51 protein-coding genes and 4 tRNA genes (2 of these 55 cut by a window edge) are annotated in these 55,784 nt (G+C 67.2%); 36 read left to right on the top strand and 19 right to left on the bottom strand.

The genetic code is table 11. The annotated features are described in order from the left end of the window. The 6 genes from D3H34_RS00500 to D3H34_RS00530 form a co-directional block, all read left to right on the top strand. Positions 1 to 298, top strand: partial view of an ABC transporter ATP-binding protein gene (locus D3H34_RS00500; protein WP_119551161.1) — the final stretch only. Its footprint begins 467 nt before the window's first position; the window shows 298 of its 765 coding nt (coding positions 468-765); its start codon lies beyond the left edge, outside the window; the stop codon is at positions 296 to 298. Next, the gene (locus tag D3H34_RS00505) at positions 295 to 1,023 is read left to right on the top strand and encodes an ABC transporter ATP-binding protein (protein WP_119551163.1); all 729 of its coding nucleotides are present in this window, start codon (positions 295 to 297) and stop codon (positions 1,021 to 1,023) included. The genes D3H34_RS00500 and D3H34_RS00505 overlap by 4 nt, the downstream gene beginning before the upstream one ends. Beyond that, positions 1,020 to 2,000: a branched-chain amino acid ABC transporter permease gene (locus D3H34_RS00510; protein ID WP_119551165.1), complete on the top strand. Its 981-nt coding sequence runs from the start codon at positions 1,020 to 1,022 to the stop codon at positions 1,998 to 2,000. Before D3H34_RS00505 ends, D3H34_RS00510 begins: the two co-directional genes overlap by 4 nt. A 13-nt stretch (positions 2,001 to 2,013) precedes the next feature. Then, complete coding sequence (locus tag D3H34_RS00515) at positions 2,014 to 3,081, top strand: branched-chain amino acid ABC transporter permease (RefSeq protein WP_119551167.1); 1,068 nt, start codon at positions 2,014 to 2,016, stop codon at positions 3,079 to 3,081. A 115-nt stretch (positions 3,082 to 3,196) separates the two neighbouring features. Further along, on the top strand, positions 3,197 to 4,072 hold the full coding sequence (locus D3H34_RS00525; RefSeq protein WP_119551169.1) for an alpha/beta fold hydrolase: 876 nt from the start codon (positions 3,197 to 3,199) through the stop codon (positions 4,070 to 4,072). Between the two features lie 52 nt (positions 4,073 to 4,124). Next, positions 4,125 to 4,631, top strand: coding sequence for a DUF1993 domain-containing protein (locus D3H34_RS00530; RefSeq protein ID WP_101492919.1), 507 nt, complete (start codon positions 4,125 to 4,127; stop codon positions 4,629 to 4,631). Positions 4,632 to 4,646: 15 nt separating this feature from the next. On the opposite strand, the gene D3H34_RS00535 is transcribed toward D3H34_RS00530, so the two are convergent. Both D3H34_RS00535 and hemH read right to left on the bottom strand, forming a co-directional pair. Then, the gene (locus D3H34_RS00535; protein WP_119551171.1) at positions 4,647 to 5,498 is read right to left on the bottom strand and encodes a class I SAM-dependent methyltransferase; all 852 of its coding nucleotides are present in this window, start codon (positions 5,496 to 5,498) and stop codon (positions 4,647 to 4,649) included. Next, entirely contained in the window at positions 5,495 to 6,523 is a 1,029-nt protein-coding gene (gene hemH, locus D3H34_RS00540; RefSeq protein ID WP_119551173.1) for a ferrochelatase, read from the bottom strand. Before hemH ends, D3H34_RS00535 begins: the two co-directional genes overlap by 4 nt. Positions 6,524 to 6,538: 15 nt before the next feature. Here hemH and D3H34_RS00545 point away from each other — a divergent pair, with 15 nt between their 5' ends. Beyond that, positions 6,539 to 7,270, top strand: coding sequence for an HAD family hydrolase (locus D3H34_RS00545; RefSeq protein WP_119551175.1), 732 nt, complete (start codon positions 6,539 to 6,541; stop codon positions 7,268 to 7,270). A gap of 3 nt (positions 7,271 to 7,273) precedes the next feature. On the opposite strand, the gene D3H34_RS00550 is transcribed toward D3H34_RS00545, so the two are convergent. Beyond that, positions 7,274 to 7,579: an NIPSNAP family protein gene (locus D3H34_RS00550; RefSeq protein WP_119551177.1), complete on the bottom strand. Its 306-nt coding sequence runs from the start codon at positions 7,577 to 7,579 to the stop codon at positions 7,274 to 7,276. A gap of 120 nt (positions 7,580 to 7,699) precedes the next feature. On the opposite strand from D3H34_RS00550, the gene D3H34_RS00555 reads away from it, so the two are divergent. Next, on the top strand, positions 7,700 to 8,341 hold the full coding sequence (locus D3H34_RS00555) for a LysE family translocator (RefSeq protein WP_119551179.1): 642 nt from the start codon (positions 7,700 to 7,702) through the stop codon (positions 8,339 to 8,341). Positions 8,342 to 8,358: 17 nt separating this feature from the next. On the opposite strand, the gene D3H34_RS00560 is transcribed toward D3H34_RS00555, so the two are convergent. From D3H34_RS00560 to hpnC, 4 genes are all read right to left on the bottom strand, one after another. Further along, positions 8,359 to 8,667: a hypothetical protein gene (locus D3H34_RS00560; protein ID WP_119551181.1), complete on the bottom strand. Its 309-nt coding sequence runs from the start codon at positions 8,665 to 8,667 to the stop codon at positions 8,359 to 8,361. An 11-nt stretch (positions 8,668 to 8,678) separates the two neighbouring features. Further along, the gene (gene hpnE / locus D3H34_RS00565; protein ID WP_119551183.1) at positions 8,679 to 9,944 is read right to left on the bottom strand and encodes a hydroxysqualene dehydroxylase HpnE; all 1,266 of its coding nucleotides are present in this window, start codon (positions 9,942 to 9,944) and stop codon (positions 8,679 to 8,681) included. A 130-nt stretch (positions 9,945 to 10,074) separates the two neighbouring features. After that, positions 10,075 to 10,914 carry a presqualene diphosphate synthase HpnD gene (hpnD, locus tag D3H34_RS00570; RefSeq protein ID WP_119551185.1) on the bottom strand — a complete coding sequence of 280 codons (840 nt, stop codon included), beginning with the start codon at positions 10,912 to 10,914 and terminating at the stop codon, positions 10,075 to 10,077. Beyond that, positions 10,911 to 11,825 (bottom strand): squalene synthase HpnC, encoded by a 915-nt coding sequence (gene hpnC / locus D3H34_RS00575; RefSeq protein WP_119551912.1) that lies wholly within the window; start codon positions 11,823 to 11,825, stop codon positions 10,911 to 10,913. Before hpnC ends, hpnD begins: the two co-directional genes overlap by 4 nt. Positions 11,826 to 11,980: 155 nt before the next feature. On the opposite strand from hpnC, the gene D3H34_RS00580 reads away from it, so the two are divergent. The 13 genes from D3H34_RS00580 to D3H34_RS00640 all read left to right on the top strand — a co-directional run bounded on the left by D3H34_RS00580 (position 11,981) and on the right by D3H34_RS00640 (position 26,975). Then, complete coding sequence (locus D3H34_RS00580) at positions 11,981 to 13,825, top strand: potassium transporter Kup (RefSeq protein ID WP_119551187.1); 1,845 nt, start codon at positions 11,981 to 11,983, stop codon at positions 13,823 to 13,825. A 121-nt stretch (positions 13,826 to 13,946) separates the two neighbouring features. Next, on the top strand, positions 13,947 to 15,146 hold the full coding sequence (locus D3H34_RS00585; protein WP_119551189.1) for an efflux RND transporter periplasmic adaptor subunit: 1,200 nt from the start codon (positions 13,947 to 13,949) through the stop codon (positions 15,144 to 15,146). Further along, on the top strand, positions 15,143 to 18,307 hold the full coding sequence (locus D3H34_RS00590) for an efflux RND transporter permease subunit (protein WP_119551191.1): 3,165 nt from the start codon (positions 15,143 to 15,145) through the stop codon (positions 18,305 to 18,307). The genes D3H34_RS00585 and D3H34_RS00590 overlap by 4 nt, the downstream gene beginning before the upstream one ends. A 206-nt stretch (positions 18,308 to 18,513) precedes the next feature. Next, a tRNA-Leu gene (locus tag D3H34_RS00595) sits at positions 18,514 to 18,600 on the top strand. 26 nt (positions 18,601 to 18,626) lie between these two features. Further along, positions 18,627 to 19,940, top strand: coding sequence for a trigger factor (gene tig, locus D3H34_RS00600; protein ID WP_119551193.1), 1,314 nt, complete (start codon positions 18,627 to 18,629; stop codon positions 19,938 to 19,940). 123 nt (positions 19,941 to 20,063) lie between these two features. Continuing rightward, a complete protein-coding gene (gene clpP / locus D3H34_RS00605; RefSeq protein ID WP_119551195.1) occupies positions 20,064 to 20,672 on the top strand; it encodes an ATP-dependent Clp endopeptidase proteolytic subunit ClpP in 609 nt (202 codons plus the stop codon). A 115-nt stretch (positions 20,673 to 20,787) separates the two neighbouring features. After that, positions 20,788 to 22,056: an ATP-dependent Clp protease ATP-binding subunit ClpX gene (gene clpX, locus D3H34_RS00610; protein WP_119551197.1), complete on the top strand. Its 1,269-nt coding sequence runs from the start codon at positions 20,788 to 20,790 to the stop codon at positions 22,054 to 22,056. Between the two features lie 15 nt (positions 22,057 to 22,071). Beyond that, positions 22,072 to 24,513, top strand: a complete 2,442-nt coding sequence (gene lon, locus D3H34_RS00615) for an endopeptidase La (protein WP_119551199.1) — start codon at positions 22,072 to 22,074, stop codon at positions 24,511 to 24,513. A 61-nt stretch (positions 24,514 to 24,574) separates the two neighbouring features. Then, positions 24,575 to 24,650: transfer RNA gene (locus D3H34_RS00620), tRNA-Gly, on the top strand. Positions 24,651 to 24,713: 63 nt separating this feature from the next. After that, positions 24,714 to 24,787 (top strand) — tRNA-Cys (locus D3H34_RS00625). A gap of 98 nt (positions 24,788 to 24,885) precedes the next feature. Beyond that, positions 24,886 to 24,977 (top strand) — tRNA-Leu (locus D3H34_RS00630). Positions 24,978 to 25,000: 23 nt separating this feature from the next. Continuing rightward, a complete protein-coding gene (locus D3H34_RS00635; protein WP_119551201.1) occupies positions 25,001 to 25,639 on the top strand; it encodes a DUF6806 family protein in 639 nt (212 codons plus the stop codon). 31 nt (positions 25,640 to 25,670) lie between these two features. After that, positions 25,671 to 26,975, top strand: a complete 1,305-nt coding sequence (locus D3H34_RS00640) for an MFS transporter (RefSeq protein WP_119551203.1) — start codon at positions 25,671 to 25,673, stop codon at positions 26,973 to 26,975. A gap of 7 nt (positions 26,976 to 26,982) precedes the next feature. Here D3H34_RS00640 and D3H34_RS00645 read toward each other — a convergent pair whose 3' ends face one another. The 7 genes from D3H34_RS00645 to proV form a co-directional block, all read right to left on the bottom strand. Further along, positions 26,983 to 29,181 (bottom strand): Ig-like domain-containing domain, encoded by a 2,199-nt coding sequence (locus D3H34_RS00645; protein ID WP_119551205.1) that lies wholly within the window; start codon positions 29,179 to 29,181, stop codon positions 26,983 to 26,985. Positions 29,182 to 29,280: 99 nt separating this feature from the next. Then, positions 29,281 to 30,069: a PA3715 family protein gene (locus D3H34_RS00650; protein ID WP_119551207.1), complete on the bottom strand. Its 789-nt coding sequence runs from the start codon at positions 30,067 to 30,069 to the stop codon at positions 29,281 to 29,283. A 14-nt stretch (positions 30,070 to 30,083) separates the two neighbouring features. Further along, positions 30,084 to 30,896 (bottom strand): glutamate racemase, encoded by an 813-nt coding sequence (murI, locus tag D3H34_RS00655; protein ID WP_119551209.1) that lies wholly within the window; start codon positions 30,894 to 30,896, stop codon positions 30,084 to 30,086. Beyond that, positions 30,893 to 32,446 carry a fumarate hydratase gene (locus D3H34_RS00660; RefSeq protein ID WP_119551211.1) on the bottom strand — a complete coding sequence of 518 codons (1,554 nt, stop codon included), beginning with the start codon at positions 32,444 to 32,446 and terminating at the stop codon, positions 30,893 to 30,895. The genes murI and D3H34_RS00660 overlap by 4 nt, the downstream gene beginning before the upstream one ends. Before the next feature lie 105 nt (positions 32,447 to 32,551). After that, entirely contained in the window at positions 32,552 to 33,592 is a 1,041-nt protein-coding gene (proX, locus tag D3H34_RS00665) for a glycine betaine/L-proline ABC transporter substrate-binding protein ProX (RefSeq protein WP_119551213.1), read from the bottom strand. Between the two features lie 19 nt (positions 33,593 to 33,611). Continuing rightward, positions 33,612 to 34,805 carry a glycine betaine/L-proline ABC transporter permease ProW gene (gene proW, locus D3H34_RS00670; RefSeq protein ID WP_119551215.1) on the bottom strand — a complete coding sequence of 398 codons (1,194 nt, stop codon included), beginning with the start codon at positions 34,803 to 34,805 and terminating at the stop codon, positions 33,612 to 33,614. 21 nt (positions 34,806 to 34,826) lie between these two features. Next, positions 34,827 to 36,080 (bottom strand): glycine betaine/L-proline ABC transporter ATP-binding protein ProV, encoded by a 1,254-nt coding sequence (proV, locus tag D3H34_RS00675; protein ID WP_119551217.1) that lies wholly within the window; start codon positions 36,078 to 36,080, stop codon positions 34,827 to 34,829. Positions 36,081 to 36,636: 556 nt separating this feature from the next. Between proV and fumC the strand changes: the two genes are divergently transcribed. Continuing rightward, the gene (fumC, locus tag D3H34_RS00680) at positions 36,637 to 38,034 is read left to right on the top strand and encodes a class II fumarate hydratase (protein WP_119551219.1); all 1,398 of its coding nucleotides are present in this window, start codon (positions 36,637 to 36,639) and stop codon (positions 38,032 to 38,034) included. 59 nt (positions 38,035 to 38,093) lie between these two features. Here fumC and D3H34_RS00685 read toward each other — a convergent pair whose 3' ends face one another. After that, the gene (locus tag D3H34_RS00685; protein ID WP_119551221.1) at positions 38,094 to 38,711 is read right to left on the bottom strand and encodes an NAD(P)-dependent oxidoreductase; all 618 of its coding nucleotides are present in this window, start codon (positions 38,709 to 38,711) and stop codon (positions 38,094 to 38,096) included. A gap of 110 nt (positions 38,712 to 38,821) precedes the next feature. On the opposite strand from D3H34_RS00685, the gene D3H34_RS00690 reads away from it, so the two are divergent. Continuing rightward, positions 38,822 to 39,739 (top strand): LysR family transcriptional regulator, encoded by a 918-nt coding sequence (locus D3H34_RS00690; protein ID WP_119551223.1) that lies wholly within the window; start codon positions 38,822 to 38,824, stop codon positions 39,737 to 39,739. Between the two features lie 129 nt (positions 39,740 to 39,868). Here D3H34_RS00690 and D3H34_RS00695 read toward each other — a convergent pair whose 3' ends face one another. Continuing rightward, positions 39,869 to 40,498, bottom strand: coding sequence for a YqhA family protein (locus D3H34_RS00695; protein ID WP_119551225.1), 630 nt, complete (start codon positions 40,496 to 40,498; stop codon positions 39,869 to 39,871). A 151-nt stretch (positions 40,499 to 40,649) separates the two neighbouring features. Between D3H34_RS00695 and acs the strand changes: the two genes are divergently transcribed. Then, positions 40,650 to 42,647 carry an acetate--CoA ligase gene (gene acs, locus D3H34_RS00700; protein ID WP_119551227.1) on the top strand — a complete coding sequence of 666 codons (1,998 nt, stop codon included), beginning with the start codon at positions 40,650 to 40,652 and terminating at the stop codon, positions 42,645 to 42,647. Between the two features lie 207 nt (positions 42,648 to 42,854). Beyond that, the gene (locus tag D3H34_RS00705; RefSeq protein ID WP_119551229.1) at positions 42,855 to 43,355 is read left to right on the top strand and encodes a LapA family protein; all 501 of its coding nucleotides are present in this window, start codon (positions 42,855 to 42,857) and stop codon (positions 43,353 to 43,355) included. A 27-nt stretch (positions 43,356 to 43,382) separates the two neighbouring features. Here D3H34_RS00705 and D3H34_RS00710 read toward each other — a convergent pair whose 3' ends face one another. Beyond that, on the bottom strand, positions 43,383 to 43,688 hold the full coding sequence (locus D3H34_RS00710; protein ID WP_119551231.1) for a c-type cytochrome: 306 nt from the start codon (positions 43,686 to 43,688) through the stop codon (positions 43,383 to 43,385). Positions 43,689 to 43,794: 106 nt separating this feature from the next. Between D3H34_RS00710 and D3H34_RS00715 the strand changes: the two genes are divergently transcribed. Continuing rightward, positions 43,795 to 44,052 carry a TIGR04438 family Trp-rich protein gene (locus D3H34_RS00715; protein WP_119551913.1) on the top strand — a complete coding sequence of 86 codons (258 nt, stop codon included), beginning with the start codon at positions 43,795 to 43,797 and terminating at the stop codon, positions 44,050 to 44,052. 46 nt (positions 44,053 to 44,098) lie between these two features. Then, positions 44,099 to 44,917 (top strand): DUF3592 domain-containing protein, encoded by an 819-nt coding sequence (locus tag D3H34_RS00720; RefSeq protein ID WP_119551233.1) that lies wholly within the window; start codon positions 44,099 to 44,101, stop codon positions 44,915 to 44,917. Positions 44,918 to 44,924: 7 nt separating this feature from the next. On the opposite strand, the gene ilvD is transcribed toward D3H34_RS00720, so the two are convergent. Further along, positions 44,925 to 46,619 (bottom strand): dihydroxy-acid dehydratase, encoded by a 1,695-nt coding sequence (ilvD, locus tag D3H34_RS00725; protein ID WP_119551235.1) that lies wholly within the window; start codon positions 46,617 to 46,619, stop codon positions 44,925 to 44,927. A 105-nt stretch (positions 46,620 to 46,724) separates the two neighbouring features. Here ilvD and D3H34_RS00730 point away from each other — a divergent pair, with 105 nt between their 5' ends. Then, positions 46,725 to 47,684, top strand: coding sequence for a LysR family transcriptional regulator (locus tag D3H34_RS00730; protein WP_119551237.1), 960 nt, complete (start codon positions 46,725 to 46,727; stop codon positions 47,682 to 47,684). Here D3H34_RS00730 and D3H34_RS00735 read toward each other — a convergent pair. Continuing rightward, a complete protein-coding gene (locus tag D3H34_RS00735) occupies positions 47,670 to 48,614 on the bottom strand; it encodes a LysR family transcriptional regulator (RefSeq protein ID WP_119551239.1) in 945 nt (314 codons plus the stop codon). The genes D3H34_RS00730 and D3H34_RS00735 overlap by 15 nt on opposite strands. Before the next feature lie 150 nt (positions 48,615 to 48,764). On the opposite strand from D3H34_RS00735, the gene D3H34_RS00740 reads away from it, so the two are divergent. The 8 genes from D3H34_RS00740 to D3H34_RS00775 all read left to right on the top strand — a co-directional run. Further along, complete coding sequence (locus D3H34_RS00740; RefSeq protein ID WP_119551241.1) at positions 48,765 to 49,538, top strand: SDR family oxidoreductase; 774 nt, start codon at positions 48,765 to 48,767, stop codon at positions 49,536 to 49,538. Between the two features lie 42 nt (positions 49,539 to 49,580). Then, positions 49,581 to 49,850, top strand: a complete 270-nt coding sequence (locus D3H34_RS00745) for a hypothetical protein (RefSeq protein WP_119551243.1) — start codon at positions 49,581 to 49,583, stop codon at positions 49,848 to 49,850. Positions 49,851 to 49,916: 66 nt separating this feature from the next. Beyond that, positions 49,917 to 50,747, top strand: a complete 831-nt coding sequence (lgt, locus tag D3H34_RS00750) for a prolipoprotein diacylglyceryl transferase (protein ID WP_119551245.1) — start codon at positions 49,917 to 49,919, stop codon at positions 50,745 to 50,747. 189 nt (positions 50,748 to 50,936) lie between these two features. Next, positions 50,937 to 51,605 carry a GntR family transcriptional regulator gene (locus D3H34_RS00755; RefSeq protein ID WP_095947770.1) on the top strand — a complete coding sequence of 223 codons (669 nt, stop codon included), beginning with the start codon at positions 50,937 to 50,939 and terminating at the stop codon, positions 51,603 to 51,605. Between the two features lie 61 nt (positions 51,606 to 51,666). Then, the gene (locus D3H34_RS00760; protein ID WP_119551247.1) at positions 51,667 to 53,133 is read left to right on the top strand and encodes a malonyl-CoA decarboxylase; all 1,467 of its coding nucleotides are present in this window, start codon (positions 51,667 to 51,669) and stop codon (positions 53,131 to 53,133) included. A gap of 93 nt (positions 53,134 to 53,226) precedes the next feature. Next, positions 53,227 to 54,216, top strand: a complete 990-nt coding sequence (locus D3H34_RS00765; RefSeq protein WP_119551249.1) for a Bug family tripartite tricarboxylate transporter substrate binding protein — start codon at positions 53,227 to 53,229, stop codon at positions 54,214 to 54,216. Beyond that, entirely contained in the window at positions 54,213 to 54,995 is a 783-nt protein-coding gene (locus D3H34_RS00770; RefSeq protein WP_119551251.1) for an enoyl-CoA hydratase/isomerase family protein, read from the top strand. The genes D3H34_RS00765 and D3H34_RS00770 overlap by 4 nt, the downstream gene beginning before the upstream one ends. A gap of 16 nt (positions 54,996 to 55,011) precedes the next feature. Then, positions 55,012 to 55,784, top strand: partial view of a malonate--CoA ligase gene (locus D3H34_RS00775; protein ID WP_119551254.1) — the beginning only. Its footprint extends 775 nt past the window's final position; only the first 773 of its 1,548 coding nucleotides appear in the window; the start codon lies at positions 55,012 to 55,014; its stop codon lies off the right edge, out of view.

A 55,784-nucleotide genomic window follows, 5' to 3' on the forward strand; every position in this document is an offset into this window, starting at 1 on the left:
GCTCGAAGTGGCCCTGCTGATGGCGCTCGAACCCAAGGTCTTCATGTTCGACGAGCCCACGGCCGGCATGAACGCGGCCGAGGCGCCCGTCATCCTGGATTTGATCCGCAAGCTGAAGCAGGACAAGACCAAGACCATCCTGCTGGTTGAACACAAGATGGACGTGGTGCGCGAACTCGCGGACCGCATCATCGTCTTGCACAACGGCACGCTCGTCGCCGACGGCGACCCGGCCGAGGTGATCGCCTCGCCCGTGGTGCAGGAGGCCTACCTGGGCATCGCGAAGGAGGCCGCATGAGCGCCGAGAACCTCTTGACCCTCGAAGGCGTGCAGACGCACATCGGGGCTTACCACATCCTGCACGGCGTCGACCTCGCCGTGCCCAAGGGCCAGCTCACCATGCTGCTGGGCCGCAACGGCGCGGGCAAGACCACCACGCTGCGCACGATCATGGGCCTGTGGCATGCGTCGCAGGGCAGGGTGCGCTTCGGCGACACCGACATCACGGCGCTGAACACGCCGCAGATCGCCGGCCTGGGCATTGCCTACGTGCCCGAGAACATGGGCATCTTTTCCGACCTCACGGTCAAGGAGAACATGGTGCTGGCCGCGCGCGGCGCGAAGAACGCCGACGCCATCGACGACACGCGCCTGAAGTGGATCTTCAAGCTTTTCCCCGCGGTCGAGAAATTCTGGAACCACCCGGCGGGCAAGCTCTCGGGCGGGCAGAAGCAGATGCTGGCCGTGTCGCGCGCCATCGTCGAGCCGCGCCAGCTGCTGCTCATCGACGAGCCCAGCAAGGGCCTGGCGCCCGTGATGATCAACAACATGATCGAGGCCTTCGGCGAACTCAAGCGCAGCGGGGTCACGATCCTGCTGGTCGAACAGAACATCCACTTCGCCCAGCGCCTGGGCGACACCGTCGCGGTGATGGACAACGGCCGCGTGGTGCACAGCGGCTCGATGGCCGCGTTTTCCGCCGACGCGCAACTGCAGCAATCGCTGCTCGGACTCGCCCTATGAAACCAGACTTCGACTGGAAGCCGTTGCTTCTCGCTCCCATCCTCGCGCTCGTCGCGCTGCCGCTCACGGGCTCGGTCTCGACCTGGCTCACGCTCACGGTGGCGGGCCTGGCGATGGGCATGATCATCTTCATCATCGCCTCGGGCCTCACGCTGGTGTTCGGCCTGATGGACGTTCTGAACTTCGGCCACGGCGTGTTCATTGCCCTGGGTGCCTTCGTGGCCAGCAGCGTGCTCGGCCTCATGGGCGACTGGACCGGCTCGGGCGAGCTGTGGCGCAACCTCGTGGCCGTGTTCCCGGCCATGCTGGCCGCGATGGCGGTGGCCGGCGCCATCGGCTTCGCGTTCGAGCGCTTCATCGTGCGACCGGTGTACGGCCAGCACCTGAAGCAGATCCTCATCACGATGGGCGGCATGATCATCGGCGAGGAGCTCATCAAGGTGATCTGGGGCCCGGCGCAGATTCCGCTGCCGCTGCCCGAGGCGCTGCGCGGCTCGCTGCTGGTGGGCGATGCGGCCATCAGCAAGTACCGCCTGCTCGCGGTGGCCGTGGGCGTGGTGGTGTTCGGCGTGCTCGCCTGGACGCTGGGCCGCACCAAGATCGGCCTGCTCATTCGCGCCGGCGTGCAGGACCGCGAGATGGTCGAGTCGCTGGGCTACCGCATCGGGCGCCTGTTCGTCGGCGTGTTCGTGGTGGGCAGCGCGCTGGCCGGCCTGGGCGGCGTGATGTGGGGTCTGTTCCAGCAGAACCTGGTGCCGCAGATGGGCGCGCAGGTCAACGTGCTGATCTTCATCGTGATCATCATCGGCGGGCTGGGCTCGACCGGCGGGGCGCTGCTGGGCGCGCTGCTGGTGGGGCTGATGACCAACTACATCGGCTTCCTGCTGCCCACGCTCACGCAGTTCGCGAGCATCTTCCTCATGGTGGCCGTGCTGCTGTGGCGCCCGCAGGGCGTGTACCCCGTGGCGAACCGTTGAGGAGAAAGCCGTCATGTTCCTGAAACGACTTCTCTCCAACGACATGCCGAAGAGCCGCCTGCTGGCGCTGCTGCTGGTGGCGCTGTTCCTGGCGCTGGCGTTCGCGCCGTTCCTGTTCCCGGGCGTCAAGGCGCTCAGCGTCGCGGCCAAGATCCTGGTGTTCGTGGTGCTGGTGGCCAGCTTCGACCTGCTGCTGGGCTACACCGGCATCGTGAGCTTCGCGCACACGATGTTCTTCGGCATCGGGGCCTACGGCATCGCGATCTCGGCCTCGCGGATCGGGCCCGACTGGGGCGCGGTGCTGCTGGGTCTGGGCGCATCGCTCGCGATCTCGCTGGTGCTCTCGCTGGCCATCGGCCTCTTTTCGCTGCGGGTGCGCGCGATCTTCTTCGCGATGATCACGCTGGCCGTGGCCTCGGCCTTCCAGACGCTGGCCTCGCAGCTGTCGGACTTCACCGGCGGCGAAGACGGCCTGACCTTCAAGCTGCCCGAGCTGATCTCGCCGAGCTTCGAGTTCTCCGAAGAGCCCTTCCTCGGCGTCTCGCTCGACGGGCGCCTCCTGTGCTACTACCTGCTGTTCGTGGCGGCGGTGGTGCTGGTGCTGGCGATGCTGCGCATCGTGAACTCGCCCTTCGGCCGCGTGCTGCAGGCGATCCGCGAGAACGAGTTCCGTGCCGAGGCCATCGGCTACCGCGTGGTGGTGTATCGCACCACGGCGGCCGTGCTGTCGGCGCTGTTCGCCACGCTGGCCGGCGCGATGCTGGCGATCTGGCTGCGCTACAACGGCCCCGACACCTCGCTGAGCTTCGAGATCATGATCGACGTGCTGCTCATCGTGGTGATCGGCGGCATGGGCACGATCTACGGCGCGGCCATCGGTGCGGTGCTGTTCGTGATCGCGCAGAGTTACCTGCAGGACCTGCTGCGCATCGGCAACGAGGCCGCCAGCGGCCTGCCGTGGCTTGCGGCGCTGCTGTCGCCCGACCGCTGGCTGCTATGGCTGGGGCTGCTGTTCGTGCTCTCGGTCTACTACTTCCCGACCGGCATCGTCGGCAAGCTGCGGGCGAGGGCAGCAAGATGAGGCACACCCCCAGGCTTCGCGCACTTCGTGTCGCTTCTCCTACCCCCTTGCAGGGGGCCGTGCCCGCAGCCCGGCAAAGCCGGTTCTGTGGCACGCCTGAGCGAGACCTCCAAGCATGAGCACTCCTACTTCGCACTACGCCCAACTCGTGGGCCGTGAAATCCACTGGCTCGAATGGGGCGCCGCCAATGCCCCCGTGGTCATCGCCTGGCACGGCCTGGCGCGCACCAGCCGGGACATGGACGAGCTGGCGCAGCACTTCGCCGCGCGCGGCTTCCGCGTGATCTGCCCCGACACCCTGGGCCGTGGCCTGAGCCAGTGGAGCCCGGCGCCGGACGAGGAATACACGCTCGCGTTCTATGCGCGCCTCGCCAACGCGCTGTGCGACGAACTGCGGTTGGGCCGCGTGCACTGGGTCGGCACCTCGATGGGCGGCGCGATCGGCACGGTCTGCGCATCAGGCCTGTTCGAGCCGCGCATGAAGGCGCGCATCGCGAGTCTCACGCTGAACGACAACGCGCCGCAGCTCGCGCAGGCCGCCATCGAGCGCATCCGCGCCTATGCCGGCGACCCGCCGGCCTTCGATACGGTGGCCGAGCTGGAGGCCTTTTTCCGCACGGTCTACAAGCCCTACGGCTGGCTCAGCGACGCGCAGTGGCGCCGCCTGACCGAAAGTTCCACACGCCGCCTGGCCGACGGCCGCGTCACGCCGCACTACGACCCGGCGATGGTCAAGCAGTTCAGCGCACACGACAACGACTACCTGATCTGGCCGCACTACGACGTGATCGAGGCGCCGGTGCTGTGCCTGCGCGGTGCCGAGTCCGACCTGGTGCTGCCCGAGGTGATCGACGAGATGCACCGGCGCGGGCCGGGCGCGGCGGGGCGTCTGCAGGTGATCGAGGTGCCGGGCTGCGGCCACGCGCCCGCGCTCAACGTGCCGGAACAACTGGACCCGATCGAGGGGTTTATCCGCGGGGCCGGTCGCTGAGGGCGCGGCCGGATCACAATCCGGCCGACTTCAACTCCAAGATCACCTCGCCATGGCCCTCTCGATGTACGACCTGTCCGTGCCGGTTTTCACCCGCGGACTAGGGCAACTCACCCATCTGCTCGACAAGGGCCTTGCGCACGCGAAGGCCCAGGGCATCGATCCGGCGACGCTGGTCGATGCGCGGCTGGCGCCCGACATGCTCACGCTGGCCGGTCAGATCCAGCGCGCGAGCGATGCTTCGAAGCTGGGCACGGCGCGCATCGCGGGCATCACGGCCCCGAGCTTTCCCGACGAGGAAAAGACCTGGGACGACCTGCTGGCGCGCATCGTGAAGACGCAGGATTTCCTGGCGACCGTGGACCGCGCGCTCATCGACGGTCAGGAAGAACGCCCCGTGACCATCAAGGCCCGCGAAGGCGAGGCGCACTTCACCGCGCAGCGCTACCTGCTGCAGTTCGCGCTGCCGAACTTCTTCTTCCACGTGACCACCGCCTACGACGTGCTGCGCCACAAGGGCGTGCCCGTCGGCAAGATGGACTACCTCGGTCGCTTCTGACCGGGGCGGGGCGCTTCAGGCGCGGCATGCCGCCAGCGCGTACATCAGCGGAATGCGCGGCATGCCTTCGGGCGGCGCCATGCGTCGGCCGCCGAGGTCGCGCATGCCCTCGAAGGGCTTCCAGCCGTTGGTGTACGGGTATTCGTCGAAACGCTCGATGGTCAGGCCGGCCTGTGCCAGCGCGGTCGTCACCTGGCCCACGCCCCAGGTGAACTCGAAGCTCGGGTGCGGATTGCGGAAGTCCTGCACGCCGGGCATGGGGCTGTCAGCGGCGATGAGCCCGTCGCCCGATTCGGCCACGTAGTCGCCCACGCCTTCCTCGGGCACGGGCGCGGCGTTGAAGTAGTCGTAGTGGAACTTCCACTGCGGGTCGAACACCAGCGCGAACGGGTGGAACTCGACGATCACGAAGCGTCCGCCCGGCTTCAGCAACTGCGCCACGCCGCGCGCCCACGCGCCGAGGTCGGACAGCCAGCACAGCGTGCCGTACGAGCAGAACACGATGTCGTGGCGCTCACCGCGCGCGGCGGCGGCCTCGAAGTAGTCGTAGACGTCCGCACGTTCGAAGCGTGCCGCCACGCCCGATTCGGCCGAGAGCCGGGTGGCGAAGTCGATGGCCTCGTCGGAGATGTCGACGCCGGTCACGCGTGCGCCTCGGCGCGCGATGCTCAGGCTGTCCTGTCCCGCGTTGCACTGCAGGTGCAGCACCGAGAGGCCGTTCACGTCGCCAAGCAGGGCGGTCTCCTCGGGGAACAGCGTGGAGCCGCCTGCGCGGAAGAAGGCGGCCTGGTCGCCCTTGTGGCTGTTGTGCGCGACCGTGGCCGCGTTCCACGAGTGGCGATTGGCCTCGTGCAGTTCTTTCTTCATGGCGTCGTTTCTTGTCGTGTCGGCCAGCCCGCCAGGTGGCGTTCGGCAATGTTCGTGAGCGCGGTGATCCACGCCGGGCTGTCGTTGAGGCAGGGGATGTAGCCGAAGCGTTCGCCGCCCGCGTGCAGGAAGGCTTCGCGGCCTTCCATGGCGATCTCTTCGAGCGTCTCGAGGCAGTCGGCCGGGAAACCCGGGCACACCACGTCGACGTGCTTCACGCCGCTGGCGCCGAGTTCGCGCAGCGTCGGCTCGGTGTAGGGCTCCAGCCACTTCGCGCGGCCAAAGCGCGACTGGAAGGTCGTGCGGTACTGCGTGGATGCAAGGCCCAGCCGCGCCGCGAGCAGGCGCGCGGTTTCGAGGCACTGCGCTTCGTAGGGGTCGCCGAGCGCGATGTTGCGCGCGGGGATGCCGTGGAAGCTCATCACCAGCAGCTCTCCGCGGCCCTCGGTCTTCCAGTGCTTCTCGATGCCCTGCGCCAGCGCTTCGATGTAGGCCGGGTTGTCGTGGTAGTCGTTGACGAAGCGGAACTCGGGCACGCGGCGCTGGCGGCGGCTCCATGCATTCACCGCGTCGATCACGCTGGCCGTGGTGGTCGCCGAGTACTGCGGGTAGGCCTGCAGCACCAGCACGCGCGTCGCGCCTTCGGCCTGCAGCGCGTCGAGCCGCGAGGCGATCGACGGGCTGGCGTAGCGCATCGCATCGCGCACCGTCACGCGGTGGCCGCGTTCGCCGAGCCAGCCGGCCAGCAGCGTGGCCTGTTTCTGCGTCCAGACCTTGAGCGGGGAGCCTTCGGGCATCCAGATGCTGGCGTACTTCGCGGCCGACTTGGCGGGCCGCGTGCGCAGGATGATGCCGTGCAGGATCAGCGCCCACAGCGCCTTCGGGATCTCGACCACGCGCGGGTCGCCCAGGAAGTCGGCGAGGTAGGGGCGCACCGCGGCGGCGGTGGGCGCATCGGGCGAGCCGAGGTTGCACCAGAGCACGGCGGTGCGGTCGTTGTTGCTGTTCTTGGGGGCGAGAGGCATGCGATATTCTCGGGCATGGCTTCCGCTTCCCCCGCGCCCATCGGCGCCACGCCGCTCGACGTCTCGCGCATCGCCGCGATCTCGCTCGACCTTGACGACACCCTGTGGCCGATCTGGCCGACCATCGAACGCGCCGAGCGCGTGCTGCACGAATGGCTGCTGCGCGAGGCGCCCAAGACCGCGTCGCTATTGCTCACGCCGGGCGTGCTGCGCGAGCTGCGCGAAGCCACCGCCAAGGAGCGCTCCGACCTCGCGCACGACCTGAGCGCGCTGCGCCGCGAGTCGATCCGCACGGCCCTCACACGCGCGGGCGAAGACCCGGCGCTGGCCGATCCGGCCTTCGATGCCTTCTTCGAAGAGCGCCAGCGCGTCACGCTGTACGACGACGCCTTGCCCGCGCTCAAGTGGCTCAGCGAGCGCTACCCGCTGGTGGCGGTCTCGAACGGCAATGCCAGCATCCACAAGACCGGCGTCGGCCGGTGGTTCCGCACCGCCTTCAATGCGCGCGACTTCGGCAGCGGCAAGCCGCATGCGCCGATCTTCCGCGCCGCCGCGGCCTCGGTCGGCCTGTTGCCGAAAGACGTGCTGCACGTGGGCGACGACGCGGCGCTCGACGTAGTGGGCGCGCTCAATGCCGGCATGCAGGCCGCATGGCTGGTGCGCGACGAGCGCCCGTGGGAGCACGGCGCGCGGCCGCAGCTGATCGTGCCCAACCTGCACGCGCTGTGCATCGCGTTGGGCGCCTGAAGGTCAGCGGAACACCGGACGGAAGAAGCTGCGTTCGTAGCTGACGATGCAGCGGGTTTCTTCTGCGTACTTGAATGCGGCCTGGCAGTCGGCGTCCAGCATGGAATCGGCGCGGTACTTCTCGTAAGTCGCCAGGCTGGGAAAGCTGAACATCGCCAGCGCCACGTTGTTCGCGCCTTCCGACGGCAGGAAGTAGCCGTGGTGCTGGCCGCCGAACTTCTCGACCAACGGAATCCAGAGCTTGTCGTAGTGCTCGAATTCCTTGAGCTTGAACGGATCGACGATGTAGCGCAGGTAGCAGGTGATCATGGGTGAGGAGCGTCAAGGGACTATCGGCGCGGCCTCAGCGGCGCGCGGCTGCCCGGACTATAGTTTTGCGGCCGCCTCCTTTCACTGCTTTCTTCGTCGCGTCCACGCGAATTTCCTCCCATGCATCTCTCCACCTGGCTCCTCTTTTGTGGCGTGACCCTGGTCGTCGCCTTCACGCCCGGCCCGGCCGTGCTGCTCGCGGTCTCGAATGCGATCTCCGTCGGCCCGCGCCGCGCGATGATCAGCTCGCTGGGCAACGCCTGCGGCCTGTTCCTGGTCTCGGCCGCCGCGATGGGCGGACTCGGCGTGGTGCTCAACACCTCGGCCACGGCCTTCATGGTGCTGAAGGTGGCGGGCGCGGGCTACCTCGTGTACCTGGGCATCCGGCAATGGCGCAGCCGCACGAGCGTGTTCGCCGAGCTGCAACCCTCGGCCACGCCGGCACCTTCGCGTTCCGCGCGCCGGCTGTTCGGGCACGGCGTGACGGTGGCGCTGACCAACCCCAAGGGCATCCTGTTCTTCTCGGCGCTGTTCCCGCAGTTCCTCACGCACGACGCGCCGATCCTCACGCAGTTCGCCGTGCTCACGACCACCTTCGCGGCCGGCTCGGTGCTGGCGCATGGGTCGTATGTGCTGCTGGCGCGCCTGCTGAAGAAGCAGTTCGCGAATCCGAAGCGCGCGCAGCTTTTCAACCGCGTGTCGGGCGGCGCCTTCGTGCTGCTGGGCCTGAGCTTGCTGCGCCTGCGCAACAAGACGGCTTGAGAAGGCCACCGACTTTTTCAGTCGAGCCCGAAACGCTCGCGCAGCGCCGCGCAGAAGTCGGCGGTGCCGCTGAGCGAGAGCGTGAGGGTGTCCAGGCGCGGGTTGTCTTCCCGCGTGCGCTGCACGTCGCAGTCCCACATCGCCCCATCGTCGAGCGCGCCACGCGTGCCGGGGAACGTGGCCTCGGCCCAGGCGAGCACCTGCGCGATCTCGGCTTCCACCTCGGGCGTGCGCTCGGGCGGGGTCGAGGCCATGGCGTCGAAGGTGCCGTGGTCTTCGGTGTCTTCGCTGTAGTCGAAATCGAGGTAGCGCAGGGTCGTGGACATGGGGTCAGGGATCACGGCGTGGCCAGCGAGCGCCCGACGGCCAGTCCGTTGAGGATGGCGCCTTCGAGCGTGGCGGGATAGGGGCCTTCGGTGTAGTCGCCGCAGGCCTGCAGTCCCGGCGCGATGGCGGCCGGCGGGCGTGCGAGGCCGGGCGTGCAGGCGAAGGTGGCGCGCTTTTCGACGACGGTCTGGATCGGTGTCAGGCCCGGTTGGCCGAGCTGGATGCCGGCTTGCGCGAGCACCTGCCTTTCGAGCGTCTCGCGCGGCGTCTCGTTCGCGCTCACGACGAAGGCGAGTACGCCGGCCGGGCCACCGAGCTGGCCGCGATCGAACACGAACTGGGCCGGCGCGCTGCCCGGCTGGCTGCGCAGCGCGAGCATCGGCTCGGCCAGCGGTGCCGCGCCGCGCACGTAGACCGTGGCGATCGCCTCGAAACGCAGGGCTTCGGTGACGTTGCACCAGCGCGAGGCGGCCGGCAAACCGGTGGCGCGCACGAGCCGCGCGGCATCCCAGGGGGCACAGGCGAGCACTGCCTGGTCGAACAGGTCGTCGTCGACGCGCCACTTGTCGTCTTCGGGTGCGATGGCGCGCACGCGGTGCCCGATGCGTGTGGTGGCGCCGTGCCGCGCGAGCCACGCCAGCGCCGCGTCGGGCAGCAGGGCGCCGAGGTCGACGCGCGGCAGCAGCAGGTCGGCGCCGCCGCGACCGCTGAACAGCGCGTCGTGCAGCACCCGCAGGAACACCTGTCCGCTGGACTGCGGCACGGGCGTGTTGAGCGCCGAGACGCACAGCGGCTCGATCAGCTCCTGCATCACGCGCGGCGTGAGGCCGGCGCACAGCGTGGCGACGCTGGTGCCGGGCGCGCAGCGAAAACCCGCGAGGCGCCAGCGTACGGCGGTGGACAGCAGCGAGGTCTTGTCGCGCCAGGTCCAGCCGCGCGCGGTGAAGATGCCGATCAGCAGATCCAGCGGCGGCGGCTTGCCCGCAGGCAGCTGCAGCCCGCCGCCGTCGGCAAAGCGTAGCGAGAGCGGCAGGCGCTGAAGGGCGGTTTCGACATCCACGCCCACGTCGCGCATGAGGGCCAGCGTGGCGGTGTAGGCGCCGATCAGGATGTGCTGACCGTTGTCGAGCGCCATGCCGTGCATGTGATCGACCCGCCGTGCCCGCCCGCCGGCCATCGGCGCAGCTTCGAACAGGGTGACGGCGTGGCCCAGGCGCGTGGCCTCGACGGCGCAGGCGAGGCCGGCCCAGCCGGCGCCGATGACGGCGAGCCTCATGGGCTGCGCGGACGCGGCTGTAGGGCGTCGTGTACAGGAACACCGAGGAACCAGCTTTGCCGGGCCTCAGGTGTTGCCCCCGGTAGGGGGTTGGCGAAGCGACACGAAGTGCGCGTAGCCTGGGGGGGAGTCATATCCTGCCGAGGGCTTGGACTTTCCACGCGAGCCACAGCTTACGCACCGGCGTCAGGCTGATGCGCTGATTGAGCACCTGGAAGTCGTCGCGTTCGATCTCGCGCAGCAGCGTGCGGTAGATGCTGGCCATCATCAGGCCGGGCTTCTGGGCGCGGCGGTCGGCCATCGGGAGCAGGGCCAGCGCTTCGTCGTAGGCGGCGTGGGCGCGCTGGGCCTGGAATTTCATGAGCGCGACAAAGCGATCGGAATGCACGCGGTTGAGGATCTCGTGCGCCTTCACGTCGAACTGCTGAAGCTCGTTGACCGGCAGGTAGATGCGTCCGCGCAGCGCGTCTTCGCCGACGTCGCGCAGGATGTTGGTGAGCTGCAGCGCGAGGCCGAGCTTGTGGGCATAGGCGGTGGTCTGCGGATCGGTCTGGCCGAAGATGCGCGCCGCGACTTCGCCGACGACGCCGGCCACGAGGTGGCAGTAGCGCGCCAGGCCGGTGAAGTCGAGGTAGCGGGTCTGGTCCAGGTCCATCTGGCAGCCATCGATGATCTCGTTGAGCTGTCGTGCCTCGATGCCGTAGGTGGCTGCATGCGGCATGAGCGCCTGCATGACGGGGTGGCGCGGCGTGCCGGCGAATGCCTGGGCCACCTCGGTGCGCCACCAGGCGAGCTTGGTGGCGGCCACGCCGGGGTCGGAGACCTCGTCGACCACGTCGTCGACCTCGCGGCAGAAGGCATAGAAAGCCGTGATCGCTGCGCGGCGCGGCTTGGGCAGGAACAGGAAGGCGTAATAGAAACTGCTGCCCGAAGCGGCGGCCTTGTCTTGCACGTATTGCTCGGGATTCATCGGGGAGGCGCTGCTTTCATGGGCCGTGATTGTCTCCGCATCCGCCATGCTTTCCAGAGCAGCACGGGCGCGTCGGCCTTGCCGACGGTGGGGCGCTGCGAGAAGGTGTCGAAGCCCAGGTCCTCGATCTTGTCGAGGATGCGCAGGCCGCCCTGGACGACGAGGCGCAGCTCCCAGCCCACGCGGCCCGGCAGGCGATGCACGAGCGGGGCGCCCTCGGTCATGAGTTCGCGGGCCCAGTACGCCACCACCGCTATCAGATTGATAGCTTCCTGCGGCGGTGGCGCAGACGACAACGGCTCGAAGACCTTGAAGTGCTCCGACGTCAGGCCGCGCCGCGCGCAGTCGGTGCGCGGAAAGTAGAAGCGTCCGCGCGGCAGGTCGACGCTCGGGTCCTGCCAGAAGTTGATGAGTTGCAGCGCGCTACAGATGGCGTCGCTCTGGGACAGCGCTTCCTCGTCGTTCACGCCGTACAGGTGCAGCAGCAGCCGACCGACCGGATTGGCGGAGCGCCGGCAGTAGTCGAGCAGTTCGGCGCGGTCGGCATAGGTGCTTCGGTCGCGGGTCTTCTCGATGTCCTGCATGAAGGCGCTGAGCAGGTCGGCGAGCAGGGCTTCGGGCAGGCGGTGCTGGGCGATGGCCCAGGCCAGCGGGCCGAACACGTGGGGCCAGCGCGAGTCGGGCGGCACTTCGTTGCGCGCGGCGGCGGCCAGTTCCTCACGGTAGGCGCGCAGCTCGGCCAGGCGCGCATCGGGCGAGGCATCGCCCTCGTCGGCGATGTCGTCGGCGGTGCGCGCGAAGTGGTAGATCGCGGCGATGGGCGGGCGCAGGTGGGGCGGGCACAGCCACGAGGCGACCGGGAAGTTCTCGTAGTGGGCCGGCGGCGCGGCAAGGTGGGGAGTGGCGGACACGCCACGATTGTCCGCGACGTCATGTCCGGGCACTATGCTCGTGGCGTCGCCACTTTCCATCTCTTTCGCCCATGACGATGAAAGCAACTGCCGCGGCTTCCGGGACTCCGCTTCCCGCTTCGGGCGACACGGCGCATCCGGCCGGGCCGGGTCTGATGATCGCGGCGCTGGGCGTCGTCTTCGGCGACATCGGCACTTCGCCGCTGTACGCCTTCAAGGAGACGATGAACCCCGAGCACGGCGTGCCGTTCTCGCCGGACGCGGTGCTGGGACTGCTGTCGCTGATCTTCTGGGGCCTGATGTTCGTGGTGACGCTCAAGTACGTGGTGTTCGTGCTGCGCGCCGACCACGACGGTGAGGGCGGCATCCTGGCGCTGCAGGCGCTGGCGCGCAATGCGGTCTCGGGGCCGAAGACCAAGCCCTGGGTCTGGAGCGCCATCGGCACGCTGGGCCTCGTGGGCGCGGCGATGTTCTACGGCGACAGCCTGATCACGCCGGCGATCTCGGTGCTGTCGGCGGTCGAGGGCCTGGAGGTGCAGGCGCCGGTGCTGCAGCGCGCGGTGATCCCGATCACGGTGGCGATCCTCATCGGGCTGTTCATGGTGCAGAAGAAGGGCACGGGCGTGGTCGGCAAGATCTTCGGGCCGGTGATGCTGCTGTGGTTCCTGGTGCTGGGCGTGGCCGGGCTCTGGCAAGTGCTGCAGCAGCCGCAGGTGCTGGCGGCGCTCGATCCGCGCCGGGCGGCGGGCTTCCTGATCGAGCACCGGGCGCAGTCGCTGGCGGTGCTGGGCGCGGTGTTCCTGGCGTTCACGGGCGGCGAGGCGCTGTATGCCGACATGGGGCACTTCGGCGCCAGACCGATCCGGCTGGCATGGCTGTTCATCGCGCTGCCGGGGCTGGTGCTGAACTACTTCGGGCAGGGCGCGCTGGTGCTGGCGAACCCGGCGGCCATCGACAACCCGTTCTTCCGGCTCTTCCCGTCGTGGGGCGTGCTGCCGATGGTGGTGCTGGCGGCCATGGCGACGGTGATCGCCTCGCAGGCGGTGATCTCGGGGGCGTTTTCGCTCACGGCGCAGGCGATGCGCATGGGCTACCTGCCGCGCATGCGTGTCGTGCAGACCTCGGGCACAGCCATCGGGCAGATCTACGTGCCGGCGGTCAATTGGCTCTTGATGGTGGGCGTGCTGCTGCTGGTGCTGGGCTTCCGCAGTTCGGGGGCGCTGTCGGCGGCCTATGGCATCGCCGTGTCGATCACGATGGTGACCACAACCCTGCTGGCCGGCATCGTGGCCTGGGGTCTCTGGCGCTGGAACAAGGTGGCGGTGGTGGTCGGCGTGCTGGCCTTCGCGGTGGTCGACCTGACCTTCGTGGTGTCCAACAGCCTGAAGGTGGCCGAGGGCGGCTGGCTCACGCTGGCGGTGGCGGTCGGGGTGATGGTGCTCTTCACCACCTGGGCCAAGGGCCGGCGTCTGGGCCTGGAAGCGGCGGCAGCCGACAGTTTGCCGCTGCGGCCCTTCGTCGAGTCGCTGGCGCTGCACATGCCGCACCGGGTGAGCGGCACGGCGGTGTTCCTCAACCCCGACGCGACGGCGGTGCCCCACGCGCTGCTGCACAACCTGAAGCACAACCAGGTGCTGCACGACCAGGTGATCGTGCTGCGTGTGCTGTCGTGCGACACGCCGCGCGTGGACGCCCGCGAGCGCATCGAGGCCGAGCAGCTGATGGCGGGCATCTGGGTCGTCACCGCGCGCCACGGCTTCATGGAGCGGCCCGATGTGCCCGAGTTCATCCGCATCCTGGCCTACCAGAAGACCCTGGCCATCGATTCGATGAAGACCTCGTACTTCGTCTCCCGTGCCTCGGTGGGCGAGGAGAACCTGCCGGGCATGAACCCGGTGCGACGGGTGCTGTTCGGCTGGCTGCAGCGCAACGCGGGCCGGGCATCCGATTACTTCGAGCTTCCCGACAACCGGCTGGTCGAAATGGGGCAGAGAACCTAGCGCTGACACTGCTGTCGACAGGGTCAACTGACCGGCGGGTCATTGACACTGTTTAACGTTTACCCTAGATTACTAACCGGTGGGTCATTAATGGCCCGATTCCTCTTTTCTTGGGTGTCTCATGACCGCCTCCGCCGCCTCACTCCGTGCCCGCAGCGCCGCTTGGCTGCTGCTTCCCGCCATCTTCCTGGCCGGCTGTTCGCCGAAACCGCCCGCCCAGGAGCCCGTGAGGGCGGTCAAGTTCGTGACCGTCGGCACCAGCGACTACGACGCCCAGCCCGAGTTCTCGGCCGAGGTGCGCGCGCGCGTCGAGTCGCGCCTGGGCTTCCGGGTGGGCGGCAAGATCACCCGGCGCCAGGCCGAACTCGGCCAGCACGTGCAGGCCGGCCAGGTGCTGGCGCAGCTCGATCCGCAGGACTACCGCCTGGCCGCCGAGGCCGCCCGCGCCCAGCAGGCCGCCGCGCAGACCAACCGCGACCTCGCGGCCGCCGACCTGAAGCGCTACACCGAGCTGCGTTCGCAGAACTTCATCAGCGGCGCCGAACTGGAACGCCGCGAAACCACATGGAAAGCCGCGCAGGCGCAGCTCGAACAGGCGCAGGCGCAGCTGGCCTCGCAAGGCAATCAGGCCAGCTACACGACGCTGGTGGCCGACGTGGCGGGCGTCATCACCGCCATCGAGGCCGAGCCGGGCCAGGTGGTGCAGGCCGGCACGCCGGTCGTGCGCATCGCCCAGGACGGCGCGCGTGACGTGGTGTTCGCGGTGCCTGAAGACCGCGCTGCATTGATCAAGCCCGGTTCGCCGGTCGCGGTGCGCGGCTGGTCCGGCGGCGAGGTGCTGCAGGGCAAGGTGCGCGAGGTGGCGGCCAGTGCCGACGCGGTCACGCGCACCTATTCGGTCAAGGTGTCGATCGACGCTGCGACCTCGCCGGCGCTCGGCGCCACGGTGTACGCCCGGCCACAGGCCCTAGCGCGCACCGACGTCGCGGTGATCAAGCTGCCGACCAGCGCGCTGCGCCAGGAAGGCAAGGGCTCGGCGGTCTGGGTGCTCGACAAGGACACCATGACCGTGCGTTCGCAGCCGGTGCAGGTGGTCACGGCCGACGGCAATGAAGCGGTGATCGGCTCGGGCCTGGCGCCCGGCGTGATGGTCGTGGCCGCGGGCGTGCACGTGCTGTCGCCGGGGCAGAAGGTCACGATCTACCAGTCGAAGGAGGCCATGGCGGCCGCCGCGAACGACAGGCAACAGGCGCAGTCGCAGCAGGCCGTCGAGGCCGTGGCCGCGACGAAGAAGGAGATCGCAACGGGTGCCGCCAAATGACGGAAGGCCCCGCAACTCCCGCGAACCCTGAAACCCCTGGGCACAAACCCGCCGGCTTCAATCTTTCCAAATGGGCGCTGGACCATGCGCCGCTCACGCGCTACCTGATGGTGGTGCTGATGGTGCTGGGCGCGTTCGCGTACTTCCAGCTCGGCCAGGACGAAGACCCGCCGTTCACTTTCCGCGCGATGGTGGTGCGCACCTACTGGCCCGGCGCGACCGTACAGCAGGTGGCCGAGCAGGTCACCGACAAGCTGGAGCGCACGCTGCAGGAGGCGCCGTACGCCGACAAGATCCGCAGCTATTCCAAGCCGGGCGAGTCGCAGATCATTTTCCAGATCAAGGATTCGTCGAAGGCCACCGAGGTGGCCAACGTCTGGTACACGGTGCGCAAGAAGATCGGCGACATGCGCGCGACCTTGCCCGCAGGCGTGCAGGGGCCGTTCTTCAATGACGATTTCGGCGACGTCTACGGCGTGATCTACGCGCTGGAGAGCGAGGGCTTCAGCTACGCCGAACTCAAGACGTTGGCCGACGACGTGCGCCAGCAGCTGCTGCGCGTGAAGGACGTGGCCAAAGTCGACCAGTTCGGCGTGCAGGACGAGAAGGTCTTCATCGAGATATCGCAGAAGCGCCTGGCCCAGTTGGGGCTCGACTTCAACGCCGTGCTGCAGCAGCTCGGCTCGCAGAACGCGGTCGAAAGCGCCGGCACGATCCAGTCGCCGCTCGACGTGGTGCAGGTGCGCGTGGGCGGCCAGTTCACCAGCGTCGAGCAGCTGCGCGAAATGCCGATTCGCGGCAGCTCGGGCAACCAGATCAAGCTCGGCGACATCGCGGAGATTCGCCGCGGTTATGTCGACCCGCCGGCCGTGAAGGTGCACCACCAGGGCAAGGAAGTGATCGCGCTGGGCGTCTCGATGGCCAAGGGCGGCGACATCATTGCGCTGGGCAAGGCGCTGAAGGCGACCACCGCCACCATCGACCAGCGCCTGCCGGCCGGCGTGAAGCTGGCGCAGGTGCAGGACCAGCCGGTGTCGGTGGCCAGCTCGGTCAACGAGTTCGTGGGCGTGCTCATCGAGGCCGTGGCCATCGTGCTGGCCGTGAGCATCATCGCGCTCGGCCTGCACAAGGGCGGGCGCTTCGGCTGGTACATCGACATGCGCCCGGGGCTGGTGGTGGCCATCACCATCCCGCTGGTGCTGGCCGTGACCTTCCTGGCGATGAACTACTTCGGCATCGGGCTGCACAAGATATCGCTGGGCTCGCTCATCATCGCGCTGGGCCTGCTGGTGGACGACGCCATCATCGCGGTCGAGATGATGGTGCGGAAGATGGAGGAGGGCTACGACAAGGTCCGCGCCGCCACTTTCGCCTACGACGTCACGGCCAAGCCGATGCTCACCGGCACGCTCATCACGGCGGCCGGCTTCCTGCCCATCGGCATCGCCAAGTCGGTGACGGGCGAATACACCTTCGCGATCTTCGCGGTGACGGTGATTGCGCTGGTGCTGTCGTGGATCGTGTCGGTGTACTTCGTGCCGTACCTGGGCACGCTGCTGCTCAAGGTGAAGCCGCACGACCCCGACGCGCCGCCGCACGAGCTGTTCGACACGCCGTTCTACAACAGCTTCCGCCGCGCAGTGAACTGGTGCGTCCAGCATCGCTGGCTGACCATCGGCGCCACCGTGCTGATCTTCGCGCTCGGCATCTTCGGCATGGGCAAGGTGCAGCAGCAGTTCTTCCCCGATTCGAGTCGGCCTGAGATCATGGTGGACATCTGGTTCCCTGAAGGCACCTCGTTCGCCGCGAACGAGGAGGTGGCCAAGCGCGTCGAGCAGCGCGTGATGAAGGAAGAGGGCGTGAAGACCGTCAGCACCTGGATCGGCTCCGGCGTGCCGCGCTTCTACCTGCCGCTGGATCAGGTGTTCCCGCAGACCAACGTGTCGCAGCTGATCGTGCTGGCCAAGGACCTGAAGGTGCGCGAAACGCTGCGACTGCGCCTGCCGGCGATACTGGCCGAAGAGTTCCCCGAGGTACGCGGCCGCGTCAAGCTGCTGCCCAACGGCCCGCCGGTGCCGTACCCGGTGCAGTTCCGCGTGATCGGCACCGAGCCCGCACAGCTGCGCGCGCGCGCCGACGAGGTGAAGGCCGTGTTGCGCGAGAACGCCAACATGCGCGGCGTGAACGACAACTGGAACGAGTCGGTCAAGGTGATCCGCCTCGAAATCGACCAGGCCAAGGCGCGCGCGCTCGGCGTGACCAGCCAAGCCATCGCCCAGGCTTCGCGCACCATGTTCAGCGGCACCACGGTCGGCCAGTACCGCGAGAACGACCTGCTGATCGACATCGTGCTGCGGCAGTCGGCCGACGAGCGCGAGGCCATCTCGGACATCGGCAATGCCTACATCCCGACCAGCACGGGTCGTTCGATCCCGCTCACGCAGATCGCCCGGCCGGTGTTCACCTGGGAGCCCGGCGTGATGTGGCGCGAGAACCGCGACTACGCGATCACCGTGCAGGGCGACGTGGTGGAAGGCCTGCAGGGCGCCACCGTGACCGAACAGCTGCTGCCCAGGCTGCGCGAGCTCGAAGCCGGCTGGCATGCGGCCGGGCAGGGCGGTTACCGCATCGAGGTGGCCGGCGCGGTCGAGGAAAGCAGCAAGGGCTCGGCTTCGATCGTGGCCGGCGTGCCGATCATGCTGTTCCTGGTGTTCACGCTCTTGATGCTGCAGCTGCACAGCTTCAGCCGCTCGCTGCTGGTGTTCATCACCGGCCCGATGGGCATCGCCGGCGTGGCCGCCGCGCTGCTGCTGCTGAACCGGCCCTTCGGCTTCGTGGCGCTGCTCGGCGTGATCGCGCTCATGGGCATGATCCAGCGCAACGCCGTGATCCTGATCGACCAGATCGAGATCGATCGCGCGGCCGGTGTTCCGGCCTGGGACGCGATCGTCGAATCGGCCGTGCGGCGGCTGCGACCCATCGTGCTGACCGCCGCGGCGGCGGTGCTGGCGATGATTCCGCTGTCGCGCAGCGTGTTCTGGGGCCCGATGGCCGTGGCCATCATGGGCGGGCTGATCGTGGCCACGGTGCTGACGCTGCTGGCGCTGCCGGCGATGTATGCGGCGGCGTTCCGCATCAAGCGGGAGCCGCAAGCCGCCTGAGAAAAGGCACTTTCACGGGCCGTTTTCGTGCGGCCCATATCCCTTGCGCGGGAGTGGGTGAAATCCCCAGAGGGGCGAGGCCGGAAGGCCCCCATTCTTGCGTTTAAAATGCGCGGTTGACCGATTTCAGGCGGACGGTCTTGGGCCAGCGGGTTCTCCCGCAGCGCCGAGGCCGTCCGCCTTTGCATTCACCTGAATTTGGCATCGCGCGGGTGGCGAAATTGGTAGACGCACCAGGTTTAGGTCCTGACGTTCGCAAGAACGTGCCGGTTCGAGTCCGGCCCCGCGCACCAGCCACACCCCTCACAAGGAAGACACCATGACCGTGAACGTTGAAACTCTCGAGAAGCTCGAACGCAAGATCACGCTGACCCTGCCGGTCGGCACCATCCAGAACGAAGTCGATTCGCGCCTCAAGAAGCTCGCGCGCACCGTCAAGATGGACGGCTTTCGCCCCGGCAAGGTGCCGATGAACGTCGTGGCCCAACGCTACGGCTACTCGGTGCACTACGAAGTCATGAACGACAAGGTCGGCGAGGCCTTCTCGCAAGCCGCGAACGAAGCCAAGCTGCGCGTCGCCGGCCAGCCCCGCATCACCGAGAAGGAAGAGTCGCCCGAAGGCCAGCTCGCCTTCGACGCGATCTTCGAAGTGTTCCCCGAAGTCAAGATCAACGACCTGTCGGGCGCTGAAGTCGAGAAGCTGTCGGCCGAAGTCGGCGACGAAGCCATCGACAAGACCCTGGACATCCTGCGCAAGCAGCGCCGTACCTTCGCCCAGCGCGCGCAAGACGCCGTGGCCGAAGACAACGACCGCGTGACGGTCGACTTCGAAGGCAAGATCGACGGCGAGCCCTTCCAGGGCGGCAAGGCCGAAGACTTCCAGTTCGTCGTCGGCGAAGGCCAGATGCTCAAGGAATTCGAAGACGCCGTGCGCGGCATGAAGTCCGGCGACAGCCGCACCTTCCCGCTGTCGTTCCCGGCCGACTACCACGGCAAGGACGTGGCCGGCAAGCAAGCCGACTTCATGGTCACCGTGAAGAAGATCGAAGCCTCGCACCTGCCCGAAGTCAACGAGCAGCTGGCCAAGTCGCTCGGCATCGCCGAAGCCACCGTGGACGGCCTGCGCGCCGACATCAAGCGCAACCTCGAGCGTGAAGTGAAGTTCCGCCTGCTGGCCCGCAACAAGAACGCCGTGATGGACGCCCTGGTGGCCAACGCCGAACTCGACCTGCCGAACGCCAGCGTGCAGTCGGAAGTCGCCCGCATGATCGAAGGCGCGCGCGCCGAGCTCAAGCAGCGCGGCATCAAGGACGCCGACAAGGCCCCGATTCCCGAGGAAGTGTTCCGTCCCCAAGCCGAGCGCCGCGTGCGCCTGGGCCTGGTGGTGGCCGAACTGGTGCGCGCCAACGAACTGCAGGCCAAGCCCGAGCAGATCAAGGCCCACATCGACGAGCTGGCCGCCAGCTACGAAAAGCCGGCTGACGTCGTGCGCTGGTACTTCAGCGACAACAACCGCCTGGCGGAAGTCGAAGCCGTGGTCATCGAGAACAACGTGACCGACTTCGTGCTGGCCAAGGCCAAGGTCAACGAAAAGTCGGTGTCGTTCGACGAACTGATGGCGCAGCAGCAGTAAGCTGGTTTCCGTCGCTGCATGCAGCAACGCCGATGGGGCTTGTGCTTTGCGGCACGAGCCCCATTTCACTCAGGCGTACAGTTCAGTCAGAGCGAACGAATCCATTTTCCGGAGAGCAATTACATGAGCGCACAGGAAACCCAGGCCCTCGGCATGATCCCGATGGTCGTCGAGCAGTCGGGCCGCGGCGAGCGGTCGTATGACATCTACTCGCGTCTTCTCAAGGAACGCATCATCTTCCTGGTGGGCGAGGTCAACGACCAGACCGCCAACCTCGTGGTGGCCCAGCTGCTGTTTCTCGAGAGCGAGAACCCGGACAAGGACATTTCGTTCTACATCAATTCCCCGGGCGGCAGCGTGAGCGCCGGCATGGCGATCTACGACACCATGCAGTTCATCAAACCATCGGTGTCGACCATGTGCCTGGGCTTCGCGGCCAGCATGGGCGCCTTCCTGCTGGCGGCCGGCGAGAAGGGCAAGCGTTTCTCGCTGCCCAATTCGAAGATCATGATCCACCAGGTGCTCGGCGGCGCACGCGGTCAGGCCACCGACATCGAGATCCATGCGCGCGACATCCTGCGCACCAAGGACCAGATGAACCGCATCCTGGCCGAACGCACCGGCCAGCCGCTGGAAAAGGTCAAGGCGGACACCGAGCGCGACTACTTCCTCACGGCCGACGAGGCCAAGGACTACGGCCTGGTCGACCAGGTCGTCTCCCAGCGCGGTTAAAACCATCCGGCGCCGGCGCCGCGGGCGCCAATTGGCAAAAACGGCGTTTTCCACACGGGAAACGCCGTTTTTGTTTAGTTATCATTGTCCATACCCTGTCACGAGGCAAAAGTCCATGGCCGAAAAAAAAGGCACCTCCAGCGAAAAAACGCTTTATTGCTCGTTCTGCGGCAAGAGCCAGCATGAGGTCAAGAAGCTGATCGCGGGCCCTTCGGTCTTCATCTGCGACGAATGCATCGACCTGTGCAACGAGATCATCCGCGACGAACTGCCGGCCGGTGAAGAAGCGCGCGAAGGCCGCAGCGACCTGCCCACGCCGCTGGAGATCAAGACCAACCTCGACAACTACGTGATCGGCCAGGAGCCGGCCAAGCGCATGCTGTCGGTGGCGGTCTACAACCACTACAAGCGCCTGCGCCACAAGGAAAAGAACACCAAGGGCGATGACGTTGAACTCAGCAAGAGCAACATCCTCTTGATCGGCCCCACGGGCTCGGGCAAGACGCTGCTGGCGCAAACGCTCGCGCGCATGCTCGACGTGCCTTTCGTGATGGCCGACGCCACCACGCTGACCGAAGCCGGCTACGTCGGCGAGGACGTCGAGAACATCATCCAGAAGCTGCTGCAAAGCTGCAACTACGAGGTCGAGCGTGCCCAGCGCGGCATCGTCTACATCGACGAAATCGACAAGATCTCGCGCAAGTCCGACAACCCCTCGATCACGCGCGACGTGTCGGGCGAGGGCGTGCAGCAGGCGCTGCTGAAGCTCATCGAAGGCACCATGGCCAGCGTGCCGCCGCAAGGCGGTCGCAAGCACCCGAACCAGGACTTCCTGCAGATCGACACGACCAACATCCTGTTCATCTGCGGCGGCGCCTTTGCCGGCCTGGAGAAGGTCATCGAAAACCGCACCGAGGCCTCGGGCATCGGCTTCGGCGCCTCGGTCAAGAGCAAGCAGCAGCGCAGCCTCACCGAGGTGTTCCGCGAAGTCGAGCCTGAAGACCTGATCAAGTTCGGGCTGATCCCCGAACTCGTGGGCCGCATGCCCGTGGTCGCCTCGCTGGCCGAGCTGAGCGAAGACGCGCTGGTGCAGATCCTGACCGAGCCGAAGAACGCAGTGGTGAAGCAGTTCACCAAGCTGCTGCAGATGGAAGGCGTGGACCTCGAAATCCGTCCCGCGGCGCTCAAGGCGATCGCACGCAAGGCGCTGGCCCGCAAGACTGGTGCGCGCGGCCTGCGCTCGATCCTTGAACAGTCGCTGATCGACACCATGTTCGAATTGCCGAACGCGACCAATGTCGACAAGGTGGTGGTCGAGGAATCGACCATCGACGAAAACAAGCCCCCGCTGCTCGTGTACCGCGAGACGGCGAAAAAGGCCTAAAGGACAAGGACGCTCATGTCTGGTCATACCCCATTGCCCCCCGAAGCCCTCGACCTGCCGCTGCTGCCGCTGCGGGACGTCGTGGTGTTTCCCCACATGGTGATCCCGCTCTTCGTGGGTCGCCCGAAGAGCATCAAGGCGCTCGAGCTGGCGATGGAGGCCGAGCGCCGCATCATGCTGGTGGCCCAGAAAGCCGCCGCCAAGGACGAGCCCTCGGTCGAGGACATGTTCGAGGTCGGCTGCGTTTCGACCATCCTGCAGATGCTCAAGCTGCCCGACGGTACCGTGAAGGTGCTGGTCGAAGGCCAGCAGCGCGCCCGTGTGAACCGCATCGATGACGGCGAAACGCACTTCTCGGCCAACGTGACGCCCGTCGAGGCGCCCGAAGGCGGCGAGAAGGGCACCGAGGTCGAGGCGCTGCGCCGCGCGGTGATGCAGCAGTTCGACCAGTACGTCAAGCTGAACAAGAAGATTCCGCCCGAGATCCTGACCTCGATCTCGAGCATCGACGATGCTGGCCGCCTGGCCGACACCATCGCCGCCCACCTGCCGCTCAAGCTCGACAACAAACAGGCTGTGCTCGACCTCGACGACGTCAAGGCGCGCCTGGAAAACCTGTTCGGCCAGCTCGAGCGCGAGGTCGACATCCTGAACGTCGACAAGAAGATCCGCGGCCGCGTGAAGCGCCAGATGGAGAAGAACCAGCGCGACTTCTACCTCAACGAGCAGGTCAAGGCCATCCAGAAGGAGCTCGGTGAAGGCGAAGAGGGCGCGGACATCGAGGAGATCGAGAAGAAGATCAAGCTCGCCAAGATGTCCAAGGAAGGCCTGAAGAAGGCCGAGGGCGAGCTCAAGAAGCTCAAGCTGATGTCGCCCATGTCGGCCGAAGCCACCGTGGTGCGCAACTACATCGACGTGCTGATCGGCCTGCCCTGGAGCAAGAAGACCAAGATCAAGCACGACCTGGCGAATGCCGAGGCGGTGCTCAATGCCGACCACTACGGTCTGGAGAAAGTCAAGGATCGCATCCTTGAATATCTCGCGGTGCAGCAGCGCGTCGACAAGGTGAAGGCGCCTATCCTGTGCCTCGTGGGCCCACCGGGTGTCGGCAAGACCTCGCTGGGGCAGTCGATCGCCAAGGCGACCGGCCGCAAGTACACCCGCATGGCGCTGGGCGGCATGCGCGATGAAGCCGAAATCCGAGGCCATCGCCGCACCTACATCGGCGCACTGCCGGGCAAGGTGCTGCAGGGCCTGAGCAAGATCGGCACGCGCAATCCGCTGTTCCTGCTGGACGAGATCGACAAGCTGGGCACGGACTTCCGCGGTGACCCGTCGAGCGCGCTGCTCGAGGTCCTCGACCCCGAGCAGAACCACACCTTCGGCGACCACTACGTGGAAGTCGACTTCGACCTGAGCGACGTCATGTTCGTCGCCACCTCGAACTCGATGAACATCCCGCCGGCGCTGCTGGACCGCATGGAAGTCATCCGCCTCTCGGGCTACACCGAGGACGAGAAGACCAACATCGCGATCAAGTACCTGCTGCCCAAGCAGATGAAGAACAACGGCGTGAAGGACGACGAACTGGCCGTCACCGAAGCCGCCGTGCGCGACATCGTGCGCTACTACACGCGTGAAGCCGGCGTGCGTTCGCTGGAGCGCGAGCTGTCCAAGATCTGCCGCAAGGTGGTGAAGGGCCTGCTGCTCAAGCAACTGACGCCCAAGGTCACGGTCGACGGCGAGAACCTCAACGAGTTCCTCGGTGTGCGCAAGTACAGCTTCGGCCTGGCCGAGAAGCAGAACCAGGTCGGCCAGGTGGTCGGCCTTGCGTGGACCGAGGTCGGCGGCGACCTGTTGACGATCGAGGCGGTCACCATGCCCGGCAAGGGCGTGATCAGCCGCACCGGTTCGCTCGGCGACGTGATGAAGGAATCGGTCGAAGCCGCACGCACCGTGGTGCGCAGCCGCTCGCGCCGTCTGGGTATCAAGGACGAGGTGTTCGAGAAGCGAGACATCCACATCCACGTGCCCGACGGCGCCACGCCCAAGGACGGCCCGAGCGCGGGCGCGGCGATGACGACGGCCTTCGTGTCGGCGCTCACGGGTATCCCGGTGCGTGCCGATGTCGCGATGACCGGCGAGATCACGCTGCGCGGCGAAGTCACCGCCATCGGCGGCCTGAAGGAAAAGCTGCTGGCCGCTCTGCGCGGCGGCATCAAGACCGTGCTGATCCCCGAAGAGAACGCCAAGGACCTGCAGGACATTCCCGAGAACGTGAAGAACGGCCTCGAGATCGTGCCGGTGAAGTGGATCGACAAGGTGCTCGAGATCGCACTCGAGAAGATGCCTGAGCCGTTGTCCGACGAGGAGGTGGCCGCTTCGGCTGCTGCGGTGGCCGAACTGGCCAAGCAGCGCGCGGGTGCCCCGGCTTCCGAAGGTTCGGTCAAGCATTGATCGATTGATTGCAGAACTTGTGAAGTCTCAAAAAACTGGTATATAATTTGAGGCTCGAAACGCGGGAATAGCTCAGTTGGTAGAGCGCAACCTTGCCAAGGTTGAGGTCGAGAGTTCGAGACTCTTTTCCCGCTCCAGTTTTGAAAAAGGGAAGCAAGCAGCTTCCCTTTTTTTCGCAGTTCGATTTCGTTATTCAGCGTGGCGCGATAGCAAAGCGGTTATGCAACGGATTGCAAATCCGTCTAGCCCGGTTCGACTCCGGGTCGCGCCTCCACCTTCTCGTTCAGACCGATCGACTTCGATACGCAAGCCCCGCCAACCGACGTTGCCGGGGCTTGTTTCATTTGGGTTATCGTCGATGTTCAACCCAAGGCCCGGATGGTGAAATTGGTAGACACATCGGACTTAAAATCCGCCGCTTCCTTAATCGGGGCATACGGGTTCGACCCCCGTTCCGGGTACCACCATATTTACAAGGGAGTATTTGATGCCTCGCTACAACGCTCCATTTGAGATCCATGTGCACGGCGACGTGCCGCTGCGTTCGGACGCGAGCTTCGAGCAAATCCAGGAGGCGCTGAAGCCCCTCTGGAAATATGCAGGCGCCAAATCGCTGGCCGACGGTGCCACCAGCACCTACGAAGAAGAACCCGGCATCCGCTTCGAGCAGAAGGACCACACGCTGCAGATCTGCTGGACCGTGCCGGGCGACGAAGACTTCCGCCAGGCGCTTGACGAGATGTGCATGGGCCTGAACGAACTTTCCGAGCGCGGCGCCGCCATCGAAGTCACCTTCTACGACACCGACTTCGACGAGGAAGAGGGCGACCCCGACGAAGAATCGCGCGACGACTTCCTGATGCTGTTCGTGGGCCCCAACCCGGCCGCGATCATGCAGGTGCAGCGCGACCTGCTGGTGGAAGACGTGGTCAACCTCATGGAACGCCACTTCGACGGCGCCGAGCTGGGTGGCGTGGTCGCCGAAATCGATCGCCTCTTCAGCGACCGCTTCGACGCGCTCGTGAACTCGCTTGAAATCGGCAAGCGCCCGCGCGGTGCCGGTGGCGCCGGCGGCGGCAGCGGTGGTAGTCACGGCGGTGGTCGTCGTCCGCGTCACCTGCACTGACCTTTCGACTTTCCGCCCGATTGCAGGCCGCATGGCCCTGTTTCCAACCTCCGCGTTGCGCCCCGGCGTGCGCAAGCGCGAGGTGTTCGGCTGGGCGATGTACGACTTCGCGAACTCAGGCTACACCACGGTCGTGATCACGGCGGTGTTCGCCGCCTACTTCGTCGGTGGCATCGCCAAGGGGGCGCCTTGGGCCACCTTTGCATGGACCGCAGCCCTCAGCACCTCGTATGCCATCGTGATGTTCACGATGCCCGCCATCGGCGCCTGGGCCGACCTGCGCGCCGCCAAGAAGCGCGTGCTGGTCATGACGACGACGGGCTGCGTACTCGCCACCGCGGCGCTGGCGCTCACGCCTGGTTTCGCCGGTGGCGCAATGGGCGTCGCACTCGCGATGGCGCTGGTGATCGTTTCCAACGCGTTCTATTCCTACGGCGAGTCGCTGACCGGTGCCTTCCTGCCCGAGCTGGCGACGGCCGAAGGCATGGGCAAGGTGAGCGGTTGGGGCTGGGCCTTCGGCTATGTTGGCGGCATGCTGGCGTTGGGGCTGTGCCTGGCCTATGTGCTGTGGTCGCAGGCGCGCGGGCTGCCGGCGGCGCACTTCGTGCCGGTCACGATGCTGATCACGGCGGCGATCTACGGGGTGGCCGCCTGCGCGACCTTCGCCTTGTTGCCCGAGCGCGCCGTGCCGCAGGCGAGCCGCAGCCAGGACAGCGCCTGGACGCAGCTGCGCACCACGTTCAGGCAGGCCCGCGCCTACCGCGACTTCATGTGGCTGCTGGTCTGCACCGTCTGCTACCAGGGCGGCGTGGCGGTCGCGATCACGCTGGCGGCGATCTACGCGGAGCAGGTGATCGGCTTCGTCGCGAGCGAGACGATGGTGCTGATCTTCGTGCTGAACGTCGCGGCGGCGCTCGGCGCCTTTGCCTTCGGCTATGTGCAGGACCGCATCGGCCACAAGGTGTCGCTGACCGTCACGTTGCTCGCGTGGATCGCGGTGTGCGTGATTGCCGCGTGGGTCACGACCAAGGGCGGCTTCTGGTGGGCTGCCGCGATCGCAGGGCTGGCGATGGGCTCGAGCCAATCGGCCGGGCGCGCGATGACGGGCTACCTCGCACCGCCGCAGCAGCTCGCCGAGTTCTTCGGACTCTGGACCTTCGCCACGCGCCTGGCCAGCATCATCGGTCCGCTGAGCTTCGGTGCGATCACCTGGGCCACGGGCGGCAACCAACGCATCGCGATCCTCTCGACGGCTGTGCTGTTCATCGGCGGGCTGTTGCTGCTGTTGCCGATCGACATGCAGCGCGGCCGCAAGGCCGCACTGCACACACGCTAGTCGACGCTCAGGGCAGCTTGTCGCCGAACAGGCTGTCGCGCGTCAGCGGGTAGCCGGCTTCCGGTGCGTAGCGCTTGATCCAGTTGTCGGGGTTCTTCACCCGCGTCGCGAAAGCCGCCAGGTCCGAGCGATCGAGCGAGCCGTTGTAGATCGCATTGGTCTGGTTGGCCGGGCTCACCGTGAAGCTGAACGCCGTGCCCGCCGTCGTGAGCGCATCGGGAATGGTGCCCGCGGCGCCGCCGAGCGTGATGCTCGCCAGGTAATTGCCCACCGCCGTGATCTTGCCGGCCTTGCCTTCGCCCAGGCCTTCGATGGTGCCGCCCGCGATGGCGTAGACCGTTTCCGACTTGCCGATGCCACCCGGGGAGCCGAGCGTGAAGCCCAGGTCCGCGATCGGGCTGCCCACGACGTCGGTCTGGATGGTCACGATGGTGCCGGCCGGCAGGTTCTGGTTGGCGGTCCAGAAGAAGGCGGTCTCGTTGGTGATGTCGGTGAATTCGGCCGCATCCTTCTTGCGGTCACGGTCGGTGAACAGCACCTGCGTGCCGCCGTTCACTGCCTTGAGCAGCACGAAGGCATAGGCATCGGGCGCCTCGGCGTTGGCGGCCATGAAGAGCAGGTCGCCGGCCACCAGCGGCGTCGGCGCGCCGGCCGTCGTGAAGCCCAGCGTCGTCGTGTCGCTGATGCCCGCGAAGGCGTTGCCGGCGGCGTCGGTGATGGCGTTGGCATCGACCGTGACGTAGTAGCCGGCGTTCATTGCGAGCTTGGCCGTCGGTACCAGCGTCAGCACGTTGAAGGCCACCTGCACGCGTGCGGCGGGGCTGTTGGCGTGGAAGGTCTCGACCACCGTGCCGTCGGCCGCGTGCAGCACGATGCGCCCGGAACCCAGTCGCACCGCCTCGTTGAACGACAGGATGACCGAGGTGTCGAGGTTGACACCCACGCGGCCGGCTGGCGGAGACGCTTTCCGCAGCTTCGGCGCGGCGGTGTCTACCCACGGAGCGCCCAGGCGTACGACGAAGCCGTCGAACTTCTGCTCGGCGGCGGGTAGGTCTTTGGAGGCTGTCTTGCCGTCCCACTTCGTGTCGCCGTTGTCCAGAAGCAGCTGCACCTGCGTGCCGGCCTTCACCGGGCCCGGCACCTCGACAACGGATTCGAAGCTGCCGCCCGTGGCCTTGCGCAGCGCGTCGAGGTCGTTCGACAGCTCGACCGGCGCGCTGTTCGGGTTGCCGTCCCAGACGAACAGCGCGAAGTTGCGGTCCACCTCGGGCACTGCGGCGCCCGCCGGGCCCGCAACGATCAGGTAGTTGCCGTCGGTGCCCTTGTCGATCGAGCGGATGCCGCGACCTCCGAGCTCGAGTTCGATGGGTGCACCGAAGACGGCTTGCGTGGCGGTGCCGGCCATCAGTGCAGCATGGTTCTGCAGCGCCACGATCAACGCCTTGGCGCGCACCGAAGCACCGGTCTGCGGCGCACGGAAACCCAGCCACAGGGCCGTGTCGCCCGGCGCGCTGGTCATGCCTTCGATCGAGAAGCCGTCGACGCGCTCCGGCACGATGCCGGCGGCGGCCGACACGGCAAAGCCGAAGTGGTTTGCCCCCAGCCCGTGGGCGTTGCCTGTGTCCCAGGCGATGAGCTGCGCTTCGAGCAGCGAGAACTGGTCCACGTAGTCGAACGTGGTGGCCGCGCCGGTGCCGCTGACCTTCACTGCGAAGAGGTGCGAACGGTCGGTGGCTGCGTCGCCGCCGTCCTTCTTGTTGCTGTTGGAGCCGGTGAAGTACAGCGTGTCGCCGATGCGCGTGCCGGCTTCGAGGTCGAGCTCCTTGGCGAGCTTGGGGCCGTTGTCCTTGTAGCTCCACTCCTTCACTGCCGCGCCACCGGCGCGCGGGTACACGCGCAGCACATTCGATTCATCGTCCGCCACGAGCATGAAGTCGTCCGGCAGGGCGATGGCGGTCGAGGCGTCGGATGAGCCTTCGGTGGTGTCTGCTTTGGGGGTGAACTGCGCCTTCGAGACGAGCTGGTCGGGCTCGGGCTGCACCACGACGGGCGGCGTGGTCGGCGGTGGGTTGGCTGTCGGCGGGAAGAACCCACTGAAGCCACCGGCGTCACTGCCGCCGCCGCAGGCAGCGAGCAGGATCGACAGGGCGCCGGCAAGCAGCATGGGTCGAAAGGGGATGCGGGTCGAGGGGGAAAGCGAACTCATGGTGCGTGGCCGTTCTTTGGAACAAACCGCGCATGCTGTTGCTTTCGTATGACGGATCCGTGAAAGACCAGCTGGATTCCAAGTGCTCGTCAGGGCCCGTCAGGGCGCTTGCTGCAACGACTTCGGCACCTTGTAGCGCTCTCCATCATGGTGCAGCGTCACGGTGCTGAACTTCGCGGGCAGCGCTTTCTCGACGCAGCCCTGGTCTTCCTGTTCCTGCGCATGGCTTTGCACCAGCGTGCGCGACAGCTGCAGGTCGGCAAAGCCGTTGCTCGTCGTGCGAGCGACTGACAGCATGGTGCGCAGCTTCTCGAAGCGGCCGGTGCAGGTGGTGTCCCAGCCACCGTCGTCGTGGTCGAGTTCGACCTCCTGCAGCACCTGCTGCAGCTTGTTGCCGCGTTGCACATAGAGGCGCACGGTCTCGCTGGCGCGCGGGCCCGAGGTCGGGCTGTTGCCGCGGTAGCGCACGCGCAGGCCGAAGGCGCGCGTGTCGGGCGACAGCACATAGCGCGAGGTGTCGACGCGGATCTCCTGGATCGTGGTGGTCGCGTCTTCGTCGAGCGCCTCGGGTAGGAAGATCCGCCCGATCACCGTGTCGCGGTCGGTGTTGCCGTTGTCGGGCCGCTGGATCAGCAGCAGCGCGAGGTCGAAGACCTTGGCGCCCTTGTCGGTGGTCTCGCGCGGCATGGGCAGCACCACGATGCTGCGGCCCGGAAATGCCGGCCAGACCTTGCACGCGGCAAGCCGTTCGTCGAGCGGTTGCCTGGGATAGAGCTTGGCGTGCATGCGTTCGGCCAGGCCGCTCTCGCAGGCGGCGTGGCTCAGGCCGGAGGTGGAAGCCAGGCCCAGAAGGAGCAGTGCATGACGCAGGAAGGTCGGGGCGCGCATTGCCGATCGTGATGTCAGATGGCGTTCGCCGCAGGCACCGATGCGCCTTGTGCGCGTGCAGGAAGCCAGCGCGCGGCGGCAGCCTCGAGCACTGCCGGGTCGCCGCTGCTCTCGAGCACCAGCCCGCCTTCGCTGCCGTCACCTGCCAGCCGGCCGAGCGACGCGAGCACGCGACGGGTCTGCTGCGCGACCGGTGCGCCGGTGTCGATGAAGCGCAGCGTCGGCGGTGCGTGGCGCTGCAACTCGTCTTTCACGAGCGGGTAGTGCGTGCAGCCGAGCACCACGGTGTCGACCTGGCCCGGGCCGTCGCCGAAGGGGCCGGCCTTGGCCATGTAGCGTGCGCACAGTGCCGCGATAGCGGGGCTGTCGAAACCTTCGATGGCCTTCACGAGGCCGTCGCACGGCACGGGCCGCACGGTCGCCGCGGCGGCGAAGGAATCGCGCAGGGCCGCGTACCGGGCGCTGGCCAAGGTGCCGCGCGTGGCCAGCACGGCGATGTGGCCCGTACGGCTCGTCGCCACGGCGGGCTTGAGCGCCGGCTCCAGGCCCACGATGGGCAGGGTGGGGAATTCGGCGCGCAGCACGTGGATTGCCGCCGTGGTGGCCGTGTTGCATGCCACCACCAGCGCCTTGATGTCGTGCGCGCCCAGCAGGTGTTCGACCACCTTGCGCGAGCGCTCGATGACGTAGGCATCGCCGCGCTCGCCGTAGGGCGCGTTCGCGGTGTCGGCGAAGTAGACGAAGCGTTCGGTCGGCAGCTCGGCCTGCAGCGCGGCGAGCGTGCTGAGCCCCCCGACGCCGCTGTCGAACACGCCGACCGGGTTCAAGCGACTTCCAGCGGAATGGTCTTGAACTCGCCGCTGGCGATGCGCTTTTGCCACTCGGCCGGGCCGGTGATGTGCGCGCTGGTGCCTCCGGCGTCGACCGCCACCGTCACCGGCATGTCGACCACGTCGAACTCGTAGATGGCTTCCATGCCCAGGTCTTCGAAGCCCACCACCTTGGCGGTCTTGATCGCCTTGCTCACCAGGTAGGCGGCGCCGCCCACGGCCATGAGGTAGGCGCTCTTGTGCTTCTTGATGGCCTCGATGGCGACAGGGCCGCGCTCGGCCTTGCCGATCATGGCGATCAGGCCGGTCTCGGCCAGCATCATCTCGGTGAAGCCGTCCATGCGCGTGGCGGTGGTCGGGCCGGCGGGGCCCACGGCCTCGTCGCCGACCGGATCGACCGGGCCGACGTAGTAGATGACGCGGTTCTTGAAGTCGACCGGCAGCTTCTCGCCCTTGGCCAGCATGCCCTGGATGCGCTTGTGCGCGGCGTCGCGGCCGGTGAGCATCTTGCCGTTGAGCAGGATGGTATCACCGGGCTTCCAGCTGGCCACTTCGGCGGGCGTGAGCGTGTCGAGGTTGACGCGCTTGCTCTTCTTTTCGTCGGGCGCCCAGTTCACGTCGGGCCACAGATCGAGCGACGGCGGATCGAGGTAGACCGGGCCGCTGCCGTCCATCACGAAGTGCGCATGGCGCGTGGCCGCGCAGTTGGGGATCATCGCCACGGGCTTGCTGGCCGCGTGCGTGGGGTACATCTGGATCTTGACGTCGAGCACGGTGGCCAGGCCGCCCAGGCCCTGCGCGCCGATGCCCAGTGCATTGACCTTCTCGAACAGCTCCAGGCGCAGCGCCTCGACCTTGCTGAGTTCGGCGCCCGAGGCGGCCTTGGCCTGCAGTTCGTGCATGTCGAGGTCGTCCATCAGGCTTTCCTTGGCCATCAGGGCTGCCTTCTCGGCGGTGCCGCCGATGCCGATGCCCAGCATGCCCGGCGGGCACCAGCCCGCGCCCATGGTCGGCACGGTCTTCAGGACCCAGTCGACCACGCTGTCGCCCGGGTTCAGCATGACCAGCTTGCTCTTGTTCTCGCTGCCGCCGCCCTTGGCCGCGACCGTCACTTCGACGGTGTTGCCGGGCACGATCTCGGTGAAGATCACCGCGGGCGTGTTGTCCTTGGTGTTCTTGCGGTCGAACTGCGGGTCGCCCACGACGGAGGCGCGCAGCATGTTGTCGGGGTGGTTGTAGCCGCGGCGAACGCCTTCGTTGATGGCGTCGTCCAGGCTACCGGTGAAGCCGCCCCAGCGCACGTCCATGCCCACCTTGAGGAACACGTTGACGATGCCGGTGTCCTGACAGATCGGGCGATGGCCCACAGCACTCATCTTGCTGTTGGTCAGGATCTGCGCAATGGCGTCCTTGGCGGCGGGACTCTGCTCGCGCTCGTAGGCCTTGGCGAGGTGGGCGATGTAGTCCGCGGGGTGGTAATAGCTGATGTATTGCAGCGCGGCGCTGATCGATTCGATCAGGTCGGCCTGCTGGATCGTGGTCGTCATGGTGGGGATCTTCTTGGAGGGGGAACGCCCCCGATTATCTCAGCCACCAATACCGCAGCCCGGCGCCGGGCGAAAGCGCCCGGCGGGGCCCAAGCAGGACCGGCACTACGGCGCCGAAGCCGCCGCCGGTGCTGCGGCCGTTGTCGTGCCGCGCGCCGCCGCAATCCACCCGTCGAAGGTCGCCTGGTGCACGCGAATCCACCCGTCGGCATGGCGAATCACATCCTGCATGCTGTTCGCGCCTTCGCTCATGCGCAGGTTCTGCGCGTTGATGTCGCTGATCGGCAGCTTCATCGCCTCGAACAGGCGGCCGGCGGCGGGGTTCTTCTCGATGAAGGCCCGGTTGGCCACGATGCGCTGCTGGTTGGCCAGGAAGCCGTAGTTGCGGCCGTTGGGCAGCCGGGTGTCCACCTGCGCGCCGACCTGCGTGGGCGAGAAGGGCACCTGCAGCCAGACCACGTCGGCGCCCGGGCGCAGCACGGCGCTGACCCAGTAGGGCGTCCACGTGTAGTACAGGATCGGCTTGTCCTGCTTGAAGCGCGCGATGGTGTCGGCCATCAGCGCCGCGTAGCTGCCCTGCTTGTGGGTCACGCTGTCGCGCAACTGGTAGGCGCTCAGGTGGTTCTCGATGGCCAGTTCGCAGCCCCAGCCGGGGTTGCAGCCGGTCAGGTCGGCCTTGCCGTCACCGTCGGCGTCGAAGAGTTTGGCGATGGCCGGGTCCTTCAGCTGCGCGAGGTTGGTGATGTTGTATTGCTCGGCGGTCTTGCGGTCGATCAGGTAGCCCTGCACCGCGCCGTCGGAGTACGTGCCCTGGCGCCACAGCTTGGCGTCGCCGCCGCTGTTCTTGTAGAAGTCGGCGTGCAGCAGGCTCCAGTGGTTGGCCATGAAGGTGGCGTCGCCGTTGGCAATGGCCAGGTGCTCGGTGGCAGGCTCCAGGTCCTTCATGGGTTGGACGGTGTAGCCGAGCTTCTCGAGCGCGCGCATCACCAGCAGTGTCTGGAAGGCTTCCTCGGCGAGCGAGCTTTTCAGCGGCTGCACGGTGACGCCCCGGCCGGGCAGGTCGGTGCTGGCCTGTGCGGTCGCACCCAGGGCGATGAGGCCCAGCGCGAGGAGGCCGCGGGCGAAGAAGGAGCGGGTGGTCTTCATGCGTGGATGTCCTCCGTGATCAGTGCGCTTGGGTAGAAAGGGCGGGCACGGCGTCGTTCGCGTGCTGGCCGCGCGACGGCGTGCCCACGAGGCGCTGCAGCAGGCGCAGCGCAAGGCCGGCCGGGCCGGTGTGCCACCAGCGGTGGCCAGCGGCGCGGCGCGACTTGCCCATGGCCTGCGTCAGGCGGTCCAGCGAGATCGCCAGCAGCACGATGCCCAGGCCGCCGACGGTGGCCAGGCCCATGTCGAGCCGGCCGATACCGCGCAGCACCATCTGGCCCAGGCCGCCCACGGCGATCATCGAGGCGATCACCACCATCGACAGCGACAGCATCAGCGCCTGGTTGATGCCCGCCATGATCGACGGCATGGCCAGCGGCAGCTTCACCTTCACCAGCATCTGCCAGGGCGAGGCACCGTAGGCGCGCGCGGCCTCGATCAGGTCGGGGCGCACCTGGCGCAGGCCGAGGTTGGTCAGGCGCACCAGCGGTGCCAGCGCGAAGACGATGGTCACGATCACGCCCGGCACGTTGCCGATGCCGAACAGCATCACCACCGGCACGAGGTACACGAAGGCCGGCGTGGTCTGCATGGCGTCGAGCACCGGGCGCATCACGTGCTGGGCCCGGTCGCTGCTGGCCAGCAGCACGCCCAGCGGCAGGCCGATGACCATGCAGAACACCAGCGAGGTCAGCACCAGCGACAGCGTGACCATGGCCTCGGGCCAGATGCCCAGCATGGTCACCAGCATCAGCGACACGACGGTGCCGATGGCCAGCGCGCGGCCGGCGAACTGCCAGGCGAGCAAACCGATCAGCGCAATCATCGGCAGCGCGGGCAGGGCGGTGAGCAGGCCCTGCACCGAGTTGAGCGTGCTGTCGATGGGCAGGCGCACGCTCTGGAAGAAGGGGCGGAAGTGCTCCACCACCCAGCCCAGGCCCTGGTTGATCCAGGCCTCGACGGGCAGCGAGCCGTCCCACAGGCGGTGCAGCGCGAAGCCGCCGGTGGCGCTGTCGGCCTGCCCGGCGAGGGCATGCGCGGTGTTCGCCGGGGCATCGAGCCAGGCGCTGGCGGTCGAGGTGTCAGGCGCGGCCGAGATGGCTTCCCACGGGTCGAGGGTGGGGGGCGCGGCGGGCGTGTCCAGGATGGGGACGTCCATGAGGGGCGTGTTCAGGGGCGCGTTCAGGTCGGAAGGCAATGTGGTGTCGTTCATCGTTCAAGGTCCTTCGTGAATTCAGTGCGGCTCGGCGGCGAGTGCGGGCGCGGCGTGCGGCGAGACGGGTTCGATCGGCGGCGTGTCGCGGTCGAGGAACTTCAGCAGCGTGGTCTTGCTGATCGCGCCGCAGAAGCGGCCGTCGCCGGCCACCACGGGCAGTGCGCACGGCGCCTGCGCGAGCTGGCCGATCAGGCCCGCCACGGGAGCGTCGGCGTCGATGCGCGGCAGGTCGTCGAGGAAGGCGTGCTGCAACCCGAGCGGACCCGAGTGCCCGTCGAGTGCGCCGCGCAGCGTGTCGGCCGAGACCACGCCGAGGAAGCGCTTGGTCGGGCTGGTCACATAGGCGAAGTCGCGGTCCTGGTCTTCGAGCAGCTTGAGCGCCGCGCGCGCGCCGCGTTCGGGGTGTTCGGACACCACGGTGAGCGACTTGCGCGCGATGTCCGAGGCCTTGAACACCGCCGCCGCGTCCACGCCGCGCACGAAGCTGCGCACGTAGTCGTCGGCCGGGGTGCGCAGGATCTCGTCGGGCGTGCCGACCTGGATCACGTGGCCGTCCTTCATGATCGCGATGCGGTCGCCGATGCGCATGGCCTCGTCCAGGTCGTGCGAGATGAAGACGATGGTGCGGCGCTGCACCTGCTGCAGCCTCAGCAGCTCCGATTGCATCTCGGTGCGGATGATCGGGTCGAGCGCCGAGAAGGCCTCGTCCATCAGCAGGATCGACGGGTCGGACGCCAGCGCGCGCGCCAGGCCCACGCGCTGCTGCATGCCGCCAGAGAGTTCGTCGGGGTAGCTGTCGCCCCAGCCCGAAAGGCCCACCTGCGCCAGCGCCAGGTCGGCCTGCGCGAGGCGGTCCTTCTTGGGCGCGCCCGACAGCTCCAGACCGAAGGCCGTGTTCTCGCGCACCGTCATGTGCGGCATCAGCGCGAACGACTGGAACACCATGCTGATGTCCTTGCGGCGCAGCGCGCGCAGCTTGGCGTCGGAATGTTCGTTGATGTCGGCGCCGTCGATCACGATGCGCCCGGCGGTCGGCTCGATCAGCCGATTCAAGAGGCGCACCAGCGTCGACTTGCCCGAGCCCGACAGGCCCATGATCACGAAGATCTCGCCGGCCTGGATCTCGAAGGTGGCGTCGAACACGCCGATCGACTGGCCGGTCTGCGCCAGGATTTCCTTCTTGGAAAAACCTTGGCGGACCAGCTCCAGCGCCTGTTCGGGCGAATCGCCGAATACCTTGAAGACATGGTCGATGAGAATTCCTTTGGCCATATGCCGGGGCTCCTTGAGTGAAGGGTGGACACAGCACCGCCCCGCAGGGCGGCAACGGCCACGCCATCAGCCCGATGAGGGAGCTGCCCGACAGCGCGCATGAAGACTGCGCATGCGCATGCAATGGCCCGGCGAGCCCCGAGGGCTGCCGACAGGCACTGAAGACGACTTGGCGACGAAGCCAGTGCCCGCCGGATGCTTCATTCGCAGACAACGGGCCTGGTCGAGGGGCGCCGCCTGGATGAGCGTGACGTGGCAATGGGGCCGGAAAAGATCCGGCCGGTTTGCCGGGCTGGGCCCGGCGTGGAGGGCCTTGCACCGCGACGGGATTCGCTGATCCGCGAGTAGTGCAAGGATGACCAACATGACTTGTTGATCGTCGAAAGACCGTAATTATAACTTTTTGGCATGACGCGAGTCAACCCACGGGCGTATCGTGGCCGTGGGACGCGGGCGAAAGGCCTCGTCAGATGCGAGCTATTCTTATTGAGCCGATACTCGGCACCGCATCCGGTGAGCGGATGCACCCATCCAAGACTGCGGAGCTTTTTTTCTCATGACGACTTCTCCCAAGACCCGTGCCGAGCGCGACACCTTCGGCCCGATCGACGTGCCGGCCGACAAGCTGTGGGGCGCGCAAACGCAGCGCTCGCTGCAGAACTTCGACATCTCCGGCGAGCAGCAGCCGCGCGAAATCATCAAGGCGCTCGCGCAGGTCAAGCGCGCATCGGCTGTGGTCAACCACGCGCTGGGCCTGCAGGAAGAGAAGAAGACCAATGCCATCGTGGCTGCAGCCGATGAAGTCATTGCCGGCAAGCACCCGGGCGAGTTCCCGCTGGTGGTCTGGCAGACCGGCTCGGGCACGCAGAGCAACATGAACGTCAACGAGGTGCTGGCCAACCGCGCCAGCGAGATCCTCGGCGGCGAGCGCGGGGAAGGGCGCCTGGTGCACCCGAACGACGACGTGAACCGCAGCCAGTCGAGCAACGACGTGTTCCCCACCGCCATGCATGTGGCCGCCGTCGAGGCCATCACGCACAAGCTGCTGCCCGCGATCGCCAAGCTGCGCGGCACGCTGGCGAAGAAGTCGGAAGACTTCGCCGACATCGTGAAGATCGGCCGCACCCACCTGCAGGACGCCACGCCGCTCACGCTGGGCCAGGAGTTCTCGGGCTACGTGGCGCAACTCGCGCATGGCGAGGCGCATGTGCGCGCCGCGCTGCCGCACCTGTGCGAACTGGCGCTGGGCGGCACGGCTGTCGGCACCGGCCTGAACGCGCCCAAGGGCTACGCGGAGCAGGTCGCGGCCGAACTGGCGAAGCTCACGGGCCTGCCGTTCGTCACGGCGCCGAACAAGTTCGAGGCCATGGCCAGCATCGACGGCATGGTGCATGCGCACGGCGCGCTGAAGACGCTCGCTGCCAGCATGAACAAGATCGCCAACGACGTGCGCTGGCTCGCGAGTGGCCCGCGCAGCGGCATCGGCGAACTGAGCATTCCCGAGAACGAACCGGGCTCGTCGATCATGCCGGGCAAGGTCAACCCGACCCAGAGCGAGGCCGTCACGATGCTGGCCGCGCAGGTGTTCGGCAACGACGTCGCCATCAACATCGGCGGCGCCTCGGGCAACTTCGAGCTGAACGTGTTCCGCCCGATGGTGGCCCACAACTTCCTGCAGAGCGTGCGCCTGCTGGCCGACGGCATGGTGAGCTTCAACGACCACTGCGCGGTGGGCATCGAGCCGAACCGCGAGCGCATCACCGAGCTGGTGCAGCGCTCGCTGATGCTGGTGACCGCGCTGAACACGCACATCGGCTACGACAAGTCGGCCTATATCGCGAAGAAGGCGCACAAGGAAGGCACGAGCCTGCGCGAAGCCGCGATTGCGTCGGGGCACCTGACGGCCGAGCAGTTCGACCAGTGGGTGGTGCCGGAGAACATGACCGGCCGTTGATCCGTTCAGCAGCCTCATGAAAAAAGGACCCGAGAGGGTCCTTTTTCGTTGCCGGCCGATCAGTACCCGATCGTGTAACGCTGGCGCGAATGCGCGGGCTTTTCGAGCTCGTCGATGAACGCGATCGCGTAGTCCTCGAAGGTGATCCAGCTGCGGCCTTCTGCGCTCACCAGCAGGTCGTCCTGGCCCAGGCGGAACTTGCCGGTGCGCTCGCCTTCGACGAATTCGGCGGAGGGCGACAGGAAGGTCCAGTCGAGGTCCTTCTCGTTGCGCAGCGCGTCGAGGAACACGCCGCCGGCCGAGGCCTCGGCGCGGTAGGCGTCGGGGAAGTTCGGCGTGTCGATCACCTTCAGGCCGGGTGCCGCGAACAGGCTGCCGGCGCCGCCGACCACCAGCAGGCGCTTCACGCCCGCGCGCTTCACCGGCTCGATCACCGCGGCAGGCGGCACGGTGGCGAAGTGCGCCGCGCTGAACACGGCGTCATGGCCGGCCACGGCCGTTTCGAGGGCGGCACCGTCGAGCACGTCGAGGTCGACCGCCTTCACGTTGGCACGACCTGCCAGCTTCGCGCTGGCGTGGCGGGCGATGGCCGTCACGGTGTGGCCGCGACGCAGGGCTTCTTCGAGGAGGCGGCCGCCGGCGCGTCCGGTGGCGCCGAGGATGGCGATGTGGCTCATGAATGACTCCAGAAAGTGTCGGAAGTGGATGGGATGAACTGCATCTTAGGTTTCTGGTTTCGAAAGAAATACCTCTAATTCCGCGCTTCTTTATTCCTAAAATCGTTCGAATGGATCGATTGAACGCAATGCGGGTGTTCGTGACCGTGGTCGACGCGGGCAGCCTCTCGGCCGCGGCCGACAAGCTCGACCTGTCCCGCCCGGTGGTCACGCGCTACGTGGCCGAGCTGGAGCAATGGACCGGCGCACGTCTGCTGCACCGCACGACGCGCCGCCTGAGCCTCACGGCGGCGGGCGAAGAGCTGCTGCCGCGCTGCCGCCAGGTGCTGGAGCTTGCGGGCGACATGCAGGCGGCGGTGCGCCATCCTGCCGAGGCGCCGAGCGGGCAGTTGCGCATCACCGCCAGCACCTCGTTCGCGCAGGCGCAGCTGGCCGGCGCGGTGGCCGACTACGTGCGGAGCTATCCGGGCGTGGCGGTCGACCTGGTGCTGCTCGATCGCGCGGTGAACCTGGTGGACGAGCGCATCGACCTCGCGATCCGCGTGTCGGCCGAGATCGATCCGAACCTCATCGCGCGCCGGCTCTCGGTGTGCCGCTCGGTGGTGTGCGCGACGCCGGCCTACCTGAAGGCGCACGGCCAGCCGCAGCGCGTGGAAGAGCTGGCGCAGCGCAACTGCCTCACGCACTCGTATTTCGGCCGCAGCCTCTGGAACTTCACACGCAAGGCCGACGGCCAGCCGGTCTCCGTGGCCGTGGCCGGCAACCTCTCGACCAACGACGCCTCCAGCCTGATGGCGCTGGCGCGGGCCGGGGCGGGCATCGCGATGCTGCCCACCTATCTCACGTCGGGGTTGCTGCAATCGGGCGAGCTGGTGTCGCTCTTTCCCGATCACGAGCCGCAGGTGCTGGGCGTGTATGCGGTGTACGCCTCGCGCAAGCACATGCCGTCTGCGCTGCGCACCTTGCTCGATTTCCTGGCCGAGCGGTTCACCGAAGTGCCGGCCTGGGATACGCCTCAGCCCCGGTAACCGATCCTCGCCGCGCCACTGTGCGGTTCGCGGGACACCGCGGAACCGGCTTGGCCGGGCCGCTGGTGTCGCCCCCGACGAGGGGGAGGGAGAAGCGACACGAAGTGCGCGAAGCCTGGGGGAGTGCCGTCAGTGGTTGGCGGCAGCCGCCTCGTTCATCAGCTTGTCGGTGTAGGCGATGGCCATGGCCGAGAACAGGAACGCGATGTGGATCACGGTCTGCGCGATCAGCACCTTGTCGGTGTAGTTGTCCGCGTTGATGAAGGTCTTGAGCAGGTGGATCGAGCTGATGCCGATGATGGCGGTGGCCAGCTTCACCTTGAGCACCGAGGCGTTCACGTGGCTCAGCCACTCGGGCTGGTCCTGATGGCCTTCGAGGTCCATGCGGCTCACGAAGGTTTCGTAGCCGCCCACGATCACCATGATGAGCAGGTTGGAAATCATCACGACGTCGATCAGCGCCAGCACCACCAGCATGATCACCGTCTCGTTGAGCGCGCCGACCGGGGCGGTGGTCTTGTAGCCGATGCTCGCGATCAAGGCCTGCAGCGCGTCCTTGTTGCCGAAGGCGGCTTCGACCAGATGCAGCAGCTCGACCAGGAAGTGCACCACGTACACGCCCTGGGCCACGATCAGCCCCAGGTACAGCGGCAGCTGCAGCCAGCGGCTCGCGAAGATGAGCCTGGGCAGCGGCTTCAGCGGGGAATTGCGCGCTGGTACGGGGGCGTTCCGGGCATCGAAGGAATCGGGGGCGGACATGAAGTAAGACAACAGATGTAAAAAGTCGGGCGATTCTAGAGGTCTCCCAGTGACGCACTCGTGATACCCCTGCGAACTAACATCGACCCGTCAGTGGGCCGTAAGTGCACGCCCTGACATTACGGCCGCATTCAATCAGGAGACCTAGAGCATGAGCAGCGCATCGAAGAACATTGAATCCGTCCTGGTCGAGAACCGCGTGTTCCCGCCTGACGCCCGCGCCACCGAAGGCGCCCGCATCGCCGGCATGGCGGCCTACGAGGCGCTGTGCAAGGAGGCCGAACAGGACTTCGAAGGCTTCTGGACCCGGCTGGCCAAGGACAACCTCCAGTGGACCAAGCCCTTCACCCGCACGCTCGACGAATCCAAGGCGCCGTTCTACGAATGGTTCGGCGACGGTGAGCTCAACGCCAGCGCCAACTGCCTCGACAAACACATCGGCACCCCGGTAGAGAACAAGACCGCGATCGTCTTCGAAGCCGACGACGGCGCCATCACCCGCGTCACCTACAAGGAGCTGCTGGCCCGCGTGAGCCAGTTCGCCAACGCGCTCAAGGCGCAGGGCATCCAGAAGGGCGACCGCGTCATCATCTACATGCCGATGACCATCGAGGGCGTGGTGGCCATGCAGGCCTGCGCGCGCATCGGCGCCACCCACAGCGTGGTCTTCGGCGGCTTCTCGGCCAAGGCGCTGCAGGAGCGCATCATCGACGCCGGCGCCGTGGCTGTCATCACCGCCAACTACCAGCTGCGCGGCGGCAAGGAACTGCCGCTGAAGGCCATCGTCGACGACGGCATCGCGCTCGGCGGCTGCGACACGCTCAAGACCGTGCTCGTGTACGAGCGCACCCCCAGCGCGTGGAACCGCGTCGAGGGCCGCGACAAGACCTTCACCGAAGCGCTGGCGGGGCAGAGCACCGAATGCGCGCCCGTGCCGGTCAACGCCGAGCACCCGCTGTTCATCCTCTACACCTCGGGCTCCACGGGCAAGCCCAAGGGCGTGCAGCACGCCACCGGCGGCTACCTGCTGTGGGCCAAGCTCACGATGGACTGGACCTTCGACATCCGCCCCGAAGACCTGTTCTGGTGCACCGCCGACATCGGCTGGATCACCGGCCACACCTACGTTGCCTACGGCCCGCTCGCGGCCGGCGCCACGCAGGTCGTGTTCGAAGGCATCCCGACCTTCCCGCACGCAGGCCGCTTCTGGGAAATGATCGAGAAGCACAAGGTCAGCGTGTTCTACACCGCGCCCACCGCGATCCGCTCGCTCATCAAGGCCGCCGAAGGCGACGAGAAGGTGCACCCGAAGAACTGGGACTTGACCAGCCTGCGCATCCTCGGCTCGGTCGGCGAGCCGATCAATCCGGAAGCGTGGATGTGGTACCACCGGAACATCGGCGGCGAGCGCTGCCCGATCGTCGACACCTTCTGGCAGACCGAGACCGGCGGCCACGTCATCACGCCGCTGCCGGGCGCCACGCCGCTGGTGCCGGGTTCGTGCACCTTGCCGCTGCCGGGCATCATGGCCGCCATCGTCGACGAGACGGGCAAGGACCTGCCCAACGGCGCGGGCGGCATGCTGGTCATCAAGCGGCCCTGGCCCTCGATGATCCGCACGATCTGGAACGACCCCGAGCGCTTCAAGAAGAGCTACTTCCCCGAGGAGATGGGCGGCACGATCTACCTGGCCGGCGACGGCGCGGTACGCAGTGCCGACCGCGGCTACTTCCGCATCACGGGCCGCATCGACGACGTGCTCAACGTGTCGGGTCACCGACTGGGCACGATGGAAATCGAATCGGCGCTGGTGTCCAAGACCGACCTCGTGGCCGAAGCCGCGGTGGTGGGCCGTCCCGACGACGTGACGGGCGAGGCGGTGTGCGCCTTCGTCGTGCTCAAGCGCTCGCGCCCGACGGGCGAGGAGGCCAAGCAGATCGCCAACGAACTGCGTGCCTGGGTCGCCAAGGAAATCGGCCCCATCGCCAAGCCCAAGGACATCCGCTTCGGCGACAACCTGCCCAAGACGCGCAGCGGCAAGATCATGCGGCGCCTGCTGCGCAGCATCGCCAAGGGTGAGGCGATCACGCAGGACACCTCGACACTCGAAAATCCGGCGATCCTGGATCAGTTGTCGGAGACCAACTGACAAACTGCACCGAGGATTGGCCGGATCCGGCCAATCCGGAACAGTTGTCACGAACCTGCTGAGCAGAGGTGTAGGACATGGCCGTTTGTACGGTCATGTCCGCCGAAGTGGCCTCCGGGCTGAGGTACAACCGGTGTCATCGCCGCGTCACGCTGTGCGCGCGGCCGTTGTTGTCACCGTGTTCGATCTTTTGCAAGGAGGCGCCACATGGGCGTGAGATCCGCTTTTCTTTTCGTCATCGTGCTGCTCATCGCGGGGCTCGCCGCGCTGAACTGGGGCACGCTGTCGGCCCCGACCGACGTGTGGCTCGGCTTCATGAGCGTGTCGGCGCCGCTGGGGCTGATCATGCTGGGGCTCACGGCCGTGCTCGCGGCCTTCTTCCTCGTGTATGTGCTGTACCTGCACAGTTCGGTGCTGCTCGAGACCAAGCGCCACACCAAGGAAATGCAGACCCAGCGCGACCTCGCCGACAAGGCCGAGGCCTCGCGCTTCACCGAACTGCGCAACTTCCTGGAAGCGCAGGAGAAGCAGCACATGTCGCACAACGCCGACCGTCACACCGCGCTGCTGGCGCGAATGGATCAGCTGGAAAGCGCGGTCAAGCTGCGTTCGGACCAGACCGACAACACGGTGGCGGCGCACATCGGGCAGCTCGAGGACCGCATCGAGCGCCGGCCGCTGCCCAGCGACATCAACCCGACGCTCTGATCGGGCGCGCCGCTCTTTTCTTTTCTCTTACTTCGTCGACAGTACCCAGGCCGCGAGCTTCTTCGCATCCGCTTCGCTGACCTGGTTGTTGGCCGGCATCGGCACCGGGCCCCACACGCCGGCGCCGCCCTTGATGATCTTGGTGGCGAGCGTGTTGGCCGCACCCTTGTCGTCCTTGTACTTGGCCGCGATGTCCTTGAACGAGGGGCCGAGCACCTTGCGCTCGACCGCGTGGCAGCTCATGCAGTTCTTCGACGTGGCCAGGGCCAGGTCCGCGAAGGCAGGTGCCGCGAGGCCGAGACCCAGGACTGCCATCAACATCGTTCTTTTCATGGGGATTGTTTTCGTAAGGGCTGAGTTACATTCGATTCAACGCGATTGTAGGTAGCGCGGTGCACCTGCACCGGCGGCGATGCCGACCAACTCGAAGGGATTCGCGATGTGGTTTCTGCTCTTGGGCCTGCTCGGCGTGGCCCTCAAATATCTCGAAGTAGGCATGGTCGCCGGCTGGAGCTGGTGGATCGTGCTGAGCCCGTTCGCAATGGCTCTGGCATGGTGGGCCTGGGCCGATTCGTCGGGCTATACCAAGCGCAAGGTCATCGAGCGCGAAAACCGTCGCAAGCAGGAGCGCATCGACCGCCAGAAGACCAACATGGGCCTGCGCACCAGCAACGGGCAGCAGCGCCCGCGCCGCTGAAAACAAGGCCCCGCCACCCGCGCCGCATGCCGACTGGACGCGCGCCATGGACGACGAAGCCGCCACCCATGCCTTGCTGGTCTTCGGGTTGTCGCTGCTGGTCGGGCCTGCGGTCGGCGCGCTGGTCGGGCGTTTCAAGACCTTCTTCTGGGGTGTCGGCGTCGGTGCGTTGCTGATCGGCTGCGCCGGCCTGTACGGCGCGGTCACGGTGGGCTGGCAGCGCTACCAGTCGATCGTGGGCACGACCAGCACGCAAGGCAGCCTGGTCGAATTCGTGGAAGAGCGCAGCAAGGACAGCAAGGGCTACGTGACCACCACGCGCGCGCCCGTTGTCGAATACACCGCCGCCGACGGGCAGAAGCGCCGTGTCAAGGGGCTCGGCGGCAGCCTGTCGGAAAAGGAGTGGGGCGATGCGGTCGAGGTGCGCTACAGCACCGCCGACCCCGCCAAGGCCTTGGTGGCCGACTTCCAGAACGTGTGGGGCATCGTCTGGGGGCTTGCCCTCTTCGGTGGCTTTCCGACGATGTTCGGCCTCTTCTTCACCGGCATGGCGTTCAAGGAAGGCCGCAAGGGGCGACCGGCGCCGGTGCGCGAACCCACGCTCATGCAGAAGAAGTGGCGCACGCGCGGCACGGTGCTGGCGAACGTGGTGTTCCTCGCCGGCTTCGCGCTGGTGTTTCTCTATCCCGACCCGAGTGCGATGAAGCAGTTCGGGGCGGGCTTTCTCACCATCGGCGCGGGGGCGTTGCTGCACTTCGTCGTGCAGAGCTTTCCCCCGGCGATGGATTTCGAAGCCCGAGCCATCTTCGCGATCGTCGGCCTGGGCTTTGCGGCCTTCGGCTACGGCGCGTGGATGATGGGCTGATTTCGCGTCAGAACTTGTCGAGCACCGCGCCCGAGCTCGCGCTCGATGCGTTGAACGCGAACTTGGCCTGCACGCCGCGCGTGTAGCGTGGGGCCGGCGGCGTCCAGCCTTCGCGGCGCTTGGCCAGCTCGGCTTCGGGCACGTTCAGTTCGAGCACCAGCTTGTGCGCGTCGATGGTGATCGAGTCGCCTTCGTTGACGAACGCGATCGTGCCGCCCGCTGCCGCTTCCGGCGCGACGTGGCCGACCACCATGCCCCAGGTGCCGCCCGAGAAGCGGCCGTCTGTGATGAGGCCGACGCTTTCGCCCAAGCCGGCACCGATCAGCGCACCGGTGGGGGCCAGCATTTCCGGCATGCCCGGGCCGCCCTTGGGGCCGAGGTAGCGCAGCACCATCACGTCGCCGGCCACGATCTTGCCGTCGAGGATGGCCTTGAGCGCCGACTGCTCGTCGTCGAACACACGGGCCGGGCCGGTGATGACCGGGTTCTTCAGGCCGGTGATCTTGGCGACTGCGCCTTCGGGCGACAGGTTGCCCTTCAGGATCGCCAGGTGGCCTTCTTCGTACATCGGGTTGTCGATCGGGCGGATCACGTCCTGGTCGGCACGCGGCACGTCGGGCACGTCCTTCAGCACTTCGGCAATCGTCTGGCCGCTGATGGTGATGCAATCACCATGCAGCAGACCGGCCTTCAGCAGCACCTTCATGACCTGCGGAATGCCGCCGGCCTGGTGCAGGTCGACCGCGAGATATTTGCCCGAGGGCTTCAGGTCGCAGATGACCGGGACCTTCTTGCGCATGCGCTCGAAGTCGTCGATGGACCACTCGACGCCGGCGGCGTGCGCGATGGCCAGGAAGTGCAGCACCGCGTTGGTCGAGCCGCCGGTGGCCATGATGACCGCCACGGCGTTCTCGATGGCCTTTTTGGTCACGATGTCGCGCGGCTTCAGGTCTTTCTTGATCGCCTCGATCAGCACCTTGGCCGATTCCTTGGCCGAGTTGGCCTTCTCATCGTGCGGGTTCGCCATGGTCGAGGAGTAGGGCAGCGAGATGCCCAGCGCCTCGAACGCGCTGGACATCGTGTTGGCGGTGTACATGCCGCCGCACGAGCCGGTGCCGGGGATGGCGCGCTTCTCGATCTCGAGCAGGTCTTCGTCGCTCATGTTGCCGGCGGCGTTCTGGCCCACGGCTTCGAACACGCTCACGATGTTCAGGTCCTGGCCCTTGTACTTGCCCGGGAGGATGGTGCCGCCGTAGACGTAGATCGCCGGCACGTTGGCGCGCAGCATGCCCATGAGGCCGCCGGGCATGTTCTTGTCGCAGCCGCCGACCACCAGCACGCCGTCCATCCACTGGCCGCCGACGCAGGTCTCGATGCAGTCGGAGATGACTTCGCGGCTCACCAGCGAGTACTTCATGCCTTCGGTGCCCATGGCCATGCCGTCGGAGATGGTGGGCGTGCCGAACACCTGTGCGTTGCCGCCGGCTTCCTCGATGCCTTCGATGGCCGCGTCGGCCAGCTTCTGCAGGCCCGAGTTGCAGGGCGTGATGGTGCTGTGGCCGTTGGCGACGCCGACCATCGGCTTCTTGAAGTCGCCTTCCTGGTAGCCCATGGCGTAGAACATCGAGCGGTTGGGCGCGCGGCTCTTGCCTTCGGTGATGTTCGCGCTGCGGCGATTGATCTGGATCGTCTTGGTGTCCATGGTGTCTCTTCTGTCGTGGGGAGAACGTGAGGGGAGCGCCAAGTATCGGACTTCTGATTGATTGGTTCCAATCCAATTTGATGCATCAATTGATATGCTTGGCATATGAATGAAGCCCTCATCGACCTGCGCGCCTGGCGCCAGTTCGTGGCCGTGGCCGAAGAACTGCACTTCGGCCGCGCCGCCCAGCGCCTGCACATGACGCAGCCGCCGGTCACGCAGGCCATCGCCCAGCTCGAGAAAACGCTGGGCGTGGTGCTGTTCGACCGCACGCGCCGCCGCGTGGCCCTCACGCCGGCGGGCGAGGCGCTGCTGCCCGACGTGCGCGAGCTGCTGGCACGGGCCCAGGCCCTGCCGGCACGGGCGCGCGCGGCGGCGGCGGGGCAGGTGGGGCGTGTGCGCATCGCCTTCGTCTCGACGGTCGGCTTCGAGCAATTGCCGGCCTGGGTGCGCGAGTTCCGTGTGCTCTGCCCCGAGGTGGCGCTCGAACTGGTGGAAGCCACCGGCGACGTGCAGCTCGAAGCCTTCGCGCGCGGCGAGATCGACGCCGGCCTGATGCTGCATTCGCCGGGCGCCGCGCCGCCGGGGCTGGCCTGTCTGCCGGTCGAGGTGGAGCCCCTGGTGCTCGCGCTGCCCGCCCAGCACCGGCTGGCCGAGGCGCGGCCCGTGCCGCTGGCCGAGGTGCTGGCCGAGCCGCTGGTGATCTTTCCGCGCCGCATCGTGCCGTCGCTGCACGACGCGATCTTCGGCCTGTACCACGCGGCCGGGCGCACGCCGCAGGTGGCGCAGGAGGCGATCCAGATGCAGACCATCGTCAACCTCGTGTCGGGCGGCATCGGCGCGGCCTGGGTGCCGCACAGCGTGATGCAGTTCCGGCGCGCGGGCGTGGTCTACCGGCAGGTCAACGAGTTCCAGGGCGTGGGGCGCCGCCGCGTGACCCTGCCGGTGTGCGAGACCAGCCTGGTCTGGCCCGCGCAGGCCTCGCATCCGGCGCTGGCGCGCTTCGTGGACTTCGTGCGCGAGCGGGCAGGGCGCGCGCCGACCCCCAACTCAGAGGCTGCGTGACGCCCGGCCGGCGGGCGCGGGCGAGGGCGCGTCCAGCGAGGCCGTCAGCAGCGCATCGAGCCAGCCCGCGAAGGCCTGCACCCGCCGCGAGAGGTTGCGCCGGTGCGGATACACGAGGTGCACCGGCAGCGGCTCGGCACGTGCGTCGGGCAGCACCTCGACCAGCTCGCCGTTCGCCAGGTGCGCGCGCACGTCGTAGGCGGGAATCTGGATCATGCCCAGCCCGGCCAATGCACACGCAATGTAGGTCTCGGCGTTGTTCGCCGCCACGCGGCTGCGAAGGCGCAGCGTCTGGGTTTCGCCATCGCGCAACTGCCATTCCCAGGGCGCGGCGCGGCCACTGGTCGGCGAGGCGTAGTTGATCGCGAAGTGCTGCGGCAGATCAGCCGGCGTGCGCGGCGTGCCGTGCTGCGCAAGGTAGGCCGGGCTCGCGCAGTTGATGAGCGTGAAATGCCCCAGCGGCCGCGCCACGAGGCTGCTGCTCGCCAGCGGGCCGACACGCAAGGCGCAGTCCACCCCTTCGAGCACGAGATCGACCGCGCGGTCGCTGGAACCCAGTTCCAGTTCGACCGCTGGATGCTGCGCAAGGAAGTCCGGCAGCGCCGGGGCGATCAGCAGCCGTGCGATGCGGCTGGGCACATCGACCTTCAGCCGGCCGCTCACGCTGCTGTGCGCGGGCTGGAACTGCTGCTCCATGTCTTCCATGTCGGCGACCAGCGCGCGGGCCCGTTCGAGCAACACCTCGCCGTCGGGTGTGAGGCCCACGCGGCGCGTGGTGCGATGCAGCAGGCGCGAGCCCAGGCGTGCCTCGAGCTGCTGGATGGCGGTCGATATGGTGGCGCGCGGCAGCGCTAGACGGTCGGCGGCGCGCGTGAAGCTGCCGGTTTCGGCCACGCGCAGGAAGACCTGGAGGAGTTCGATGCGGTCCATGGCGAGGGAGCTGATTGTTCGTGAATTTCAGAACAGTCTAGCCTTGAATGAATGATTTATCTGCAACTTGGCGATCAATAGACTGGCGGCTCGGTCACACATCCTTTCCCGGGTCTCTCGGGTTTTTCATTCATCCAGAGGAGTTCATCCATGTCCGCACGCACGCTCAAGAACAAGGTTGCCGTCATCGCCGGCGGTGGCAAGAACCTCGGTGCCCTCATCGCCCACCAGTTGGTCGACGGCGGCGCCCGGGGCATCGCCATCCACTACAACAGCGACGGTTCGCGCGCCGAGGCCGAGCAGACCGCCGCCGCACTGAAGGTCAAGGGCGCCGACACGCTGCTGGTGCAGGGCGACCTCGCGGTGGTCGAGAACAACGTGAAGCTGTTCGACCAGGCGGTGAAGCACTTCGGGCAGGTCGACCTGGCAATCAACACGGCGGGCGTGGTGATCAAGAAGCCGATCCTGGACATCACCGAGGCCGACTACGACAAGAGCTTCGACGCCAATGCCAAGGCGGCCTTCTTCTTCATTCAGCAGGCCGGCCGCACGCTGGCCGACGGCGGCAGCATCGTGACGCTGGTGAGCTCGCTGCTCGCGGCCTACACGCCGTTCTATGCGATCTATCCGGCGGCGAAGGCGGCGGTGGAGCACTACACGCGCGCAGCCTCCAAGGAGTTCGGCGACCGCGGCATCTCGGTGAATGCCATCGGCCCCGGCCCGATGGACACGCCGTTCTTCTACGGCCAGGAAAGCCCCGAGGCCGTGGCGTACCACAGCACCGCCGCCGCGCTGAGCAAGTACTCGAAGAAGGGGCTCACCGACATCGAGGACATCGCGCCCATCGTGCGCTTCCTGGTCACCGAGGGCTGGTGGATCACGGGCCAGACGATCTTCGCCAACGGTGGCTACACCACGCGCTGACCCGGCCACATCGGGCAAGATGCCATCAGGAGGACAACGCAGATGCACACAGTCATGGTGATAGGGGGCGGCTTCGCGCTGCTGGTGGTGTTTCTTCTGGGCGGGCGCTTCATGGGCGACGGCTCGTCGATGGCGCTGGCCGCGGCGGCCAAGTGGTTCATTCCGGCGTGGTTCATCGGCGCGGGCATCAACATGGCCGTGGGCGTGCTCAAGGCCGGGTACTCGGTGGCCGAGGAGCTGCCGATCTTCCTGTTCGTCTTCGCGGTGCCTGCAGTGGTGGCGGGGCTGCTGTGGTGGAAGTTCGGGCGCTGAGATTGCCATTGCCCTGAATGCCCCCGCGACGGCGGCGGCGTCATCCCGCCACGGCACAATCCGCGGATGCTCATGTATCCGCAGATCAATCCCGTCGCTTTGCAGCTGGGGCCGGTGGCCATTCACTGGTACGGCCTGACCTACCTGGCGGCCTTCGCGCTGTTCTACTTTCTCGGCACGCGTCGCCTGCGCCACGAGCCGTTCCGCTCGCTGGCCACGGCTGGCGTGTGGCAACGCAAGGACATCGAAGACATCCTGTTTCTCGGCGTGATGGGCGTCATCGTTGGCGGCCGGCTCGGCTATTGCCTGTTCTACAAGCCCGAGTACTACCTCACGCACCCGCTCGAGATCCTCTACGTGTGGCAGGGCGGCATGAGCTTTCACGGCGGTCTGCTCGGCGTGATCGGCGCCATGGTGTGGTTCGCGCGCTCGCGTGCACGGCCGTTCTGGCAGGTGATGGACTTCGTCGCACCCTGCGTGCCGACCGGCCTGGCGGCGGGGCGCGTGGGCAATTTCATCAATGGTGAGCTGTGGGGCCGCTTCAGCAGTCCCGACCTGCCGTGGGGCATGGTGTTTCCGCAAAGCGGATCGACGCTGCCGCGCCATCCGTCGCAGGTCTACCAGTTCCTGCTCGAAGGGCTGCTGCTGTTCGTCGTGATGTGGCTCTACGCGCGCAAGGAGCGCAAGCAGGGGCAGGTGGCTGCCGTGTTCCTCATCGGCTACGGCGTGCTGCGCTTCGTGGCCGAGTACTTCCGCGAGCCCGACGATTTCCTGGGGCTGCGCGCGCTCAGCCTGAGCCAGGGCCAGTGGCTCAGCGTGCCGATGGTGATCGCCGGCATCGCGCTGTGGTTCTGGTTCGGCCGGGCAGGGAAGGCCGGCAGCGCCGCGCGCGCCTGACCGCACACGCATCCGCACAACGCGGCGCAGCACCTTCGGGGGCGCGCCGCTTTTTTTCGTTCGTCTCAGGGTAATTCCGAGTCGATAGGGCAGCGCGAGGCCCTTGCATCGCGTGAACAGTCCCCTCACAATTATGCGTAATTACAGGAAATTACGCGAAACGCCACCGGCTTCCCAAGTCCACAACGCATGCGCCTGGTCCCCAATTCCCTCCACGACGAAGTCGCCGCCACGCTGCGCGAGCAGATCTTCGACGGCACGCTGGCGCCCGGCAGCTTCGTGGACGAGGTGGCGCTGTGCGAGCGGCTGTCGATCTCGCGCACGCCGCTGCGCGAGGCGCTGAAGGTGCTCACCGCCGAAGGCCTGCTGCGCCACGAGCCACGCCGCGGCTGCTTCGTGAACGAGGTGACCGAGCGCGACCTCGACGAGATCTTTCCGGTCATCGCGCTGCTCGAAGGGCGCTGCGCCTACGAGGCCGCGCGCAACGCCAGCGACGCCGAGCTGAACGAGCTCGATGCGCTGCACGAGCGCCTGGTGCGCCACGCCAAGGCCAGGCGCATCAACGACTACTACGCCACCAACCACATCATTCACGAGGCGATCATCAAGCTCGCCGACAACAAGTGGCTGGCGCAGGTCATCGGCGACCTGCGCAAGATCTTGAAGCTCGCGCGGCTGCAGCAGCTGCACGCGCCGGGGCGGCTCGACCAGAGCCTGTCGGAGCACCTGGCCGTGTTCGCGGCGCTCAAGGCGCGTGACAGCGAGGGCGCCGACGCCGCCATGCGCACCCACATGACGCGCCAGCGCGAAGCCTTGCGCGAAGTGATGCAACAGCAGAAATCCCGGGTGATGCCGTGACACGCATCGCCATCACCACCCCCGTCACCCCTGACATGGCCAACGGCACAGGAGCAGATCGATGAGTGCGACCGAGTGGTTCCAGGCGCGCCTGCGCATGGGCGAATCGTCCAAGGTCCCCGTGGCGAGCAATGGCGCCGCGAAGGGCTCGGCCCGCCACACGCCTAAGCCCAGCGCCCGCACCACCGCCGAGCGGCTGCAGGCCACGCTGCGCAAGGCCGACGAGGCGCTGTCGCCGCGCACGCTGCGCCGCGTGCTGGCCGAGCTGCAGGCCGTGATCGATCCGCGCGTGAGCGAGGTCGAGGGCGGCCGCCGCGCCCATGCCATCGCGCAGGCCTACGCCGGCGCCTCGCCCGAAGAGCGTCGCGACTACTGGGCACTCATGAGCGAGCATTTCGCCGCCGATGCGGGCAAGCTCAAGACCGCGCGCGACCAGCACCAGAGCGCCGTCGGCACGCCCGACGAAGGGCAGGCCGAGCTGCGCCTGCGCCGCGCGCTGGTGTCGCCGCGCATGCGGCTGCTGCAGCGCTTCGCGGTGGAGCCCGGCGGCATGCGCTTCCTGGTCGATCTGCGTGCCGACTTGCTGCCGTGCCTGAAGTCCGACAAGCGCCTGCTCGCGCTCGAGGCCGAACTGGAGCACCTGTTTTCCACCTGGTTCGACGTGGCCTTCCTCGAACTGCGCCGCATCGACTGGGATTCGCCGGCCTCGCTGATCGAGAAACTCATCCGCTACGAAGCGGTGCACGACATCAAGAGCTGGTCCGACGTGAAGAACCGGCTCGACGACAGCGATCGCCGCTGCTACGGCTTCTTCCATCCGCGCCTGCCGAATGAACCGCTGATCTTCGTCGAGGTGGCGCTGGTCGACCGCATCAGCGACGGCATCACGCCGCTGCTCGACGAGGCCGCCGTGCCGGTGCAGCCGGCCAAGGCAACCACCGCGATCTTCTATTCGATCAGCAACACGCAAACCGGACTGCGCGGCGTGAGCTTCGGCGACTCGCTCATCAAGCGCGTGGTCGAGACCTTGCAGGACGAGCTGCCGCGCCTGAAGACCTTCGCCACGCTGTCGCCCATTCCAGGCCTGCGCGCCTGGCTCGCGAAGAACGCCGCCGAGCTGCTGCCGCGCCTGGACGAGAAGCGCGAAGCCGAGCTCGGCCGCCTCGTCGGTTCGGTGCCGCCCACCGCCGAGCGCCTGCTGGCGGCGGTGGATGCGGCGGCGGAACTCGATGCCAAGTCGCCGCTGCGCCAGTGGCTGCTGCAGGCCACCGCCGAATACCTGGGCCGCACGCTGGTCGACGGCACGCCGGCCGACCCGGTGGCGCGCTTTCACCTGGGCAACGGCGCGCGCGTCGAGCGCCTCAACTGGGCCGGCGACCCGTCGGCCAAGGGGCTCAAGCAGTCGTACGGGCTCATGGTCAACTACCTGTATGACCTCAAGCGGCTGGACCGGCATCGTGCTTGGCTGGCCGAGGGCAAGATCGCGGTTTCGGGAGACATCGAAGGCCTGTTCCTCAAGAAAGGCTGAGTCCGTTCGCTTCGCCGCGGCAGCGCTGCGGCCCGCACCTTGACCGCCGGAGGGCGGCAACATCCACAACGACGACGACAGGAGACAAGACAGATGACGCAACAGAGTTTTCAACGACGCGATGTTCTGCGCGCGGCCGCCGCTGCCGGGGCCGTAGCCCTTTGCGGTGGCGCGCGCGCGCAAGGGTGGCCGACCAAGCCGGTGACCATGGTGGTGCCGTTCCCGGCCGGTGGAGGCACGGACGCCTTCGCGCGGCCGCTGTCGGCCCAGTTCGCGCGTGCGGCAGGCCAGACGCTGGTCATCGACAACCGCGGCGGCGCGGGCGGCACCGTGGGTGCGAGCATCGCCGCCAAGGCGCCCGCCGACGGCTACTCGCTCTTCATGGGCGCGGTGCACCACGCCATCGCGCCGTCGATCTACCCCAAGCTCGACTACGACCTCGAGAAAGACTTCGTGCCCCTGATGTTGCTGGCCAACGTGCCGCAGGTGGTGGTGGTCAACCCGAAGCGGGTGCAGGCCGCGACCATCCAGGAGCTGATCGCCACTGCCAAGCGCAACCCTGGCAAGCTCAACTACGGCTCGGCCGGCTCGGGCACCTCGCACCATCTGGCGGGCGAGCTGTTCAAGCTGCAGACCGGCACCTTCATCACGCACATCCCGTACCGCGGCGCGGGCCCGGCGCTGTCCGACCTGATCTCGGGCAACGTCGACCTGATGTTCGACGGCCTGGGCTCGTCGGCGCAGCACATCAAGGGCGGGCGCATCAAGGCGCTGATGGTCGCGGGCGCCAAGCGCAACCCCGCATTCCCCGACGTGCCCTGCGCGGCCGAGGTCGGCCTGCCCGACTACACCGTTACCACGTGGTATGGCCTCTGGGCACCCAAGGGCACCCCGGCCGATGCGCAGACGCACATCATCGACACCATGAAGAAGGCGCTCGGCACCGACGAGCTGAAAGCCATCTGGGCCCAGAACGGCTCCGAGATTCCGAACGTCACGACCGGCGCCTACGGCAGCTTCATCAACGCCGAGATCAAGCGATGGGCCACCGTCGTGAAGGCCTCGGGCGCCAAGCTCGAATGACGGATCGGCAGGTCTCGCTGCGCCGCGAAGGCGCCGTGGCGGTCGTCACGCTGTCGAACCCGGGGCGCCTGAATGCCATGACGCGCGCCATGTGGCGCGAGTTGCGGGCGGTGTTCGACGGCCTGCGCAGCGATGACGGCAACGCCGCGCTGCGCTGCGTCGTCGTGCGCGGGGAGGGCGGTGCCTTCTGCGCGGGCGGCGACATTTCCGAGTACCCCTCGTTCCGCTTCGAAGAGGCGGGCCTGCGCGAATTCCACGAGAACGAAGTGTGGGCCGCGCTGCAGGCGATGCTCGACTGCCCGCAGCCGCTGGTCGCGCAGATCGAAGGCGCCTGCATGGGCGCGGGCGTCGAGATTGCGAGCTGCTGCGACATCCGCCTGGCCGGCGCCTCGTCGAAGTTCGGCGCGCCGATCGCGAAGCTTGGCTTTCCGATGGCGCCGCGCGAAGCCGCATTGGTGCATGGCGCCATCGGCGACGTGCTGGCGCGCGACATGCTGCTGGCCGCCGGCGTTCACGGCGCGCAGCGCTTGTACGACGCCGGTTTTCTCCTGCACGTGCTGCCCGACGCCGAGGTGCCGGCCGCCGCGCAGGCGCATGCGGCGCGCATCGCGGCGCTGTCTCCGCAGGCCGCGCGCCTGCACAAGGCCACCTTCACGGCGCTGAAGGCGGGCGGGGCCGCGGCGCAGCAATTGCTGGCCACGGCCTACGACTACGCCGACTCCCCCGAACACCGCGAAGGCATCGACGCCTTCCTGGCCAAGCGCACCCCGAATTTTTGACTTTTCGAGCTGTCCGATGAAGAAGAAAGCCTCTCCTCCCAACGCCAATCTGTTCGCCGCGCTGCGCGCAGCATTCCCCGCCGATCTCGACGCCATTGCGGTCGAGACCGACAACGGCCTGCACTATTCGTGGCGCGACCTCGACCGCGCCAGCGCGATGATCGCCAACCTGCTCGACGGCCTGAAGCTCGAGAAGGGCGCGCGCGTCGCGGTGCAGGTCGAGAAATCGGTCGAAGCCATGCTGTTGTACCTCGCGACCCTGCGCGCGGGCTACGTCTTCCTGCCGCTCAACACGGCCTACCAGAGCGCCGAGATCGAATACTTCATCGGCAACGCCGAGCCCGCCGTGGTCGTATGCACTGGCCGCAACGCGGCCTGGGTGCGACCCATTGCCGAGGCGGCCGGCACGCGCCATGTGTTCACGCTGGACGACGACCGCACCGGCACACTGCTCGATGCGGCGGCGCGCTGCAGCGACAAGCACACCGTGGCCATCAAGAAGGCCGACGACCTCGCCGCCATCCTCTACACCAGCGGCACCACGGGCCGCAGCAAGGGCGCGATGCTCACGCACCGCAACCTGCTGTCGAACGCCGAGGTGCTCAAGACCTACTGGGGCTGGAAGAAGGGTGACGTGCTCATTCACGCGCTGCCCATCTTCCACGTGCACGGCCTGTTCGTGGCGCTGCACGGCGCGCTGCTCAACGGCAGCAAGATCCTGTGGTTTTCGAAGTTCGACCCGAAGCGCATCGTCGCCAAGCTGCCCGAGGCCACCGTGTTCATGGGCGT

The sequence above is a fragment of the Acidovorax cavernicola genome, from assembly GCF_003581445.1.

Bases quoted from the DNA above. Each gene is read 5' to 3' on its own strand.
- tig (WP_119551193.1), top strand. From the start codon at position 18,627: ATGACCGTGAACGTTGAAACTCTCGAGAAGCTCGAACGCAAGATCACG.
- proW (WP_119551215.1), bottom strand. From the start codon at position 34,805: ATGAACGACACCACATTGCCTTCCGACCTGAACGCGCCCCTGAACACG.
- D3H34_RS00545 (WP_119551175.1), top strand. From the start codon at position 6,539: ATGGCTTCCGCTTCCCCCGCGCCCATCGGCGCCACGCCGCTCGACGTC.
- D3H34_RS00585 (WP_119551189.1), top strand. From the start codon at position 13,947: ATGACCGCCTCCGCCGCCTCACTCCGTGCCCGCAGCGCCGCTTGGCTG.
- D3H34_RS00660 (WP_119551211.1), bottom strand. From the start codon at position 32,446: ATGACGACCACGATCCAGCAGGCCGACCTGATCGAATCGATCAGCGCC.
- proX (WP_119551213.1), bottom strand. From the start codon at position 33,592: ATGAAGACCACCCGCTCCTTCTTCGCCCGCGGCCTCCTCGCGCTGGGC.
- D3H34_RS00690 (WP_119551223.1), top strand. From the start codon at position 38,822: ATGGATCGATTGAACGCAATGCGGGTGTTCGTGACCGTGGTCGACGCG.
- D3H34_RS00710 (WP_119551231.1), bottom strand. From the start codon at position 43,688: ATGAAAAGAACGATGTTGATGGCAGTCCTGGGTCTCGGCCTCGCGGCA.
- D3H34_RS00510 (WP_119551165.1), top strand. From the start codon at position 1,020: ATGAAACCAGACTTCGACTGGAAGCCGTTGCTTCTCGCTCCCATCCTC.
- proV (WP_119551217.1), bottom strand. From the start codon at position 36,080: ATGGCCAAAGGAATTCTCATCGACCATGTCTTCAAGGTATTCGGCGAT.
- D3H34_RS00515 (WP_119551167.1), top strand. From the start codon at position 2,014: ATGTTCCTGAAACGACTTCTCTCCAACGACATGCCGAAGAGCCGCCTG.
- D3H34_RS00720 (WP_119551233.1), top strand. From the start codon at position 44,099: ATGGACGACGAAGCCGCCACCCATGCCTTGCTGGTCTTCGGGTTGTCG.
- D3H34_RS00705 (WP_119551229.1), top strand. From the start codon at position 42,855: ATGGGCGTGAGATCCGCTTTTCTTTTCGTCATCGTGCTGCTCATCGCG.
- D3H34_RS00525 (WP_119551169.1), top strand. From the start codon at position 3,197: ATGAGCACTCCTACTTCGCACTACGCCCAACTCGTGGGCCGTGAAATC.
- D3H34_RS00650 (WP_119551207.1), bottom strand. From the start codon at position 30,069: ATGCGCGCCCCGACCTTCCTGCGTCATGCACTGCTCCTTCTGGGCCTG.
- D3H34_RS00770 (WP_119551251.1), top strand. From the start codon at position 54,213: ATGACGGATCGGCAGGTCTCGCTGCGCCGCGAAGGCGCCGTGGCGGTC.
- D3H34_RS00530 (WP_101492919.1), top strand. From the start codon at position 4,125: ATGGCCCTCTCGATGTACGACCTGTCCGTGCCGGTTTTCACCCGCGGA.
- acs (WP_119551227.1), top strand. From the start codon at position 40,650: ATGAGCAGCGCATCGAAGAACATTGAATCCGTCCTGGTCGAGAACCGC.
- hpnD (WP_119551185.1), bottom strand. From the start codon at position 10,914: ATGAATCCCGAGCAATACGTGCAAGACAAGGCCGCCGCTTCGGGCAGC.
- lon (WP_119551199.1), top strand. From the start codon at position 22,072: ATGTCTGGTCATACCCCATTGCCCCCCGAAGCCCTCGACCTGCCGCTG.
- D3H34_RS00550 (WP_119551177.1), bottom strand. From the start codon at position 7,579: ATGATCACCTGCTACCTGCGCTACATCGTCGATCCGTTCAAGCTCAAG.
- clpX (WP_119551197.1), top strand. From the start codon at position 20,788: ATGGCCGAAAAAAAAGGCACCTCCAGCGAAAAAACGCTTTATTGCTCG.
- D3H34_RS00715 (WP_119551913.1), top strand. From the start codon at position 43,795: ATGTGGTTTCTGCTCTTGGGCCTGCTCGGCGTGGCCCTCAAATATCTC.
- hpnE (WP_119551183.1), bottom strand. From the start codon at position 9,944: ATGAGGCTCGCCGTCATCGGCGCCGGCTGGGCCGGCCTCGCCTGCGCC.
- D3H34_RS00735 (WP_119551239.1), bottom strand. From the start codon at position 48,614: ATGGACCGCATCGAACTCCTCCAGGTCTTCCTGCGCGTGGCCGAAACC.
- D3H34_RS00535 (WP_119551171.1), bottom strand. From the start codon at position 5,498: ATGAAGAAAGAACTGCACGAGGCCAATCGCCACTCGTGGAACGCGGCC.
- D3H34_RS00505 (WP_119551163.1), top strand. From the start codon at position 295: ATGAGCGCCGAGAACCTCTTGACCCTCGAAGGCGTGCAGACGCACATC.
- D3H34_RS00635 (WP_119551201.1), top strand. From the start codon at position 25,001: ATGCCTCGCTACAACGCTCCATTTGAGATCCATGTGCACGGCGACGTG.
- D3H34_RS00590 (WP_119551191.1), top strand. From the start codon at position 15,143: ATGACGGAAGGCCCCGCAACTCCCGCGAACCCTGAAACCCCTGGGCAC.
- D3H34_RS00640 (WP_119551203.1), top strand. From the start codon at position 25,671: ATGGCCCTGTTTCCAACCTCCGCGTTGCGCCCCGGCGTGCGCAAGCGC.
- D3H34_RS00555 (WP_119551179.1), top strand. From the start codon at position 7,700: ATGCATCTCTCCACCTGGCTCCTCTTTTGTGGCGTGACCCTGGTCGTC.
- fumC (WP_119551219.1), top strand. From the start codon at position 36,637: ATGACGACTTCTCCCAAGACCCGTGCCGAGCGCGACACCTTCGGCCCG.
- D3H34_RS00755 (WP_095947770.1), top strand. From the start codon at position 50,937: ATGCGCCTGGTCCCCAATTCCCTCCACGACGAAGTCGCCGCCACGCTG.
- D3H34_RS00765 (WP_119551249.1), top strand. From the start codon at position 53,227: ATGACGCAACAGAGTTTTCAACGACGCGATGTTCTGCGCGCGGCCGCC.
- ilvD (WP_119551235.1), bottom strand. From the start codon at position 46,619: ATGGACACCAAGACGATCCAGATCAATCGCCGCAGCGCGAACATCACC.
- D3H34_RS00760 (WP_119551247.1), top strand. From the start codon at position 51,667: ATGAGTGCGACCGAGTGGTTCCAGGCGCGCCTGCGCATGGGCGAATCG.
- D3H34_RS00695 (WP_119551225.1), bottom strand. From the start codon at position 40,498: ATGTCCGCCCCCGATTCCTTCGATGCCCGGAACGCCCCCGTACCAGCG.
- D3H34_RS00560 (WP_119551181.1), bottom strand. From the start codon at position 8,667: ATGTCCACGACCCTGCGCTACCTCGATTTCGACTACAGCGAAGACACC.
- D3H34_RS00685 (WP_119551221.1), bottom strand. From the start codon at position 38,711: ATGAGCCACATCGCCATCCTCGGCGCCACCGGACGCGCCGGCGGCCGC.
- D3H34_RS00745 (WP_119551243.1), top strand. From the start codon at position 49,581: ATGCACACAGTCATGGTGATAGGGGGCGGCTTCGCGCTGCTGGTGGTG.
- hemH (WP_119551173.1), bottom strand. From the start codon at position 6,523: ATGCCTCTCGCCCCCAAGAACAGCAACAACGACCGCACCGCCGTGCTC.
- D3H34_RS00740 (WP_119551241.1), top strand. From the start codon at position 48,765: ATGTCCGCACGCACGCTCAAGAACAAGGTTGCCGTCATCGCCGGCGGT.
- D3H34_RS00580 (WP_119551187.1), top strand. From the start codon at position 11,981: ATGATCGCGGCGCTGGGCGTCGTCTTCGGCGACATCGGCACTTCGCCG.
- clpP (WP_119551195.1), top strand. From the start codon at position 20,064: ATGAGCGCACAGGAAACCCAGGCCCTCGGCATGATCCCGATGGTCGTC.
- D3H34_RS00645 (WP_119551205.1), bottom strand. From the start codon at position 29,181: ATGAGTTCGCTTTCCCCCTCGACCCGCATCCCCTTTCGACCCATGCTG.
- D3H34_RS00730 (WP_119551237.1), top strand. From the start codon at position 46,725: ATGAATGAAGCCCTCATCGACCTGCGCGCCTGGCGCCAGTTCGTGGCC.
- lgt (WP_119551245.1), top strand. From the start codon at position 49,917: ATGCTCATGTATCCGCAGATCAATCCCGTCGCTTTGCAGCTGGGGCCG.